54 protein-coding genes and 1 pseudogene (1 of these 55 cut by a window edge) are annotated in these 56,002 nt (G+C 64.4%); 30 read left to right on the top strand and 25 right to left on the bottom strand.

From position 1 onward, the window contains the following. A protein-coding gene (locus HMPREF0298_RS11110; protein ID WP_006841294.1) for a DUF3375 domain-containing protein crosses the window boundary here: on the bottom strand, positions 1-702 show its beginning. 771 nt of this gene lie to the left of the window's left edge; only the first 702 of its 1,473 coding nucleotides appear in the window; the start codon lies at positions 700-702; the stop codon falls past the left edge of the window. A 209-nt stretch (positions 703-911) separates the two neighbouring features. Here HMPREF0298_RS11110 and HMPREF0298_RS12505 point away from each other — a divergent pair, with 209 nt between their 5' ends. Both HMPREF0298_RS12505 and HMPREF0298_RS11100 read left to right on the top strand, forming a co-directional pair. Next, on the top strand, positions 912-1,229 hold the full coding sequence (locus HMPREF0298_RS12505; protein WP_006841293.1) for a DUF1963 domain-containing protein: 318 nt from the start codon (positions 912-914) through the stop codon (positions 1,227-1,229). Between the two features lie 52 nt (positions 1,230-1,281). Continuing rightward, a complete protein-coding gene (locus HMPREF0298_RS11100; protein ID WP_006841292.1) occupies positions 1,282-1,605 on the top strand; it encodes a hypothetical protein in 324 nt (107 codons plus the stop codon). Here HMPREF0298_RS11100 and HMPREF0298_RS11095 read toward each other — a convergent pair. Beyond that, complete coding sequence (locus HMPREF0298_RS11095) at positions 1,602-2,726, bottom strand: glycerol dehydrogenase (protein ID WP_006841291.1); 1,125 nt, start codon at positions 2,724-2,726, stop codon at positions 1,602-1,604. The two genes, HMPREF0298_RS11100 and HMPREF0298_RS11095, sit on opposite strands and share 4 nt — an antisense overlap. A 93-nt stretch (positions 2,727-2,819) precedes the next feature. Here HMPREF0298_RS11095 and HMPREF0298_RS11090 point away from each other — a divergent pair, with 93 nt between their 5' ends. The 3 genes from HMPREF0298_RS11090 (at position 2,820) to HMPREF0298_RS11080 (ending at position 8,632) form a co-directional block, all read left to right on the top strand. Continuing rightward, positions 2,820-4,517, top strand: coding sequence for a dihydroxyacetone kinase family protein (locus HMPREF0298_RS11090; protein ID WP_050758437.1), 1,698 nt, complete (start codon positions 2,820-2,822; stop codon positions 4,515-4,517). Positions 4,518-4,519: 2 nt separating this feature from the next. Further along, entirely contained in the window at positions 4,520-7,345 is a 2,826-nt protein-coding gene (leuS, locus tag HMPREF0298_RS11085) for a leucine--tRNA ligase (protein WP_006841289.1), read from the top strand. A gap of 204 nt (positions 7,346-7,549) precedes the next feature. Further along, positions 7,550-8,632, top strand: a complete 1,083-nt coding sequence (locus HMPREF0298_RS11080; RefSeq protein ID WP_006841288.1) for a DUF2189 domain-containing protein — start codon at positions 7,550-7,552, stop codon at positions 8,630-8,632. Between the two features lie 2 nt (positions 8,633-8,634). Here HMPREF0298_RS11080 and HMPREF0298_RS11075 read toward each other — a convergent pair whose 3' ends face one another. Then, positions 8,635-9,600: an acrylyl-CoA reductase family protein gene (locus HMPREF0298_RS11075; RefSeq protein ID WP_136653628.1), complete on the bottom strand. Its 966-nt coding sequence runs from the start codon at positions 9,598-9,600 to the stop codon at positions 8,635-8,637. Positions 9,601-9,655: 55 nt separating this feature from the next. Here HMPREF0298_RS11075 and HMPREF0298_RS11070 point away from each other — a divergent pair, with 55 nt between their 5' ends. Both HMPREF0298_RS11070 and HMPREF0298_RS11065 read left to right on the top strand, forming a co-directional pair. Next, the gene (locus HMPREF0298_RS11070) at positions 9,656-10,021 is read left to right on the top strand and encodes a YidH family protein (RefSeq protein WP_006841286.1); all 366 of its coding nucleotides are present in this window, start codon (positions 9,656-9,658) and stop codon (positions 10,019-10,021) included. Then, positions 10,018-10,341: a DUF202 domain-containing protein gene (locus tag HMPREF0298_RS11065; protein ID WP_006841285.1), complete on the top strand. Its 324-nt coding sequence runs from the start codon at positions 10,018-10,020 to the stop codon at positions 10,339-10,341. Before HMPREF0298_RS11070 ends, HMPREF0298_RS11065 begins: the two co-directional genes overlap by 4 nt. Here the strand turns inward: HMPREF0298_RS11065 and HMPREF0298_RS11060 are convergent. Beyond that, entirely contained in the window at positions 10,321-11,625 is a 1,305-nt protein-coding gene (locus HMPREF0298_RS11060; protein ID WP_006841284.1) for an IS1096 element passenger TnpR family protein, read from the bottom strand. The two genes, HMPREF0298_RS11065 and HMPREF0298_RS11060, sit on opposite strands and share 21 nt — an antisense overlap. 77 nt (positions 11,626-11,702) lie before the next feature. Beyond that, the gene (locus HMPREF0298_RS11055; RefSeq protein WP_006841283.1) at positions 11,703-12,764 is read right to left on the bottom strand and encodes a pirin family protein; all 1,062 of its coding nucleotides are present in this window, start codon (positions 12,762-12,764) and stop codon (positions 11,703-11,705) included. 52 nt (positions 12,765-12,816) lie between these two features. Between HMPREF0298_RS11055 and HMPREF0298_RS11050 the strand changes: the two genes are divergently transcribed. After that, positions 12,817-13,995 (top strand): multidrug effflux MFS transporter, encoded by a 1,179-nt coding sequence (locus HMPREF0298_RS11050; RefSeq protein ID WP_040423207.1) that lies wholly within the window; start codon positions 12,817-12,819, stop codon positions 13,993-13,995. Here HMPREF0298_RS11050 and HMPREF0298_RS11045 read toward each other — a convergent pair whose 3' ends face one another. Genes HMPREF0298_RS11045 through HMPREF0298_RS11035 form a run of 3 tightly spaced genes read right to left on the bottom strand, consistent with a single transcriptional unit; the run spans position 13,996 to position 16,632 of the window. Next, entirely contained in the window at positions 13,996-14,892 is an 897-nt protein-coding gene (locus tag HMPREF0298_RS11045; RefSeq protein WP_006841281.1) for a ribokinase, read from the bottom strand. Between the two features lie 10 nt (positions 14,893-14,902). Next, entirely contained in the window at positions 14,903-15,508 is a 606-nt protein-coding gene (locus tag HMPREF0298_RS11040) for a response regulator (protein WP_006841280.1), read from the bottom strand. Positions 15,509-15,510: 2 nt separating this feature from the next. Continuing rightward, positions 15,511-16,632 (bottom strand): sensor histidine kinase, encoded by a 1,122-nt coding sequence (locus HMPREF0298_RS11035; protein WP_040423226.1) that lies wholly within the window; start codon positions 16,630-16,632, stop codon positions 15,511-15,513. 456 nt (positions 16,633-17,088) lie between these two features. On the opposite strand from HMPREF0298_RS11035, the gene HMPREF0298_RS11030 reads away from it, so the two are divergent. Together HMPREF0298_RS11030 and HMPREF0298_RS11025 are read left to right on the top strand one after the other, a co-directional pair. Further along, positions 17,089-18,069: an ABC transporter permease gene (locus HMPREF0298_RS11030; RefSeq protein ID WP_006841278.1), complete on the top strand. Its 981-nt coding sequence runs from the start codon at positions 17,089-17,091 to the stop codon at positions 18,067-18,069. Further along, entirely contained in the window at positions 18,070-18,729 is a 660-nt protein-coding gene (locus HMPREF0298_RS11025; RefSeq protein ID WP_006841277.1) for an ABC transporter ATP-binding protein, read from the top strand. Positions 18,730-19,272: 543 nt separating this feature from the next. Here the strand turns inward: HMPREF0298_RS11025 and HMPREF0298_RS11015 are convergent. After that, positions 19,273-20,391: an MFS transporter gene (locus HMPREF0298_RS11015; protein WP_006841275.1), complete on the bottom strand. Its 1,119-nt coding sequence runs from the start codon at positions 20,389-20,391 to the stop codon at positions 19,273-19,275. Between the two features lie 284 nt (positions 20,392-20,675). Continuing rightward, positions 20,676-21,017, bottom strand: coding sequence for a hypothetical protein (locus tag HMPREF0298_RS11010; protein ID WP_006841274.1), 342 nt, complete (start codon positions 21,015-21,017; stop codon positions 20,676-20,678). Between the two features lie 356 nt (positions 21,018-21,373). On the opposite strand from HMPREF0298_RS11010, the gene HMPREF0298_RS11005 reads away from it, so the two are divergent. Both HMPREF0298_RS11005 and HMPREF0298_RS11000 read left to right on the top strand, forming a co-directional pair. Beyond that, entirely contained in the window at positions 21,374-23,101 is a 1,728-nt protein-coding gene (locus HMPREF0298_RS11005; protein WP_157464481.1) for an ATP-binding protein, read from the top strand. Positions 23,102-23,188: 87 nt separating this feature from the next. Further along, positions 23,189-24,127 carry an Ldh family oxidoreductase gene (locus HMPREF0298_RS11000; RefSeq protein ID WP_006841272.1) on the top strand — a complete coding sequence of 313 codons (939 nt, stop codon included), beginning with the start codon at positions 23,189-23,191 and terminating at the stop codon, positions 24,125-24,127. Here the strand turns inward: HMPREF0298_RS11000 and HMPREF0298_RS10995 are convergent. The 4 genes from HMPREF0298_RS10995 to aceA form a co-directional block, all read right to left on the bottom strand. Continuing rightward, the gene (locus tag HMPREF0298_RS10995; protein WP_006841271.1) at positions 24,119-25,564 is read right to left on the bottom strand and encodes a bifunctional ADP-dependent NAD(P)H-hydrate dehydratase/NAD(P)H-hydrate epimerase; all 1,446 of its coding nucleotides are present in this window, start codon (positions 25,562-25,564) and stop codon (positions 24,119-24,121) included. The two genes, HMPREF0298_RS11000 and HMPREF0298_RS10995, sit on opposite strands and share 9 nt — an antisense overlap. A 341-nt stretch (positions 25,565-25,905) precedes the next feature. Then, positions 25,906-26,700: an Fpg/Nei family DNA glycosylase gene (locus HMPREF0298_RS10990; protein ID WP_006841270.1), complete on the bottom strand. Its 795-nt coding sequence runs from the start codon at positions 26,698-26,700 to the stop codon at positions 25,906-25,908. Positions 26,701-26,710: 10 nt separating this feature from the next. Next, positions 26,711-27,193 (bottom strand): ribonuclease E activity regulator RraA, encoded by a 483-nt coding sequence (gene rraA, locus HMPREF0298_RS10985; RefSeq protein WP_006841269.1) that lies wholly within the window; start codon positions 27,191-27,193, stop codon positions 26,711-26,713. A gap of 106 nt (positions 27,194-27,299) precedes the next feature. After that, complete coding sequence (gene aceA, locus HMPREF0298_RS10980; RefSeq protein ID WP_006841268.1) at positions 27,300-28,595, bottom strand: isocitrate lyase; 1,296 nt, start codon at positions 28,593-28,595, stop codon at positions 27,300-27,302. 436 nt (positions 28,596-29,031) lie between these two features. On the opposite strand from aceA, the gene HMPREF0298_RS10975 reads away from it, so the two are divergent. From HMPREF0298_RS10975 to trhO, 5 genes are all read left to right on the top strand, one after another. After that, on the top strand, positions 29,032-31,239 hold the full coding sequence (locus HMPREF0298_RS10975) for a malate synthase G (protein ID WP_006841267.1): 2,208 nt from the start codon (positions 29,032-29,034) through the stop codon (positions 31,237-31,239). 128 nt (positions 31,240-31,367) lie between these two features. Beyond that, entirely contained in the window at positions 31,368-32,861 is a 1,494-nt protein-coding gene (locus HMPREF0298_RS10970; RefSeq protein WP_006841266.1) for a DUF1846 domain-containing protein, read from the top strand. A 26-nt stretch (positions 32,862-32,887) separates the two neighbouring features. Then, entirely contained in the window at positions 32,888-33,583 is a 696-nt protein-coding gene (locus HMPREF0298_RS10965; RefSeq protein WP_006841265.1) for a PIG-L deacetylase family protein, read from the top strand. Continuing rightward, the gene (locus HMPREF0298_RS10960; protein WP_006841264.1) at positions 33,584-34,471 is read left to right on the top strand and encodes a 3-hydroxyacyl-CoA dehydrogenase; all 888 of its coding nucleotides are present in this window, start codon (positions 33,584-33,586) and stop codon (positions 34,469-34,471) included. Positions 34,472-34,511: 40 nt separating this feature from the next. Then, positions 34,512-35,411, top strand: a complete 900-nt coding sequence (trhO, locus tag HMPREF0298_RS10955) for an oxygen-dependent tRNA uridine(34) hydroxylase TrhO (RefSeq protein ID WP_006841263.1) — start codon at positions 34,512-34,514, stop codon at positions 35,409-35,411. On the opposite strand, the gene HMPREF0298_RS10950 is transcribed toward trhO, so the two are convergent. From HMPREF0298_RS10950 to HMPREF0298_RS10940, 3 genes are read right to left on the bottom strand one after another with little or no spacing between them, the layout of a single operon-like run. After that, on the bottom strand, positions 35,408-35,893 hold the full coding sequence (locus HMPREF0298_RS10950; RefSeq protein WP_006841262.1) for a hypothetical protein: 486 nt from the start codon (positions 35,891-35,893) through the stop codon (positions 35,408-35,410). The genes trhO and HMPREF0298_RS10950 overlap by 4 nt on opposite strands. A 10-nt stretch (positions 35,894-35,903) precedes the next feature. Then, on the bottom strand, positions 35,904-36,872 hold the full coding sequence (locus HMPREF0298_RS10945) for a universal stress protein (RefSeq protein ID WP_157464480.1): 969 nt from the start codon (positions 36,870-36,872) through the stop codon (positions 35,904-35,906). A gap of 49 nt (positions 36,873-36,921) precedes the next feature. Continuing rightward, on the bottom strand, positions 36,922-37,413 hold the full coding sequence (locus tag HMPREF0298_RS10940; RefSeq protein ID WP_006841260.1) for a MarR family winged helix-turn-helix transcriptional regulator: 492 nt from the start codon (positions 37,411-37,413) through the stop codon (positions 36,922-36,924). A 67-nt stretch (positions 37,414-37,480) separates the two neighbouring features. Here HMPREF0298_RS10940 and HMPREF0298_RS12500 point away from each other — a divergent pair, with 67 nt between their 5' ends. From HMPREF0298_RS12500 to rplI, 8 genes are all read left to right on the top strand, one after another. After that, entirely contained in the window at positions 37,481-37,852 is a 372-nt protein-coding gene (locus tag HMPREF0298_RS12500) for a DUF5318 family protein (RefSeq protein WP_169304987.1), read from the top strand. 112 nt (positions 37,853-37,964) lie between these two features. Continuing rightward, complete coding sequence (locus HMPREF0298_RS10930; RefSeq protein ID WP_006841258.1) at positions 37,965-40,214, top strand: transglycosylase domain-containing protein; 2,250 nt, start codon at positions 37,965-37,967, stop codon at positions 40,212-40,214. A 9-nt stretch (positions 40,215-40,223) separates the two neighbouring features. Further along, on the top strand, positions 40,224-41,711 hold the full coding sequence (locus HMPREF0298_RS10925) for a glycosyltransferase family 87 protein (RefSeq protein WP_006841257.1): 1,488 nt from the start codon (positions 40,224-40,226) through the stop codon (positions 41,709-41,711). Beyond that, a complete protein-coding gene (locus HMPREF0298_RS10920; protein WP_006841256.1) occupies positions 41,708-41,905 on the top strand; it encodes a hypothetical protein in 198 nt (65 codons plus the stop codon). Before HMPREF0298_RS10925 ends, HMPREF0298_RS10920 begins: the two co-directional genes overlap by 4 nt. Before the next feature lie 55 nt (positions 41,906-41,960). After that, a complete protein-coding gene (locus HMPREF0298_RS11670; RefSeq protein ID WP_050758433.1) occupies positions 41,961-42,374 on the top strand; it encodes a hypothetical protein in 414 nt (137 codons plus the stop codon). A 134-nt stretch (positions 42,375-42,508) separates the two neighbouring features. Next, positions 42,509-42,796 carry a 30S ribosomal protein S6 gene (gene rpsF, locus HMPREF0298_RS10910; RefSeq protein WP_172808052.1) on the top strand — a complete coding sequence of 96 codons (288 nt, stop codon included), beginning with the start codon at positions 42,509-42,511 and terminating at the stop codon, positions 42,794-42,796. Positions 42,797-42,850: 54 nt separating this feature from the next. Next, positions 42,851-43,429 (top strand): single-stranded DNA-binding protein, encoded by a 579-nt coding sequence (locus HMPREF0298_RS10905; protein ID WP_006841253.1) that lies wholly within the window; start codon positions 42,851-42,853, stop codon positions 43,427-43,429. A gap of 56 nt (positions 43,430-43,485) precedes the next feature. After that, positions 43,486-43,938 carry a 50S ribosomal protein L9 gene (gene rplI / locus HMPREF0298_RS10900; protein ID WP_006841252.1) on the top strand — a complete coding sequence of 151 codons (453 nt, stop codon included), beginning with the start codon at positions 43,486-43,488 and terminating at the stop codon, positions 43,936-43,938. 101 nt (positions 43,939-44,039) lie between these two features. Here the strand turns inward: rplI and HMPREF0298_RS10895 are convergent, their stop codons facing one another. The 4 genes from HMPREF0298_RS10895 to HMPREF0298_RS12825 are packed head-to-tail and all read right to left on the bottom strand — an operon-like array spanning position 44,040 to position 46,526. Further along, complete coding sequence (locus HMPREF0298_RS10895; RefSeq protein WP_006841251.1) at positions 44,040-44,759, bottom strand: AAA family ATPase; 720 nt, start codon at positions 44,757-44,759, stop codon at positions 44,040-44,042. Continuing rightward, positions 44,756-45,454 (bottom strand): AAA family ATPase, encoded by a 699-nt coding sequence (locus HMPREF0298_RS10890; protein ID WP_040423213.1) that lies wholly within the window; start codon positions 45,452-45,454, stop codon positions 44,756-44,758. The genes HMPREF0298_RS10895 and HMPREF0298_RS10890 overlap by 4 nt, the downstream gene beginning before the upstream one ends. A 24-nt stretch (positions 45,455-45,478) precedes the next feature. Next, a complete protein-coding gene (locus tag HMPREF0298_RS12830) occupies positions 45,479-45,913 on the bottom strand; it encodes a zinc-binding dehydrogenase (protein ID WP_006841249.1) in 435 nt (144 codons plus the stop codon). Between the two features lie 52 nt (positions 45,914-45,965). Then, positions 45,966-46,526, bottom strand: a complete 561-nt coding sequence (locus HMPREF0298_RS12825; protein ID WP_006841248.1) for an alcohol dehydrogenase catalytic domain-containing protein — start codon at positions 46,524-46,526, stop codon at positions 45,966-45,968. Between the two features lie 456 nt (positions 46,527-46,982). On the opposite strand from HMPREF0298_RS12825, the gene dnaB reads away from it, so the two are divergent. Both dnaB and HMPREF0298_RS10875 read left to right on the top strand, forming a co-directional pair. Next, entirely contained in the window at positions 46,983-48,479 is a 1,497-nt protein-coding gene (gene dnaB / locus HMPREF0298_RS10880) for a replicative DNA helicase (protein WP_006841247.1), read from the top strand. Positions 48,480-48,563: 84 nt separating this feature from the next. After that, positions 48,564-48,755, top strand: a complete 192-nt coding sequence (locus tag HMPREF0298_RS10875; RefSeq protein ID WP_006841246.1) for a hypothetical protein — start codon at positions 48,564-48,566, stop codon at positions 48,753-48,755. Here HMPREF0298_RS10875 and HMPREF0298_RS10870 read toward each other — a convergent pair. The 3 genes and pseudogenes from HMPREF0298_RS10870 to HMPREF0298_RS10860 form a co-directional block, all read right to left on the bottom strand. Continuing rightward, positions 48,752-49,954, bottom strand: coding sequence for an MFS transporter (locus HMPREF0298_RS10870; RefSeq protein WP_006841245.1), 1,203 nt, complete (start codon positions 49,952-49,954; stop codon positions 48,752-48,754). The genes HMPREF0298_RS10875 and HMPREF0298_RS10870 overlap by 4 nt on opposite strands. 201 nt (positions 49,955-50,155) lie before the next feature. After that, positions 50,156-52,306 (bottom strand): annotated as a pseudogene (locus tag HMPREF0298_RS10865) (heavy metal translocating P-type ATPase). Positions 52,307-52,344: 38 nt separating this feature from the next. Further along, positions 52,345-52,545: a heavy-metal-associated domain-containing protein gene (locus tag HMPREF0298_RS10860; protein WP_006841241.1), complete on the bottom strand. Its 201-nt coding sequence runs from the start codon at positions 52,543-52,545 to the stop codon at positions 52,345-52,347. Positions 52,546-52,684: 139 nt separating this feature from the next. Between HMPREF0298_RS10860 and trxA the strand changes: the two genes are divergently transcribed. Next, complete coding sequence (gene trxA, locus HMPREF0298_RS10855) at positions 52,685-53,056, top strand: thioredoxin (RefSeq protein ID WP_006841240.1); 372 nt, start codon at positions 52,685-52,687, stop codon at positions 53,054-53,056. Between the two features lie 109 nt (positions 53,057-53,165). Further along, positions 53,166-53,960 carry a PspA/IM30 family protein gene (locus HMPREF0298_RS10850; protein WP_040423197.1) on the top strand — a complete coding sequence of 265 codons (795 nt, stop codon included), beginning with the start codon at positions 53,166-53,168 and terminating at the stop codon, positions 53,958-53,960. 62 nt (positions 53,961-54,022) lie between these two features. On the opposite strand, the gene HMPREF0298_RS10845 is transcribed toward HMPREF0298_RS10850, so the two are convergent. Beyond that, positions 54,023-55,237 (bottom strand): NYN domain-containing protein, encoded by a 1,215-nt coding sequence (locus HMPREF0298_RS10845; protein ID WP_006841238.1) that lies wholly within the window; start codon positions 55,235-55,237, stop codon positions 54,023-54,025. A 214-nt stretch (positions 55,238-55,451) separates the two neighbouring features. Here HMPREF0298_RS10845 and HMPREF0298_RS10840 point away from each other — a divergent pair, with 214 nt between their 5' ends. Next, complete coding sequence (locus HMPREF0298_RS10840) at positions 55,452-55,826, top strand: GntR family transcriptional regulator (RefSeq protein WP_040423196.1); 375 nt, start codon at positions 55,452-55,454, stop codon at positions 55,824-55,826. Positions 55,827-56,002: the final 176 nt, after the last annotated feature.

The following is a 56,002-nucleotide window of genomic DNA, read 5'->3' as shown; positions in this document are numbered from 1 at the left end:
AAACACGTTGTCCAACACCGCGCCGGCGTTGAGTTGCCCGTCGACTATGGACTCCCGCAGACCCCTGTCGACCTCCTCGATCTCCTCCCGTACGCGGGAAAAGTCTGTGGGCAAATCGCTCGCCAGGGCCAGGATCTCGCGCGCTTTCTCCACGGCCTCCGCATCAGATATGATGCCGACCCCGTTCATTCGGATCTGGTCGATGCGCGCCTGCAGCTGGTCGCGCTGTTGCTCGAGGCGCCGAATAGCGGTCGCCTCATCAGGGTCCGTCTCCGCAGCCAGACTATGTAAGCCCGTGAAGAGGGTGTCCAGGCGGGACTTGGTTACCGAGCGCTGCGGGTTGACCAGCTGTCGGACGTAGTCGATTGCCACGTGGGCGTCCGTAGTGAGCTCGTAGAACTCATCACGCGTTCCCTGCGGGCTGCGGCGGATCAGATAACCGGCCTTGACCCAATCGTTGATGTACGCCACGGCGGATTTGGGAAGCTCCATGTCGGTTTGCTCCCGAATATCAACAAGCAATGAGTCCACCGCTAGCGTCAGTTCGGTGCCCGCGACTTGTCGGTTATCGGACTGAAACACCGCGCTGAGCACTGACAGTACAGCCGGCGCGTTTTTGGCGCGCAACATCACCCACGCCGGGACCGAGTCCGCAAGGCGGATCATGGTGAGGGTGTCGGCAACCGCCGTTGTTCGGTTCATGAGCTCAACTTAGCAAGGTGCGCCGACACGGACCGGCCATCAATCGAACAGGTGGGCGCGAGTTTCCGGGGCTGCCAATTACGCAGATTCCGTGCCAACGCGCGGTGCTTATCGACGGCCCGCTCCTCACCCGGTCGATGATCCGCCACGGCGGCGGAGGGCAGGTCAGACTTCGAGTAGCGCCTGCTCATCCCCGTTACACTGGCCCTATGTTCAAGGACGCAGAGGAAGTCTCCACCGCGGCAGCCGCTTTCCTGTCGGCAGAGTTTGTCGGAAAGGCGCTGACTTATCTCATCGAGGAAATCGGGTTGGAACCTGGTGAGGTCGCCGAGGTGCCTTTGGGCTCCTCGCGAGTTGGCGGTCTCCCCGACCTGCCGAAGGGCGCTGAATGGCCCACAGGTCCGGGCGGTATGCCCTACGCATTCATCGCCCAGATCAATCTGGCGGAGCTCCGCGATGCCGTCGGAGACGCGTCGGGTCTTCCCGAAAGTGCGCACAACGCTACACGCTTGCAGCAAGTTAGGTAAGGCAAGCCTTTGCAAACATCCTCCAGCCAACGCGCCAGCTATCCTGGTGCGCATGAACGAGCGTTACGAGATCGACCACGACTGGCTGGCCCCCGACGACTCGCCCGCGACCGTGCGCCTCACGGTCACCGGGGCGCACGCGCGCCAGGCGGTCCTCGACTGGCTCGACGACCTGCCCGCCGACCCCCTCGGCACGCGCGGGCGCGGCGGCTGGATGGTCCAGGAGGTCACGTCCGCGCCGGAGGAGGTTGTCGTGGACATCACCTCCGGCGGCCAGGACGTCGCCGAGAGCCTCGAAGCCGGCACCGCCGAGGCGTTCGAGGTACTCGACGCGCTGGGCTGCGAGCTGCGCTGGGAGCAGCGCCCCCGCGGCTAGGCGCGCTCGCGTAGCGAGCGGGCGTAGCGGTCCGCCGCGCGGATCGCCTGCACGACGTCGGTTGGGGTGTGCTCGCCCGGCATCTGCTTCAGCGTCTCCTCGTCCGAGCAGGCGAGCTCGGCGATCTTGTACAGGTCGTCGTCGGTGGCGTCGGCGAGGTGGATCTCCTCCAGGGTGGTCGGCAGGCCGACGGACTGGAGGAAGCCGAAGTAGCGGTCGGCCTCCTCGCGGGTGGCGCCGGTGAGCATGAGCTGCACGCCGATACCGAAGGCCACCTTCTCGCCGTGCGACATGTGGTGGATGTCGCCGTCGAGGGCGGTGAAGCCGTTGTGGATCGCGTGGACGGCGGCCAGCCCCCCGTTTTCGAAGCCCAGGCCGGACAGCAGCGTGTTCGCCTCACAGATGGCCTCGAGTGCCGGGGAAACGATGTGCTCCTCCGCGTCCTTGAGCGCCTGGTGGGCGTAGGCAAAGAGCGTCTCCTCGCACTTTTCCGCCAGCGCCAGGCCGGCCAAGGTGGGGCGGGAGGAGTCGTCCATGCGGCGGCCGTTGGCGCGGTGCACGGCCCGGGCCTCGACCAGTGTTGCCAAAGCGTCGCCGAGGCCGGAGCGCAACGTGTTCACGGGCGCGTTGGCGATCACGCGGGTGTCCACCGCCACGAGGTCTGGGTTGCGGTCGTAGAAGAGGTAGGAGTCGAACACGCCCTCGTCGGTGTAGATCACGGAGACGCGGGCGGTCGGCGCGTCGGCGGACACGGCAGTGGGGAAAATTGCTACTGGCAGGGAAAGCTTGTCGGCCACGGCGCGGGCGGAGTCAATGGTCTTGCCGCCGCCGAGGCCGATGATCACGTCGGTTTCGCCCGCCTGTGCTTTCTCCACAATGCGGCCGATCTCGTTCAGAGAAGCCTCGCCACCGAAGACCTCGTGCGTGGCCTCCATCCCGTCGCCGCGAAGGCTGTCCTGAAGCTTCTGGCCCGCGATGTCCCAGACGACCTCGTCGGCGATGATGAGCGGGGCCGAACCGAGCGGCTTGAGGTAGTGTGCGGCGCGGTCAATAAGGTCGATGCCCTGCACGTAGCGGGAAGGCCCCGTGTACATCTTGTCCTGTGTATGGGAAACGGTCATCGTCTTTCCTTTCTGTCGGGAGATCCTCTGGCGCCCCACCCTAGGCGACCACGGCGTTATGTGCGAGTAGCGACTTTCATTATCCTTTTGTGCATGGCCGACAACGCACAGCCCTCACCGCCCCTGCGCTCCTTCCGCAACAACCCGCACGATTTCTCGGCGGAGGCGGTGGGAGGCACCGTCGCCGCCCACCCGGATGCGGAGTGGAACCCGGCGGGCTTCATCTACCAGGCCTCCCCCGTGGTCACCGACAGCGGGGAGCCGGCCGTCGCCGTGATCTCGGGCGGCGGCTCGGGCCACGAGCCCATGCACAGCGGCTTCATCGGCCGGGGCATGCTCGCCGCGGCGTGCCCCGGGCACCTGTTCACCTCCCCCAACGCCGTGCAGATCGCGGAGGCGACCGCGTGGGCGGACCAGGGCCGCGGGGTGCTGCACGTGGTGAAGAACTACACCGGCGACGTGATGAACTTCTCCGTCGCCTGCCGCATGACCCCGGAGGTGGAGACCGCCACCGTGGTGGTCAAGGAGGACATCGCCACCGAGCGGGGCGACGAGGAGGGGCCCGGCCGGCGCGGCACCGCAGCCACCATCCTCGTGGAAAAGGTTGCCGGCGCCGCCGCCCGCCGCGGAGACGACCTCGAGACGGTGCGGGAGAAGGCCCAGTGGGTCGCCGACAACTCCCGCAGCATGGCCGTCGCGCTCGCGCCGGGATACCTGCCCACCTCGGGCCGCGACACCTTCGACCTGGACAGCGGCGACATGGAGGTCGGCGTGGGTATTCACGGCGAGCGTGGCGTGGCCCGCGAGAAGATCAAGTCGGCGCGCGACATCGTCGAGGCGATCCTGCCCGGCATCGTCGAGGCGCTCGGGCTCGCAGACGGCGACGAGGTCGTCTGCTTGACCAACGGGCTCGGCGGCACCACCCTGCTCGAGATCCACCTCGTGTTCGGCGAGGTGCTCACCTGGCTCGCCGAGCGCGGCATCACCGTGCGCCGCAGCCTCAACGGCACCTTTGTCACCTCCGTCAACATGCACGGCGTGTCCGTCACGCTCACGCGCTGCAACGACGAGATCGCAGAGCTTCTCGACGCCCCCACGGCCGCCCCGGCCTGGCCCGCCGCAATCGGCACCGAGGCGACGTTTGCCCCGGCGGAGATGAGCTTCGCCGACAAGCTGCCGGAGACCGGCGAGGAGAACCTCTGGCTGACGGGCTTCATCAAGCGGGCCCAGGCGGGCGTGGACGACCTCACCGAGCTGGACCGCATCGCCGGCGACGGCGACTTCGGCGCCAACATCGACGCCGCCTTCGGCGACATCGAGCTGCCCCTGCGAGGCCGCGACGGCGACATCCTCGAGGGCCTCGCCCACCGCTGCCTCGTGCGCTCCGGGGGAACCTCGGGCGCCGTCTTCGGCACCCTGTTCACCGAGCTCTCCCACGCCGTGGAGGACCGCCTCACCACGGAGTCGCTCGCGGCGGGGCTGAACAGCGCGTACGAGGCCATCCACGAGCTCGGCGGGGCGGAGTACGGTGACAAGACGATGGTGGACGCCCTCTACCCCGCCGCTCGGGCGCTGGCGGGGATCGACCCCGGCACCCCGCTCGAGGAGGCCATGGCCGCCGCCCGCGAGGCGGCCGTCGAGGGCGTGGCGCACACCCGCGAGATCTCGGCGAAGAAGGGCCGCGCCTCCTACCTCGGCGAGTCCACGAAGGACGTGCCGGACCCCGGCGCGATTGTGGTGACCTGGCTGCTCGGGTCCGAGGACCCGGTGGCCACCCACTACACTGTCTAAGCATGACTAACGCGACCGAGGGGCCCGCCTTCCGCTACACGCCGGGGCTGGCGAATGAGATCGAGCAGAAGTGGCAGCGCTACTGGCGCGACAACGGCACATTCAACGCGCCCAACCCGGTGGGTGACCTCGCCACTGGTGAGCAGCTGCCCGCTGACAAGCTCAACGTCCAGGACATGTTTCCCTACCCCTCCGGCGCAGGCCTGCACGTGGGACACCCGCTGGGCTACATCGCCACGGATGTTTTCGCCCGTTACAACCGCATGCTGGGCAAGAACGTTTTGCACACCCTGGGCTACGACGCCTTTGGGTTGCCGGCGGAACAGTACGCGATCCAGACAGGTACGCACCCGCGCACGACCACCGAGGCGAACATCGCGAACATGACCCGCCAGCTCGACTCGCTGGGCCTGGGGCATGACCGCCGCCGCGCCGTCGCTACGACGGATCCGGAGTTTTACCGTTGGACGCAGTGGATCTTTCTGCAGATTTATAACGCCTGGTTCGACGAGGAGCAGCAGAAAGCCCGTCCGATCGAGGATCTCGTGCGCGATTTGATGACGGGCGCTCGCACCACAAAGGACGGCCGCAACTTCCGCGATCTCACCACCGCGGAAAAGCATGCCGCGATCGATGAGTTCCGCCTCGTCTACCTCTCCGACTCCATGGTCAACTGGTGCCCGGGCCTGGGCACGGTGCTAGCCAACGAGGAAGTCACCGCCGATGGGCGTTCGGAGCGCGGCAATTTCCCGGTCTTCCGCAAGCGCCTGCGCCAGTGGATAATGCGCATCACCGCCTACTCGGATCGCCTGCTCGACGACCTGGAGCTTCTGGATTGGCCGGAGAAGGTCAAGTCCATGCAGCGCAACTGGATCGGCCGCTCCCGCGGCGCGGAGGTGTCGTTTGCCTCCCCCGCCGGCCCTATCACTGTGTTCACCACCCGCCCGGATACCTTGTTCGGCGCCAGCTACGTCGTGCTCGCGCCCGAGCACGAGCTTGTCGTCGCCTTAACCGCCGACTCGTACCCCGACAACACCAACTCCGCCTGGACGTACGGGGCCTCCACCCCCGCCGAGGCCGTCGCCGCCTACAAGCGGGCGATCGCCGCGAAGAGCGATGTGGAGCGCCAGGAGAACAAGGAAAAGACGGGCGTGTTCCTCGGTTCCTACGCCACCAACCCGGTCAACGGCGAGAAGGTGCCGGTGTTCATCGCTGATTACGTGCTCACCGGCTACGGCACGGGCGCGATCATGGCGGTGCCTGCGCACGACGAGCGCGACTACGAGTTCGCGCAGGTCTTCGGCCTGCCAATTACCCCGGTGCTGGACTCGGACGTTTCCGACCAGGCCTTCACGGGTGACGCGCCGCACATCAACTCCGCGAACGAGGAGGGCCTGGACGTCAACGGGATGGGTAAGGACGCGGCGATTGAGGCGTCGATAAGCTGGCTCGTCGCCCACTGCCACGGCGAGGAGAAGATCCAGTACAAGCTGCGCGACTGGCTCTTCGCGCGCCAGCGTTACTGGGGCGAGCCTTTCCCCATCGTTTACGACGAGAACGGCCAGGCGCACTCCTTGCCGGAGGACATGCTGCCGGTGGAGCTGCCGCAGGTGGAAGACTATAACCCGGTTTCCTTCGACCCCAACGACGCTGATTCCGAACCCGCTCCCCCACTGGCGAAGGCGACTGACTGGGTGGAAGTCACCCTCGACCTCGGCGAGGGTGAGAAGACCTACTACCGCGACACCAACGTGATGCCGCAGTGGGCCGGCTCTTCCTGGTACCAGCTGCGCTACATCGACCCGACGAACGACGAGGAGTTCTGCGCGCTGGACAACGAGCGTTATTGGACGGGCCCGCGCGGTGAGAATGACCCGGGCGGCGTTGACCTCTACGTCGGCGGCGTGGAGCACGCGGTGCTGCACCTGCTCTACGCCCGCTTCTGGCACAAGGTGCTCTTTGACCTGGGCTTTGTCACCTCCCGCGAGCCGTACCGCCGCCTGTACAACCAGGGCTACATCCAGGCCTACGCCTACACGGATTCCCGTGGCGTCTACGTCCCGGCTGCCGAGGTCGTCGAGCGTGACGGGAAGTACTTCTACAAGGGCCAGGAGGTCACCCAGGAGTACGGCAAGATGGGCAAGTCGTTGAAGAATGCTGTCGCCCCGGATGAGATCGGCCGCGACTACGGCGCCGACACCCTCCGCGTCTACGAAATGTCCATGGGCCCGCTGGACACCTCGCGTCCCTGGGCTACAAAGGATGTCGTCGGCGCGCACCGCTTCCTGCAACGGCTGTGGCGCCTCGTGGTCAACGAGGAGACCGGCGAGCTGCGCGTCGAGGACGCTGAGCTGACGGACGAGGATGCCAAGGCCCTGCACCGCACCATCGCCGGCGTGCGCGAGGACTACGAGAATCTGCGCGACAACACCGTGGTGGCCAAGCTCATCGAGTACGTCAACTACCTGACCAAGACCTATTCCGGCCCGGTGCCGCGCGACGCCGTCGTGCCCCTGGTGCAAATGGTCTCCCCACTTGCTCCGCACGTCGCCGAGGAACTCTGGTCGCGCTTGGGCAACCCGGACACGCTGACCTTTGAGCCGTTCCCCGAGTTCGACGAGTCGCTGCTTGTCGACGACACCGTCGAGATCCCGGTCCAGATCAACGGCAAGGTCAAGGCGCGTGTCGATGTCCCCACCGATGCCGACAAGGACACCATCGAGGCCGCCGCGCTTGCCGACGCCCGCGTTAGCCAGCTGGTCGCCGGGAAGAACGTTGTCAAGACGATCGTGGTGCCGGGTCGGATGGTCAATCTCGTGGTGAAGTAGGTTGCGCTCGCGTCGCCCCGGTGGCGTGCTGCGCCGGCTGCTGGTCCCAACGGTCTAGTCACGGCGGGGAAAAACCACGCTGACCCCGTCAAAGTACGTGACGTGTACTAGACCTTCGGGCGGATTCTGCGGGTGCGGTTTCCGCGGACGCTGGTAAGGTCATAACAGTTCAATGACCCCTTGGTTCAACGAAAGGCTGGCGTAATGTCCACTCCTTACAACGGTGGTCCCTCCTCGCAGGATCCCTTCAACAACAATGAGTTCGGCACTGGCTCCTCCGCCAACAACTCCCCCGACAGCGCTGCGGGTGCGCAGGGCGGTTCCTCCGTTTACGGCACCCCGGATAACGTTGCCGGTTCCCACAACTACGGCTACAACGGATACGGCAGCGAACAGGCCGCCGGCTACGACCCGTACGACGTCAACGCCGCCTCCGTGAACCAGGGAGCGGCACAGCTTAACGGCACCACACTTGTCGACGGCACCTACGGCGACGGCACGCAACCCCACCCGATCAACAACCCGGCTGTCAACGGCTACACCCACATTAAGGGCACCGGCAAGATGAACGCGCTTGAGGCGTGGGGCTACGGTTTCCGCCAGACGTTTGCCAACTGGCAGACCTGGATTGTCATTGCCCTGCTCCTGATACTTCTTCCTACCTTGGCCAGCGCATTCATCCCGTTCGTCGGGTTCCTCTTCGGCCTGGCGATGCTCTTCCTCGCCCCGTTCCTGTACTCCTTCGCCTTGGCGCAGACCCTGTCGAAGCACTGGAAGTTTGACGGGATGAAGGCCCCCACCTACGGGTCGACGCTGGGCATGGCTTTGCTCGTCGGTTTGATCTCTACACTGATCTCACTGGTTTTCATCGTCATCTCCGCGATGATCTTCGGCGGTTCCATTATGGCAACCCTGTCCGCGGTTGATCCGGCTCAGCTTGAAGGCGATCCGATGGCGGCTCTGCCGCTCATTGGCGCGTTCTTTCGCATCGTTGCCCTGACGGCGTTCCTGATGCTCTTTGTCACCCCATTCCTGGTCTTCCAGGTCTGGTACGCTGCCGATAACGCCTGCAGCTTTGGTGACGCGTTCAAGGAGGGCTTCTCCGCCGGCGCGCGCAACTACCTCCAGCTGCTTCTGGCCACCATCATCTACATGCTGCTCATGATCCCGGTGGCGTTGACTTTGGGTCTCGGCGCCCTCATCGTCGTTCCGGCCTACTACCTGGCTTTGGCCTACGCCTACCGCCAGGTCTCCGGCGGCCCCGTTCCCACCGAGGCCCAGATCTAGCGTTAAAGGGTGACCACGGTTCGCCCCTGGTGCTCACCGGCTAGGAGCTTGTCCCCCACCTCAATCGCGCCGTGAAGGTCGACGGTTGAGGTGTACGAGAGCAATTGCTCCACATCGACGGCCTGCGCGAGAAGGTCCCACGCCTCATCGCGCAGGCCGTTTGGCGCGTCCACCGAGTTGATGCCGACCAGGTGCACGCCGCGCAGGATGAAAGGCAGCACCGAGGCGGGTAGGTCGTTGCCCGCGGCCATGCCGCAGGCGGTGGCCACCCCGCCCCAGGTGAGCTGAGACAACACGTTGGCTAGAACGGCGGATCCGACGGTGTCTATCGCACCGGCGTAGCGCGATTTCTGCAGTGGTTTGCCGGGCTCGTCGTACTCGCCGCGGTCGACGATTGCCTTCGCGCCGAGCGCGCTGAGGTAGTCTGCGTGCGTGTCGACGCGTCCCGTCATGGCGTGGACCTCGTACCCCCGCGCGGCGAGCAGCGACACGGCGACGGAGCCGACGCCACCGGTCGCCCCGGTGACCAGGACGGGGCCGTCGAGCTCGGTACCGTCGGTGGCGCGCTCGAAAGCGGCGACTGAGAGGGCTGCGGTGTAGCCGGCGGTACCGAGGGCGGCCGTAGTGTGGGCGTCGAAACGCTCTGGTACCCGGGTCACCTTGGAGGCGTCGATACGCAGTCGCGGGGTGTAGCCGCCGTGACGACGCTCGCCGATCCCCCAGCCGTTGACGGTAACTAACGTGCCCGGCGCGAGGGTCGGCGATTCGATGATGGTGCCTACCGCGTCGATGCCGGGCACCATGTTCGGTTCGCGCAGAATGCCCTTGATCCCGCCCAGGGCCATCGCGTCTTTGTAGTTGACCGACGAGTGCGTCACATCGATCAGAGTATCGCCCTCTCCTGCGTAGTCATCGCGTGTTTCCACGATCTCGGGCCCGGTTTCAGTAACAAGCAAAGTCTTATCCATGCACCCCACCATACCTTCGTGGCAGTAATGCGTAGCTGGGCTACAGTTAGGAGGCATGAGCGAGCAACGCGCCTGGTTTACACGCGCCGTCTTCCCCGACGGCGACGAGCCGGACCCGCGTTTCACTCTCGCCAACGAACGCACGTTCCTCGCGTGGACGCGAACCGCGCTGGCGTTTTTGGCCTCGGGCATCGCGCTCGAAGCGTTCGCCATTCCGGGTATCGCACCGTCGCTACGCACATTTGCCGCCGCGGTTGTAATCCTGCTCGGCATTGCGATTTCAGTCGGCGCGGCGCTGCGCTGGGTGCGCGTCGAGCGCGCGATGCGGCACGGCCGCCCGCTACCCGCGCCGGCGATCATCCCCGTACTCGGCATCGGTATCGCCATCGCCTCCGTCGTCGTTTTCCTGGGGCTTTTGTGAGCATCCCCGTAGCCGACGCCGGGCTGCAGCCCGAGCGCACCGCGATGAGCTGGACGCGCACGGCGCTCGCCATGATGGTGTGCTCCATGACGCTTCTGCGCTGGTCCGGCCCTTACCCCGATGTAGTGTTCACTGCGATAGTCCTGCTCGCCATTCTCGCCATCGTCCTCATCGTGGCCAACCGGCCGATGTACCGCGGCCAGGCGAAGGAGCTGTCACAGGAGCACGCCACCCCCAACGCTGTCGGGGTGGCGCTGATGACGCTCATGCTCACCGTGCTCGGCGGCATTGGTTTCGCGCTAGTGCTCACCCAGCTCTAGCATCCGTTGGATGAGCAGGTGTCCACCGTGGGTGAGGTAGTGCCCGGGCGGGTACACGGATTCCTCCACCACACCCAGTGCCCTGAGCAGATCGTACGTGCCGGCCAGGTCCGCCGGGACGCGCTGGGGGCCGGAGGCGATGATGCCGTTTTCGTTGGCGATCCACTTCACCACAGCCCTCCACTCGTGGGCGCCGAAGGTCTCCTCGAAGCCGTGGCTCATGGCAAGGTGAAGTTCGTCGAGGCTCGCGCCGCCGGAAAGCAGCCGCGCGCCGCTTTCCCCGAGCCGCACCCGACCCTGGGTGTTTTTCAAAAGCCCCGCCTCGGTGAGGATTTCACGGGTGGTGGCCAACAGGGGCAGCGAGGTCTCGCGCGGGCGCTGCGAGCGCGTGTCGTAGCCCAGCACCTGCCCGACCGCACGCACCACCCGCGATGGCAGAGCACCCGTCGCGGTGAGCTTGACCGGTTCCGCGAAGTAGCCGAGGATCGCCTCGACAGTTTCCCTGAACAGGTTCGGGTACTCCGGGACGAGTGGTTCCTCTCCGAGCCTGTCTTCGAAGAATCCCGCCATCGCGGCGATCAGTGCCGGATTGTGTTCCGGGCTGGGGTCGATCGACATGATTTCCATCAAGTCGGGGCGCGTTTCCAAAAAGTCCTCGAACTCGGTGGCGAGCTGCTGCGTGAGCGGATCCTGACCGATGGAGCTGGCGGAATCGATCATCAGATCTTCGGCGACGAAGCTGATGCGCTCTGAGACGGTCACCGGGTCAGCCTGGGTGAGGCGCTGCAGGAGCCGATCCGGTGTCATCACCGGCAAGAAGCTCAACAGCAGGGGCGCGACCTCCATGTCGGGGTCCAGGCCAGCGGCGATACGGCGCGCCTCGGCGTGGAACTTGCTCATCATGGTGGGGCCGTTGCAGGCTTCGACGACGTCGGGCCCGAGGGCGTCGATAAGCAACGGCGTGGGGCCGTCGAGCCGCGAGGTGCCGAGCACTTCGACGTGGATGTTCCAGTTCGCGGAGGGGTCGTAGACGTAGATCATGGGCTTCATCTCGGCGACCGTGATGTCGTTCTCGGCGCGCTCGCCCTCGCTCGGGTGGGTTGTGAACACCTCGCGCGCGCCGGGCCCGGTGGACATGTACATGTGGCTCTCGCCGCCGGAGAAGCCGAAGGCCGCGTCGATGACGTGCGAAAGTGCGCCGAGGTGCATGGAGTTCTCCACGTTGACCAGGCGGGAGACTTTCGGTTGCGAGCCCTCGATAGTCATCAGCAGCGAGACGATCATGGTTCCTAAGGATACTGCGCTCGGCGGATCTCGCTCGGCGGCAAAGGGCTCTTGCGCAATGAGGTGTACACGTGCAGCTAGTCTTCGTCCTCCCCGCGCGCGACGGGCGCGGGGTTGACCCGCGGCCTGATCTCGGCGTTGGGCAGCTCCGGCGCCGGCAGCCACGCCATCCCGTCGGCGTTGGCGTCGGGCCCGCCACGGCCAACGTAGCCCTCTACAACCCCGAAGCGCTCGGAGCGCTCCTGCCACTGGTTGCGTGCTTCGACGATTTCGGCGTGGTCGCGGCCGACGAAGTTCCACCACATGAGGATGTCCTCGGTAAATGGCTCGCCGCCGATCAGCACGGCCAGCGCCTCGGCGTCGGTGGTGTTGGTCAGGTTCAGCTCGGTGGCGCCGACTCCGGTGTAGCCGATCGCACCGCGCGGCAGGCTTACGCCCTCCAGAGCCAGGCCGTCAACGTCCGCCAGGACGCCGTGCTCGAAGGCGGGATCGACGGCGAAGGTCACGCTGTCGCCCGGCGCGAGGCGGAACTGCGCGCCGACGAGCGGGGTAAACGTCTCAATCGGGCTTCTCTGCCCGAGCAGGTTGCCGATGAATACGTGTGCTGTGGAGCTGGAGGCGTCGTCAAGCGAAAGTGCGTTGGGCGCGTAGTGCTCGAACTGGCGCGGCGCGGTGCTGCGCGCCGTTTCGGGCAGGGCGAGCCAAAGCTGCACGCCGTGAAGCGTGGTGGTTTCGGGCGTGGACGTCTCGGAGTGACAGATGCCGTAGCCGGAGGTCATGAGGTTGATCTCGGCGGGGTGGACGATCCCGCGGTTGCCGCCGGAGTCGATGTGCTGGATCTCACCGGAAAACAGCCAGGACACGGTCTGCAAACCGGTGTGCGGGTGCGGGGCGACGTCCATGCCGCCGGTGGTTGCAACGTCGGCGGGGCCGTAGTGGTCCACGAAGCACCACGCGCCGATCAGGGAGCGCTTGCGCTGCGGCAGCGTGCGGCGCACGGTCAGCGCGCGGGGTCCGCCGAGGGGCACCTCGCGGGCGGTGATGATTTCCACGTCCACACCAGGGCATTGCCCGTCCGGCACCGCTCCACCGCCGGTTGTCAGCTGGTACTCGGATGGCGATGTCTCGAGGTTGCTCATGGCCCAAGGCTACCTTTTGCCAGGGTGCTTTGATCCGGGTAGAGATGAATCAGTGAACTCCATTAGCCGTAGCCTTCTCGTCGCCCTCGCGTTGTTGTCCGCGGTCGGCCCCTTCGGCATCGACATGTACCTGCCGGGGTTGCCGACCCTACAGGAGGACCTGGGCACGACCCCGGCGATGGCGCAGTTGACCATCACCGGCTTCATGCTGGGTATGGCGGTGGGCAATTTGCTATTCGGAGCCTTATCCGACAGCACGGGCCGCAAACGCCCGATCATGATCGCCTCGGTGTGTTTCTTCGCGGCGTCGGTGCTGTGCGCTATCGCCCCGTCTATCGAGCTGCTCGTCGCCGCCCGCGTGATCCAGGGCCTCGCCGGCGGTTCGATGATGGTGGTCGCGCGCGCCGTGGTTCCCGATATCGCGCGCGGCCGCGAAGCTGCGCGGATGTTCTCCGCGCTCATGGCGATTACCGGTTTCGTGCCGGCGATCGCGCCAGTGATCGGTGGTGTGCTGCTGCCGGCCGTGGGGTGGCGCGGCATTTTCTGGGCCTTAGTGGTCCTCAACGCCGTGCAAACGCTCGTGGCCTTCCGCGTCGTGCCGGAAACCCTGCCGCCGCAGATGCGCTCGTCCAGGGCGTTGCGCGGGCTGTTTCCCCGCATCGCGCGCTGCCTGGCCCGCCCCGCGTTTGTCGGCTACATGCTGGCCTCGGGCCTGGGCTTCGGCGTGCTGTTTTCCTACATTTCGGGCTCGCCGCTGGTGATGCAGCGCCAGCTCGGCGTCTCCCCCACGGCCTTCGCGGTGATCTTCGGCTCCATGGCCATGCTGATCCCGCTGTCGAACGCGATGAACATGCGCGTGGTCACGCGCACCGACCCGCGCCGAGCTCTCATCGCCGCGTTGCTTATCGACGCCCTCGCCGGCGCCCTCCTCGTCCCCCAGGCGCTGTCCAACCCGACGCTGGTACTCGTCGTCCCCACGCTGGCGGTTCTGTCGCTCATGGCCGGGTTCATCGTGGCCAACGCCACGGCGCTGGGCGTGGACTCGGTGCGCGACATCGGCGCGGGCGCGGGGAGCGGCGCGATGGGGTTCTTCCAGTACGTGGTGGCCGGTGCGATCCCGCCGCTGGTCGCGCTGGGGACAAACCCCATGCTGGCGATGGGTATTTCCATCATCGCGTGCTCCGGCATCGCGCTGGTGGCGCTGGCGACCCTGACGCGCCGGACGGAGTAGTTAGGGTAGCTCGTCGGCCGCGGTGGGATAGGCGCTTTGCGTGCCGCGGCGGGTGGTAGACAGCGCTGCGACGCGGGATGCGTACGCGGAGGCGTCGACAAGCGAAGCTCCGTGGGCGAGGCGGGCGGCGAGCGCGCCGACGAAGGCGTCGCCCGCGCCGGTGGTATCGATGGCCTCGACCCGCGGGGCGGGGATCGGCGTGATCGTGTCGCCGTGGCCAACAACGGCACCTCCCGCGCCGCGGGTGATCACGACGGACGCAAAACCCTGCGCGAGTAGCACCGCCGCCATCTCCTCCTCCGTGGCGGGAGGCTGCAGCTCGCCGAGCTGGGTGAGAATCAGCCCCGCTTCGTGCTCGTTGGCCACCAAGGGATCGGCCCGCAGCAGGTCGGCGCGCTCGACGTCGATGACGGGCGCGAGGTTGACCACCACGCGGCCGGTGGCGAGTTGGACCGCGGCGGAAAACCCGCTCGCCGGGATCTCGCCCTGTACGACGACCACCTCGGCACCCTCGACTGCACCGCGCCGGGCGTCGACAAAGCCTCCGTCTACCTGCGCGTTTGCCCCGCTGACGACGACGATGGTGTTCTCGCCGCTGCTGTCGACGGTGATCACGGCCAGGCCCGTCGGCCCGTCGACCGCGGACACGTCGCTGAGCTCCACCCCCGACGTGCGCAGGTACTTGAGTGCTTCCTCGGCGTAGGCGTCGGTGCCGACCGCTCCAACCATGCACACCTGCGTGCCCAGTTTGGCGCAGGCCACGGCCTGGTTGGCCCCCTTGCCGCCCGCCGAGACCTCCCCACCGCTGCCCAGCAGAGTCTCACCGGGGCGCGGGTGGCGGTCGACCTCAACGACCAGATCGGCGTTGATCGATCCTACGACAGTGACAGTTGCCATGCCCGCCAACTTAGATAATTCGCCGCTCGCGAGCCTTATCGACGGCCGCAGTGCGGTTGTCCACCCCCAACTTGGAATAGATGTGGATCAGGTGCGTCTTCACCGTCGCCTCGGAAATAAACAGTGAGCTGGCGATTTCCCTGTTCGACGCGCCCGTTTGCAGCGCCTGCAAAATCTCGATCTCGCGGGTGGACAGTGCCTCGTCGGGGTGCATGACGCGCTCGGCGAGCACGCCGGCGATTTGCGGCGAGAGCACCCGTTTGCCGCCCGCGGCGGAGAGCACGGCGGCGTGCAGCTCGGGTTCCGGGGCGTCTTTGAGCATGTAGCCCAGCGCGCCCGCCTCCACCGCGGCCAGCACGTCAGCCTGGGTGTCGTAGGTGGTCAGGATGAGCACCGGGGGCCCGCCCGCGGCGACGAGGCGGCGGGTGACCTCGATGCCGTCGATTTCGGGCATCTGGATGTCGGTGACTACGAGGTCGACGCCCTCGGGCATTTCGTCGATCGCGGCACCGGACGCGCCCTCGGCTACGACGTGGACGTCGCCGAAGGAGTCGAGCACCGCGCGAAGGCCGGCGCGGACGATGGGGTGGTCGTCGATAAGCATGACCCTGATCATGGCTAGCGCTCCTTAACCGGCAGCGTGGCGGCAAGCACGTTGCCCTCGATGGTGAGCTTTCCCCCGGCTTCGCGCAGGCGTTCGCGCAGCCCACGCAGGCCGAAGCCCTCTTCGCCGGTGATGCCGCGGCCGTTGTCATAGACGTCGACGGTGGCCTGGTCGCCCAGCCTATCCACCGTGACCACGGCCTGGGTCGCGCCTGCGTGGCGCACGATGTTGCTCAAGCCCTCGCGGACAACGCGCTCGACGACGTTCGCGGCGGGTTCGGGCAGGTCAACCACGTTGACGCGCACCTCAATGTGCGATCCGAGCGCGCGCTGGCGTTGCTGCGCAGCATCAGCGAGCCGCTCGACGCGTACCGACAGCGGCTCGAGCGGGCCAGCGTCGCCCGCGACGATGCGTCGCGCCTCCGTCAGGCTGTCGGCGGCCGTGGAGCGGATGGTGTCGAGCGTTTCGCGCGCCGAGGCGGTATCCCCGAGCTGCTTGTCCAACGCCCTGCCGAGCAGGACGATGGAGCTCAGACCTTGGGCGATGGTGTCGTGGACCTCCCTCGACATCCGGGCGCGCTCGGCGGAGACACCCGCGGAGTGCTCCGCGGCGGCGAGCTCCATCTGCGCGGCCTGCAGGTCCACGACCAGCTGCTTGTAGTGGTCCGCCTCGCGACGCAGTGCGGAGTAGGAATGGTATATCAGCAGCGCCATGGCAGTGCCGATCGTCGGCCCGACGATGCCGCCGACGCCGCTTTCCGGGGCGGTGACAGTGAGCGTGTAGCCCAGGATCACCGCGGAGATGAGCAGCCCTGGAACGACGGGAAACAGGTAGCTCACCAGGATGACCAGCGGAAATTCCAGCCAGACGAAGGTGGGGGAGACCCACGTTAGAGCCACCCATAGGGCGGTAATCACGGCCAGCCATGCCCACGCAGCCGCCAGCGGGTAGGGCTTGCCCTCGTTGTGGTAGACGGTGCCCACAAGGTAGACCACGGCAAACAGCGCGCCCAAGCACAGCGCAGCGACGTTCATGCCCTCCTGCAGCGCACCGGCGAGCCCGACCGCCAGCAGCACCGCGACCAGCACGTGCAGGCTGACGCGCAAAAAGACGAGGATCCGGTTGGTGTTGCTCACGGTTTCCCACAGTAGCCTGCGCGGGTGCTGCGAAAACGGGGGGAGTAGGCCGCGGTCCGTGCTCGGCTGTTGCAAAGAATCCATGGTTGTTCGGATAGCGTCGAGTTTTCGGAAGTACCCGCCCGTTCACCATCGCCGCGGCGCCCTGCCAGGCCACCGCGCACTATGCACTGCGCAATTTACGCGCACAGGCTTTTCGCGACCAGGGGTTTTGCCGTCTCAACTCGCTAAATTGCGCAGTCCAAACTGCGCTGTTATGTCGCAGGACACGGGTAGGGCGAGGCCACGGATACACCGCCGTCACGTCGCGTACTAGGGCAGAGCCTGTAAGCCGTGTCCTCCACAACCCACCCACAAGTCACCAAGCTGCCTAACCGCAATCAACCGATCGGTTGATTCAAGGTTCAACCGCGCTGGCGATGTCCAAAGGTCCTGTTCACGGCCACACTTGAAGCCATGTTCGTTGGAATCAGAGAAATCAAGGCAGCGCTCGGCCGCTTCAGCCTCATCGTCGGCGTTGTCGGGCTGATCACGCTGCTCGTAGTCATGCTGACCGGTCTGACAGCCGGCCTGGGCAAGCAGAACACCTCAGCGCTCGAGGCGCTCAATCCCCAATCAGTCACCTTCAAAAACATGGATGAACCGTCGTATGCCACCTCGCGTATCGCGTCAGGCGACGTGTCAGCCGGGGCGACACCGCTGGGCACTGGGCAGACGATGCTCACCAGCGTAGACGGCACCGAAATCTCCGCCGCGGTGCTCGGCCTGCCCAGGGGCACGGTGCTGCCCACGGGCACGACCCTGGGCGACACCGCCGTCGCCTCAACCTCGCTCGGGCTGGCCGAAGGAGAGGAGATCGGCGTGGGAGGAGCGTCGATTAGCGTCGGCGAAACAGCCGGCGACCTCTACTACTCCCACTCCCCCGTCCTCTGGGTGCCCACCGAGACTTGGCAGGCGGCGATGCACACCGACGCCGTCGGCACCGTCGCGCTGAACAACGACGACAGCGGCATCGGCCTGCGCGAATCCTTCAACGCGCTGCCCGCCTACGGCTCCGAACAGGGCTCTTTGAAGCTCATCCAGGGCTTCCTCTACGCCATCGCCGCACTGGTCACGGTCGCCTTCCTCACCGTGTGGACGATTCAGCGCACCCGCGACCTGTCGATCCTGCGCGCACTCGGTGCATCGAGCTCCTACCTGCGTAAAGACGCCCTCGGCCAGGCGGCGCTCATCCTCGCGGTCGGCGTCATCGGCGGCGGGCTGATCGCACTCGGCCTCGGACTGGCCGCCGCGCAGGTCGCCCCGTTCAGCCTGAGCGTGCTCAGCATCGTCGGCCCGCCGCTGGCCCTGTGGCTACTCGGCATGGCCGGTGCCTGGCTGGCCACCCGTTCCATCACCAAGATTGACCCGCAGCAATCACTCGGAGGTATCGCCTAAATGCTCACCATGGAAAACGTCACTGTTACTTTCCCCGATGGTGAGCGCACCCTCACCGCGCTGGATAGAGTCTGCTTCAACGCCGACCCAGGCGAGCTGACCTTCATCGTCGGCGAGTCCGGCTCTGGAAAGTCAACCCTACTCTCCGTGGCCGCCGGCCTGCTCACGCCCGATTCGGGCACGGTGCTTGTGGGCGGCTGCCCGGTCTCCGACAATATCCGGCTGGAGAAAATCGGAATGATCTTCCAGCAGGCGAACCTGATCAAGGCGCTCAACGTGCGAGAGCAGCTACTGGTCACCGACCATATGCGCGGACGCAAACCGCGCACCGCGCGCGCCGACGACCTCCTCGCGGTCGTCGGCCTCGAGGGCCTGGGCGATCGGCGCATGGAGCAGCTCTCCGGCGGTCAACGCCAGCGCGTGGGCATCGCCCGCGCCCTGATGGGCGAGCCGGAACTCGTGCTTGCGGACGAACCCACCGCCGCGCTCGACTCCGAGCGCAGCCACGAGATTGTCACCCTTCTGCGCACCCTCGTGGAGCAAAACAACATCGCCTGCGCGTTTGTCACCCACGACCGCTCCCTCATCTCGGAGCGCGACCGCGTTGTTGAGGTCAAGGACGGGCGAATCGTGGACCTTGCGGGTGTGCCGGCGAATTAGTGGAGGATAACCTCAGCGTTGTTGCCGCCCGTGCAGGTGATGATGCCGGCGCCGTTATCCCGGCAGCTCATGGAATACGTTTGGCCGGTGGTGGGGCTGTGGGCCTCGACGGTCCGCGGAAGATAATCCCGAATGTTTTCGGTGCTGGGGACCCCCTCTGTCATGGCGTCGAGGACGCTAAAGCCGAATGGGCAGCTGGTATTGTCATTCACCGCCAATTCGGAGATTCCCCACCCATCACCCGAACTGCAGACGGTGACGGCTTGGCCGTTGAAATTCGCGGGGGTCCCGGGTTGCTCAGAGAACCCCCGGTCGGCGGAAGCTTCAGGGGAGGGCTCCGCGGGGACGGTGTGCACCGCTGTAGGGACTGATGCCGAGGTGACCAGGGTCGACGTCACAACCAAAGTCGAAGGTTGCGGATCAGCTGGAGTGGGTGAAGAGCATGCAGCCACGCCGAGGGCGACAAGGGCACTAAATGCTCCGGCAACGCAAGCGCGACGTGACATCTCAGGACCTTTCCGTGTGCTTCCTCGAGCGTGAATGCTACCGCAAGATCGGTCGGGACCACAGGGAGACGGTGAGGCCGGCCAAGCTTGCCAAGACTGCGGTGATGACGAGCGTTCCGGCGAGCACTCCGGCATCGACGGACGCGGCCCCCAGGGCGGACCCGGCGGCGATACCGACCTGGAAGGTGACCACGTAGACCGCCGAAGCCCGGTCCTGGTTTGGCCCGCCGGCTATGAGGAAGACGGTGGTAGCGACCGTCGGCAAGGCGCCCGCGGCAAGACCCAGAAAAGCGATCGAGCTAAATGCCGCAGTGACAGAGCCTGGCCCGGCAGTGGAAAGGGCGAAAAGGCCGAGTGCCGCGGCAAGGACCATGAGCACCGTCGGTACGACGTTGAGCCGAATCGGGCGCAAGTCAACGCGCCGGCCCGCCCACAGCACCCCCACGATGCCGATGAGCCCGTAGATTGCCAGCCCGACGGGCACCCACTGGCGTCCGGAGGTGGTCTCCACGAAGAGGCCGAGGTAGGTGTAGGTGGTAAACAGCGCGGTGACCGCGAGGCCCAAATACGCAATCAGCGAGGGGATCGCCGAGCGCTCGGGTTTCTCCGCCGTGGTATCCGGCTCAATCGCGGGCATGGGCGGCAGCGTGGCGACAAGCACCACAAAAGAGGCGATGACGAGCGATCCCAGCGACCAGGTCGCCCCGCGCCACCCGATGAGATCGCCGATGAACGCCACCGACGGTGAACCCGCAACCAGCGCCATCGTCGACCCCATCGACACTACGGCCACGGCTTGGCCGGTGTGGCCCTTGTCGCCGAGGCGCGCGGCCATCGGGTTGACCAGCGACCAGAACAACCCGTGGGTCAACGCCGCCGTGACACGCGCGATGACCAACACTGCGTAGTTCGGCGCGACCGCCTGCAGGATCACGCCGGTGAGCAAGAAAGCGAGGGTGGCGATGTAGAGCGGGCGGCGGTTGAAGCGGCGCGTGTAGTGCATCAGCGGAATGGTCACTACGGCCACGATGCCTGCGTAGACCGACATGAGCAGCCCGATCTGGCCTTCGGAGACGCGTAGGTCGGCGGCCATCGGGGTGATCAGGCCGACAGTGAAGGTTTCGAAGGTGACGTAGACGAACGCCGCAAAGCCCATTGCTGACAGGGGCACAATGTTTCTCACCCGCACACACTAACGCAGCGCGCTGTGGTGTGCCGGGGTGGAGGCACATTCAGGTTGCCGACCCGTGTGGGCGTTAGTGAGGTCAGGTGGCAGGGTGAAGATCCGGAATCTGTGTCGTGTGAGGCACTCATATTGCGCTGAGATCTTCAAGGTGCGCCGAGGTTATCGGCCTCCAGCTTCACTGGTAGCAGGCGCTTGTAAAATGCAGCTTCCCGACAAGCTAATCGGGCCGCGACATGAAGGCGAAGCTGACCTGGCTAATGAATGAGCGGGGGAATTCTTCCTCGTTCGCAAGTAGGAGGTTTTCCCACAGGCGCGAGATGGAGGTTCCGGGGGGCGATGGGTTCGTCGATGCTGCGTAGCGCGGTGGCGTAGCTGTAGAGGCCCCGCTTGTCTTCGACGAGCGAATCATCGCTCTGAGCACGCAAATCGGACAGGAGGTTTTCACGGGCGAGTTCGCTCGATTCTGGAACTTCTTCGTCGGCGATGAGGTAGACCTGCGTGAACTGTTTGACGCGTTCGATGCGCTCCAGGTAGCGCTCGTAACAGCGTTGCAGGTCTTCTTTCCGTGCGAGGAAGTAGGTGCGTGTTAGCGTCACTTCGCCAGCTGTCACTTTAGATTCCAATTCACGTCATAGGCCCCGGACGGGCGGTACTTTTTCTGGGGGTAGCGGTGCGGTTTGCGTCCGTCGTCGGTGCCAGCATATCCGAGCTGAAATTACCTATAGCTTACCTGAGTAGCGGGCCTGTTCTCTATGGGTGACATCGTAGGTTAGCATGACGAATTCGTTGTTGCTGTCAGGCAATGCGCTTGCCGGGTTTATGGGTTCTTCGGTGGAACTACCTGGCCGCGCACGGGGGAGGGCTTGTCAGCAGCGTAGGCATCCCCAAAGTTGATTACGAGAAGAATCAAAGTGCATTGCATTTTAATTGCATTGCATTACACTTCGTGAGCATGAATTCAATCGACATCCCCGGCCTAGTTGCGGCGCTCCTCGAGAGTGGAACGGATCGTTGGAATATTGAGGCCAAAAGCGCCCGAGGTGATCTACCAAACACATTGGATGAGACGCTGAGTGCCTTTGCCAACATGCCGGAAGGCGGCACTATTCTGCTTGGCGTATCCGAAACGCCCCAGGGTATCGAGGTAACGGGAGTGAATAACCCAGCCGCCTGCGCTCAAGGACTGGCAGGCAAGGCCCGTGAACGAGTTGTCCCGCCCGTCCAGCTCGGCGCCGTGGAATGGGAGTCCATCGACGGCGCAACCGTGGTTGCCTGCGTTGTTCCTCCGCAACCGTCTGACCGTAGGCCGTTCCGGGTCGGCAAACACGGCCCCGCGTTCATCCGCGTGGGAGAGGGTGATTACAGGCTCAGCGAACAGGAAGAGTTGTACCTTGTTAGTCAACGTGCGCAGCCCGTTTTTGATGGGCAGCCCATCGAAGGCGCGAGTGTAGAAAAGGATCTGGTCCCCGAGCTGCTGGAGCAATACCTGGAGTCCCAGCGTCGCGAAAGCCCGCGGCTGCGAAACATGGGGCGTGATGAGCTTCTCGTGCGCACCAGTGTCGTCGACCATGAGACCACATTGCCCACGCTTGCCGCAGTCTACGCAATGGGGGTACACCCTCAGCAATTCCTGCCACAAACAACCGTCAAGGCGCACGCGGAGCCAATGCCCAACTCCGACACCTCATTGCGGTTAGCGGACCGAGCGGAGTTTTCGGGTCCTGTGCCTGATCTCCTAGACGCAGCGCTGGACTGGGTGAACAAGCATCTCATGCACGGCGTGGCCTTCTCGGGTGGTCGGGGTTTTGACATGAGTGAAATCCCAGAAGTGGCTGTACGCGAGATCGTTGCAAACGCACTGGTCCACCGCGACCTCTCTCCAGCGAGCTTCGGAAGCTATCCGATGCTGGTTAAGCAGCCAACCAGACTCATAGTGAAGAACCCTGGCGGTCTATGGGGTCTCAGTGAACGGGAATTAGGGCGCACGAGCCCCCGTGCGCGCAACGCTGTGCTGTACAAGATGTGCTCATCTATTACGTCAGCCAGTGGTGCTCGCGTGATCGAGGGGCACGCAACCGGCATCCCTGAGGTGCGTCGCGCCTTGCGTGAGGCATTCCTTCCCGAGCCCTTCTTCAAGGACGAGGTGATTGAGTTCACGGCAATTGTCACGTCTTCGAGTGTGCTTCCTACCACCGACATTGAATGGTTGAACACGCTGCCCGCCGTAGAGTCCCTCTCAGTGGCGCAGAAACACGCTCTTGTGTCGATGCGAAACGGCGAGGATGTCTCAAACTCGGATTACCGGTCGCGCTTCCCGATGGATTCGGTCGAGGCACGCGATGAGCTGCAGGAGCTCGTGCGTTTCGGCTTGGCGCACGTGACCGGCTCTGGGCGAGGAACCAAGTACGTTCTTGGGAGACAGTTGAATGAGCAGCGAGGTATAGTCTCGAGGGCCGAAACGGCCGCGCACGCTCGGCCTAAGGATCGGGAGGCGGTGCGCGCGGCATTACAGGAGTTGCGTGAGCCGAGTCGTCGATCCGCGATCGCCCAAGCAGCCGGTCTTACGGAAAACCAAACGTACCGAGCATTGCAACAATTGATCCAGGAGGGTGAAGTAACGTCCGAGAAGGATCCCGCAGACAAGCGCGCTTTCCTTTATGCTCTGGTTGATTTCAAGTAGATTGCATTTGCATTGCATTTCACTCTGTAAGTCGCCGCAAATGCATCTCGCAATCTCCACCCACGCGAACCCACTACCTTGGAGGCTATGAAGCTCGGCATCGACACGGTCCGCACCACGTTCTTCGACGCCCTGCGCGCCCATGGCATGAGCGAGGAGCAGGCAGAGTCCTCGGCCGGCGTGTTTCTCGACGCCGAACTCGCTGGCAAGCCAAGTCACGGCGCGTTTCACCTGCTCACGTACCTCTCCGCGTTGGATAACAGGAGCATCAACGGCCAAGCTAACCCCACTGCGACGGCGCGCGGCAGCGTGCTAGCCATTGACGCCGACGACGGGCTGGCGCAGTTCGCGCTGGAAAAGCACCGCGACCAGCTCCTCGATATCGCGCGCACGAATGGTGTCGCCGTCGCCGCGGTTCGTAAGACCTTTACTACCGGGGAGCTCGGGTGGTATGCGCGCTTTTTTGCTCGCCACGGGCTGATCAGCTTGACCACGACGAACTCACCCGCCCTTGTCACGCTCAACGCCTCAGGCGAGCGCGTCGTCGGCACAAACCCTGTGACATTCGGTATCCCCGAGGCCATGGTGGTGGATCAGGCCGCGACGCCGGCGGCGTTTATGCGGGTGCGCCAGCACGCCGAGCGCGGGGAGCCGCTGCCGCAGGGGTGGGCCGTTGACGCCGCGGGCCGGCCGACGGACGATGCCAGTGTCGCTGTCGACGAGGGTGCGCTGCTGCCCAATGGGGGCCACCGCGGCGGGAACCTCGCGCTCGTGTTTGAAATGCTGGCGATGTTGGCGGGCAGGGAGTCGTCGAAAAGCGCTGCGAATAGGGGCGATGAGCCACCGCGCGTGGGGCTGTTCGCGCTGGTCATCGACCCGGACTTTTTCGGAGCGGGTACCCTCGGACGCCTGCAGGCACACCTCGCGACGCTCGCCGACGAGCACGAGGTCTACATCCCGGGCCGCACCCGTCCCGCTCCCGCCGAGCTTGACATCGACGATGCGACCTGGGAAAAGCTAGCTTAGCTTCGCCGTCGCCGCCCGAATGCGGCGAGCAATGTCGCTTGCCGACGTCTGCGCGACGCCAAACTCCGTCCGAGCAGCGAGCGCCGCAGCCTCCCCGTGCACGATCACGGACTCGTGCAGGCGCTCGGCCCCGTCGCGTGCAATCCGCGCGCCCATGACGCCGGCGAGCACATCGCCGGAGCCGGGGGTCGCGGCCCAGGACGAGCCGATATCAACGACCTCGGCTGGGCCGTCGGGGTTCGCAATGATGGTGGCGCGACCCTTGCGAACCACAGTGCAGCCCATCGCTTCGGCGAGCTCTCGAGTCCCGTGGAGGCGGTGTGCCCCGTGCAGTTCTAGTGCCTGCCGCAGTCGTGCGAACTCGCCATCGTGGGGGGTCACAACAGTAGGGTTCCCCCTTGAGAGTACCTGTTGGCGAAGGTGGGCGTGCTTTTCCAGCAGTGTCAGCCCGTCGGCGTCGATAAGCACTGGCAGCTGCATGCCGAGGATGCGCTCGAGGTCGCGTGCGGCGTCGGCGTCGGTGCCCGCGCCGGGGCCGAACACCCAGGCCTGGACGCGCCCGGCGCTGTCGATCGAGTCCGTGGCGACGACCTCGGGGTGCGCGCGCACGACTTCCAGCGCCTGCGGGCCCGCGTAGCGCACCATGCCCGGCGTGGCAGCGACAGCGCCGGCGGTGCACAGGATCGCCGCGCCGGGGTAGGTGCCGCTGCCCGCGCGGATGCCGACGACGCCGCCAGTGTACTTGTCGTCGTAAAAGCCGGGCTCGGAGGTTCCGAGAGTCGGGGTGCCGAGTTGGGTGATGCCGTCTGGCCAGGCAGTTTCGGGGCCGCTCGCCCGGTAGATCGGTGTGCCGGGGGAGGTCGCGAGCTGCGCGGCGAGACCGCCGATGTCGGCGAGGAGCTGGACGCCGCACTCTGGTGCCAGTGCGTGGGCGAGGCGCCACCCGCCGAAGGTGATTGTGTAATCGGCGGTGAGGTGATTGGCGCCGCGCTCACCGGTGTCGGCGCTGATCCCGCTGGGCACGTCGATGGAGAGGATCGGGGCATTGAAAGACAGCGTCCACGGCAGGTCGCCGGCGCCGCCGAGTCCGAGGATGCCGTCGATGACCAGGTTGTAGTCGCCTTCTGGACTGTCGACGAGGGCGCCGCCGGCGTTGCGGAATGCCTCCAGCGCGCGTGGCTGGGCGGTGTCGAAAGCTCGCCAGGCATCGACGTTGCACCCGGACATCGCGAGCTCGGCGCCGGCGTAGAGTGCGTCGCCGCCGTTGCCACCCTTGCCCACGAGCAGCAGAACCCTGCCCTTGGCAGCTAACTCCCGCGCGACCCTGAACACCTGGTGCGCGGCGGCTTGCATCAGCTGGTCGGGGTGCTCCTGCGCGTCGAGCAGGGGCGCTTCCGCGGCGCGGATCTGGTCAGCGGTGTAGGCGAGGTTGCTCATGAGGTCACTGTAGGTGGGGTAGTGACAAAAGTTGCAGGGATCGCACTCTGTTTCGGTGTTCCCCCAGGTCAGATTCGGGGGCGAGCAACATTTGTCACACTCGGAGGTGGCGTAGTGACAAAAGTTGCAAAGATGGCGCATCATTTGGAAGTTTCCCCAGGTCAGGAAACGTGGCATGCAACATTTGTCACACCCAAGGGGGGCGTACAGTCGAACCCATGGGTATTTCGGAAGTTCTCATCATCCTTCTCACCATCGCCGCCGTCATCACGATCTCTGCGCTGCTCATCGCCATCGCGGTGGTGCTCTACAAAATCTACAAGCAGGGACAATAGCGTCACCTACCCCTGGCATTTGGGGCACCAGAACAGGTTGCGCCCCTCCACTTTGCGCACCGCGATCGGCTCGCCGCACACAAAACAGGGCTCACCCGCGCGTCGGTAGACGTACACTTCCCCGCCGTGGTCGTCCTTGCGCGGGTCGCGCCCCATCGCTTCGGGGGTATGTTCGTCGCGTACGGTATCGATCCGCCCGTGCTCGACGCCGTAGCGCATCAGCGAAACCAGGTCCGCCCAGACCGCATCGAAAGCATCCCGCTCCAGCTGACATCCCGGCACAAAGGGGGAGATGCCCTGCCGGAAGAGGGCCTCGGCGCGGTAGATGTTGCCCACGCCGGCGAGGAGCTTTTGGTCCATCATGAGCGAGCCAATCGTGCGTTTCGACGCCCCCACGCGTGCGAATAGGGCGTCGGGTGAGGCGTCGTCACGCAGCGGGTCCTCTCCTGTGCGATCGAGGATTGCCTGCATTTCGGCGGGGGAGACGTAGCGGCAAAATTGTGGTCCGCGCAGGTTCGCGGCCACGTCGCCTGCGACGATGCGCAGGCGGATCTGGCCCCACACGTCACGCGCCGGCTCGAAGCGCAAGCTGCCGATCAGGCCCAGGTGAATGTAGACAATGTGCCCGGTCGAGAAGCAGATAAACAGGTGCTTGCCGTGGGCTTCGGCCAGGGTGAGCGAGGAGGCGTCGATAGGCGAGGCATCGAAGCGGCCCTGCGGGGAGGACACAGACAGCGGCCCGCCGCGGAACCCGGAGTTCAGGTGCGCGGCGAGCCGGTGTATGACGTGGCCTTCGGGCATCCTAGCCAGTTTAGTGGTCGATGGGCTCCGCCGTGACCACGACGCCGTCGGCGTCGGCGTAGAGGAAGTGCCCCGGGTGGAACACGACGCCGCCGAAGGTGACCTGGACGTTGACCTCGCCCGCGCCATCCTTGTTCGACTTGCGCGGGTTCGTGCCCAGCGCCTTGCAGCCGAACGGCATCTTCGCAACCTCAGCAGAGTCGCGGATTGCGCCGTTGATGACAACGCCCGCCCAGCCGTTGTCCACGCCAGCCTGGGCGATCATGTCGCCCATCAGCGCGGTGTGCAGCCCGCCGTGGCCGTCAACGACAAGGACGCGGCCGTTGCCGGGGGAGTTCAACGTCTTCTTGACCAGGCCGTTGTCCTGGAAGCATTTGATGGTGACGATCTCTCCGCAGAACTCGGTGTGGCCGCCGTAGTTGGTGAATTGGGTGTCGCAGCTTGCGAGCTGCTCCTGGTCGCCGTATAGATCGGCGATATCTGCTGTTGCCATGCATGAGGGCATTAGAAAACACTCCTTTCAATCGTTGCGGGAAGCAAAAGAGGGGAAGCCCTGGTCTAGGCTTCCCCTCTCTTACGCGCTCTTTCCTAGCGGATGACTAGAACTGAGACTCCTCGGTGGAGCCCTTCAGGGCTGCGGTGGAGGTGTTCGGGTCGACCGTGGTGGCGATGGAGTCGAAGTAGCCAGCGCCAACCTCGCGCTGGTGCTTGACGGCGGTGAAGCCGCGCTCCTCGGCAGCCTTGAACTCGCGGTTCTGCAGGTCCACGAAGGCGGTCATGCCCTCGCGAGCGTAGCCGTGAGCCAGGTCGAACATGCCGTAGTTGAGCGAGTGGAAGCCAGCCAGGGTGATGAACTGGAAGGCGAAGCCCATCGCGCCGAGCTCCTTCTGGAACTTCGCGATCTCCTCCGGGGAGAGGTGTGCGGACCAGTTGAAGGACGGGGAGCAGTTGTAAGCGAGCAGCTGATCCGGGAACTCGGCCTTGACAGCCTCGGAGAACTTCTTGGCCAGCTCGAGATCCGGGGTGCCGGTCTCCATCCAGATCAGGTCAGCGTACGGAGCGTAGCTCTTCGCACGGGCGATGCAGGGCTCGATGCCGTTCTTGACGTAGTAGTAGCCCTCAGCGGACTTCTCGCCGGTCAGGAACTGCTGGTCGCGCTCGTCAACGTCGGAGGTGATCAGGGTTGCGGCCTCAGCGTCGGTACGTGCGATGACAACCGTCGGGGTGTTGGCAACGTCGGCAGCCAGGCGAGCGGAGGTCAGGGTGCGGATGTGCTGCTGGGTTGGGATAAGAACCTTGCCACCGAGGTGGCCGCACTTCTTCTCGGAAGCGAGCTGGTCCTCCCAGTGGGTGCCAGCGGCACCAGCGGCGATCATGGCCTTCTGCAGCTCGTAAACGTTCAGAGCGCCACCGAAGCCAGCCTCGCCGTCGGCGACGACCGGGACAACCCAGTTGTCGACGGAGTCGTCGCCCTCGACGCGGGCGATCTCGTCAGCGCGCAGCATTGCGTTGTTAACGCGGCGAACGACGTTCGGAACGGAGTTGGCCGGGTACAGGGACTGGTCCGGGTAGGTGTGGCCGGAGAGGTTGGCGTCACCTGCGACCTGCCAGCCGGAAAGGTAGATGGCCTTGAGGCCACCGCGGACCTGCTGCACAGCCTGGTTACCGGTCAGAGCGCCGAGAGCGTGGATGTACTTGCCGTCGCCCTGGTTGACACCCTCCCAGAGGATCTCAGCGCCGCGCTTTGCCAGCGTGTGCTCCTCGACGACGGTGCCCTGCAGCTTCTCAACCTGCTCGGCGGTGTAGTCGCGCTGGACGCCTGCCCAACGGGGGTTCTCGTCCCAGTCCTTCTGGATCTCTGCTGCGGTACGTGCCTTGCCGGTGTTGGTGGTCATACTTGCCCCTTTCAATGGGAAAGATTGTGTTTCTGCGAGCCGATCCCGCCGTCTGTGAATTGAGACACTAAGCGGGTGACGTTGTAACCAGTATTGCTGTGGGGGTGATCTTCGTCAATATCTCTCCTGTGTTAGTTTTCGCACGGGGGGACGGGCCAGATCTGTTAAGTTTGCGAAGTTCCACCCCCGCATCTTCTGGCCTCCCAATGAGAGTTCTGCTGGTTGCGCGCTTTTTCAAACTGTTTGCAGCGCAAAGCCTCAGGGGGTGTAAATGGCCGTAGCGGTAACGGGCGCGGGGTAAACCAAAAACCGAACGGGGGTAGTAGAGGGTTGCGAAGCCAAGTATCTCGTTTACTTCCGTGACCCGCCTCACTAACCTCGGGTAGAAAGTCCTACGCAACACTGCAGCAACACTGCCGAAAGGAATGCGCATTTTATGACTACGCCTACGTTTAGCGCCCACGAAGACCGCACCGAACGTGTCGAGGTCGCCGGCCTCCAGGTGGCTAAGCCCCTGCACGATTTCGTCAACAACACTCTCCTGCCGGAGATCGGGATGGACGTCGACACTTTCTGGGCTGAGACCGCGCGTTACTTCGCGGACCTGACCCCGAAGAACAAGGCCCTCCTCGAGCGCCGCGATGACTTGCAGCGCCAGCTTGATGAATACTACCGCGCTAACCCGGGCCAGCCTGATCCGAAGCAGCACGAGCAGTTCCTGCGTGAGATCGGCTACCTCGTCGACCAGCCCCGCGAGACCCAGATCCGCACCGAAAACGTCGACCCTGAATTCGCCGAGGTCGCCGGCCCGCAGCTCGTTGTGCCGATCACCAACGCGCGTTTCGCCATCAACGCAGCCAATGCCCGCTTCGGCTCGCTGTACGACGCCCTCTACGGCACCGACGTCATTCCTGAGGATGGTGGCGCAGAGCCGGGCAAGGGCTACAACCCGGTGCGCGGCGACAAGGTGATCGCGTGGGCCCGCGACTTCCTAGACAAGGCCGTCCCGCTTGACGGTGCAAGCCACGCCGATGTGGAGAAGTACTCCGTCTCCGGCGGCAGCTTCTCCGCCACGGTCGACGGCCGCGAGGTTGCGCTGGCCAACCCCGAGGTCTACGTCGGCTATCAGGGTGATGTTGAGAACCCCGAGGCGATCGTGCTGCGCAACAACGGCCTGCACATCTTGATCCAGATCGATGCCGAGCACCCGGTGGGCAAGGGCGATAAGGCTCACGTCAAGGACGTCGTGCTTGAGGCGGCCGTGAGCTCGATCATGGACTTCGAGGACTCTTCCGCCGCGGTCGACGGCTCGGACAAGGCCGCGGCCTACGCCACCTGGTTCGGCCTGAACAAGGGCGACATTTCGGAGACCGTCGCTAAGGGCGACAAGTCCTTCGAGCGCACCCAGGAAGACGACCTCTTCTACACCTCCAAGGACGGTGAGGAGGTTCGCCTCCACGGCCGCGCGATGATGCTATGCCGCAACGTCGGCCACCTGATGACCACCCCGGCGATCCTTGTCGACGGCGAGGAGGTCCCGGAGGGCCTGCTCGACGGCATCATCACCGTCGCGTCCGCCATTCCTGGCCTGCGCGAGGATAACCCGCACCGCAACTCGCGCGCCGGTTCGATGTACATCGTCAAGCCGAAGCAGCACGGCCCGGAGGAAGTCGCCTTCACCAACGAGATCTTCGACCGCGTCGAGCAGATCCTCGGACTGCCGCGCTTTACGGTCAAGGTCGGCGTGATGGATGAGGAGCGCCGCACCTCCGTCAACCTGGATGCCTGCATCGACGCCGCGGCCGACCGCCTGGTGTTCATCAACACCGGCTTCCTGGACCGCACCGGCGATGAGATTCACACCTCCATGTACGCGGGCCCGTTCGTGCGCAAGGCCGGTTTGCAGACCGCCGCATGGAAGCAGGCCTACGAGAACAACAATGTCGATGCTGGCATCGAGCACGGCCTGCCGGGCCGCGCCCAGATTGGCAAGGGCATGTGGGCCGAGACCGAGCACATGGCCGCGATGGTGGAGAAGAAGATCGGCCAGCCCAAGGAGGGTGCGAACACCGCGTGGGTTCCGTCCCCGACGGGTGCGACCCTGCACGCCACCCACTACCACCAGGTTGATGTGTTTGCCGTGCAGGAGGAGCTGCGCGCCGCCGGCCGCCGCGACAGCCTGCACGACATTTTGACGGTGCCGGTCGCCGAGGGTGACAACTGGTCCGATGAAGAAAAGCGCGAGGAGCTGGACAACAACTGCCAGTCCATCCTCGGCTACGTGGTGCGCTGGGTTGAACAGGGCGTCGGCTGCTCGAAGGTGCCGGACATCCACAACGTCGACCTGATGGAGGACCGCGCCACGCTGCGCATTTCCTCGCAGATCCTGGCTAACTGGCTGGTCCACGGCGTGGTCACCGAGGACCAGGTCATTGAGTCTCTCGAGCGCATGGCGAAGGTCGTCGACGAGCAGAACGCTGGGGATGCAAACTACCTGCCAATGGCCGCTGACTTCGATCAGTCCGTGGGCTTCCAGGCCGCGAAGGACCTGATCCTAAAGGGCACGGAGTCGCCGTCGGGCTACACCGAGCCGATCCTGCACGCGAAGCGCCGCGAGTTCAAGGCCATTCACGGTATCGCTTAAGCACCCGCTTCTCGACGCCTAGAGCAACGCCCGCACCTGTAAGGCGACCAATATCCTGATCGCCGGGTGCGGGCGTTGTCACGCGTGCGCGCTAGACTTCTTAAGTTGCCACGCGAAAGGACTGCCTGATGCCGTACACCATTGGTTTTGACCGCGAGAAGTACATCGAGATGCAGTCGGAGCACATCAGTGCCCGGCGTGCGCAGATCGGTGGAAAGTTGTACCTGGAAATGGGTGGCAAACTTTTCGACGACAACCACGCCTGCCGTGTCCTGCCCGGATTTACCCCGGACAACAAGATCGCCATGCTCGAGCGCATCAAGGATGAGGTCGAGATCATGGTGTGCGTCAACGCCCAAGACATCCTGCGCCAGAAGATCCGCGCGGACCTCGGCATCACCTACGAAGACGACGTGCTGCGCCTTGTCGACGTCTTCCGCGGCCGGGGATTCCTGGTGGACAACGTCGTGGTCACGCAGCTTGAGCCGGGCAACGCCCCGGCCGAAGCTTTCGTGGAGCGTCTCGAGCGCCTCGGCCTGAAGGTATCGCGCCACCGCGTTATCCCGGGCTACCCCAACGACACCGCCCGCATCGTCTCCGACGAGGGCTTCGGGCTCAACGAGTACGCCGAAACTACCCGCGACCTCATCGTCATGACCGCGCCGGGCCCCGGCTCCGGCAAGCTCGCGACCTGCCTGTCGCAGATCTACCACGCGCACAAGCGCGGCATCCCCGCAGGCTACGCCAAGTTTGAGACCTTCCCCATTTGGAACCTGCCGCTGTCGCACCCGGTCAACCTCGCCTACGAAGCCGCTACCGCGGATCTGGATGACATCAACGTCATCGACCAGTACCACCTCGAGGCCTACGGGGAGAAGGTGTCCAGCTACAACCGCGACATCGAGGTCTTCCCGCTGCTCAAATCGCTGCTCAAGGAGGTGACCGGGGAGGAGCCGTACCAGTCGCCCACGGACATGGGTGTGAACATGGCGGGCTACTGCATTTCGGACGACGCGGCCTGCCGCCACGCGGCGGAGCAGGAAATTATCCGCCGCTACCTCAAAGAGCTTGTCGACGAGCGCCGTACCGACCGCGACTCGACCTTCTCCGACCGCATCTCCAACGTGATGCGCAAAGCGGAGTGCACGGTGTCCATGCGCACCGTGGTGGCGCCGGCGCTCGAGGTGGCGGAGGCGACGGGCAACCCCGGTGCCGCGCTGGAGCTACCCAGCGGGGAGATCGTCACGGGCAAGACGTCGGACCTGCTCGGCCCGTCCGCCGCGGTGCTGCTCAATGCACTCAAAAAGCTGGCCCACATCGACGACGACGTCCACCTGCTCTCGCCGGACTCGATCGAGCCGATCCAGTCGCTCAAGACCACCTATCTCGGTTCTGCCAACCCGCGCCTGCACACGGACGAAGTGCTGATCGCCCTGTCCGCCTCGGCCGCCCGCAACCCCGACGCCGCCCGCGCGCTGGAGCAGCTGCCGCAGCTTCGCGGCTGCGACGCGCACACCACCACCATCCTCGGGTCCGTGGACGAAGGCATCTTCCGCAACCTCGGTGTGCTGGTCACCTCCGAGCCGAAGTACTGGAAGAAGGCGCTCTACCACAAGAAATAGGCGCGGAAATGGGTAGGCGCGGGCCCATGAAACTAGAGCTCACCCCCGAAGACACCGTCCTTGCCGTCGTCGCCCACCCCGATGACATGGAGTACGGCGCGTCGGTGGCCGTCGCAAAGTGGGCGAGTGAGGGGATAGAGGTCAACTACCTTCTGCTCACCCACGGCGAGGCCGGCATCTCGGGGATGGAGCCCGCGCAGACCGCGCAGGTGCGGGCGAAGGAGCAGCGCGACGCCTGCGATCAGGTGGGGGTGCGGGAGCTCACTCTGCTGGACTTCCCCGACGGCCTGCTCGAGCACGGCCTCGAGCTGCGCAAGGCGATCGCCGGCTACAACCGCCGGCTGAAGCCGTCCATCATCGTGACCCAGAACTTCGACGTGATGGCGCCTTGGGGGCTCAACCAGGCGGATCACCGCGCGGCGGGGCTGGCCACTGTGGACGCAGCGCGCGATGCGGGCAACGAGTGGCTCTTCCCGGAGCTGGGGGAGAAGCACCAGGCGAAAGCACTGCTCATTGCCAACCACCCCGAGCCGACCTGCGGCGTGGAGGTCAGCGAGCGCGACATCGCCCGCGGTATCGCCAGTCTGCGGTCGCACCGGCAGTACCTCGAGGTTCTGCCGGACCACGCGAGCCCCGAGGAAATCGTCCGCGGGGCCGCTGAGCAGGGCGGAGAGGTGGCGGGTACGCGGTACGCGATCACGTTTGCGTCCCGTCAGCTATAAATGAAAAAGAGGAGTACCATTTCAGGCATGGACATCAAAAACGTTACAGTACTCGGCGCCGGCGTTCTCGGCGCACAGATCGCACTCGTTACAGCTTTCCGCGGATTCAACGTCGTCTCCTGGGACATCAACGATGATGCCCTCGCGGCGGCGGCGAAGCGCTTCGACGCCTTCGGCGCCCGGATTGTGGCCGACCTCGACGACGCCACTGAGGAGTCGATGACCGAGGGTCGCGCACGCCTGACCCAGACCACCGACCTCGAGGAGGCCGTGCGCGAGGCAGACCTCATCATCGAGGCTGTGCCCGAAAACATCGACATCAAGCGAGACGTGCTCGGGCGCGCCAGCGCGGCGGCGTCGGATGCGACCATCTTCGCCACCAACACCTCGACACTTCTCCCGAGCGAGTTCGCGGACGCCGTTTCCTCTCCGGAGCGGTTCCTGGCGCTTCACTTCGCCAACAACATCTGGATCCAGAACACGGCCGAGATCATGCCTCACGCCGGCACGGACCTGAAGTACGTGGACGTCCTCGTCGACTTCGCTGAGCGGATCGGCATGGTGCCCGTGAAGCTGAAGAAGGAGCAGCCCGGTTACATCCTCAACACCCTTTTTGTGCCGTGGCTGAAGGCTGGCCAGTACCTGCTGGCCAACGAGATCGCCGAGCCTGCCGACATCGACCGGACCTGGCGCAACTCCACGGGATCGCCCAGGGGCCCGTTCGAGATCATGGACATCGTCGGCCTGCGCACGGTTCTCGCCGTGGGCCGGGCACAGGGGAACAAGGAGGAGTGGCAGGACAAGTTCTCCTCCATCCTCGAGGAAATGATCGCCGCGGGCCACATCGGCGTCGAGTCCGGGCAGGGCTTCTACACCTACGACAAGTAGGGCTGAAGGACTAGCTCGCACCATGCCCTAGGATCAGGGTATGACGAGCAAGATCCTCCTGTACTACAAGTTCCAGCCCATCGCGGATCCGGACGCTGTCCGGCTCTGGCAGCGGGACCTGTGCGAGGGGCTGGGCCTTCACGGCCGCATCGTCGTGTCCAAGGACGGAATCAATGGCACGGTGGGCGGCCCTATTGGCGCGTGTAAAACCTACGCCAGGAAGACCAAGGAGTACTTCCGCGGCATTGAGTTCAAGTGGTCGGAGGGCGGCAAGGACGACTTCCCCAAGCTCAGCGTCAAGGCGCGCGAGGAGATCGTCTCCTTCGGTGTCCCCGGGGAGTTGAAAGTGGACGAGCACGGGGTCGTCGGCGGAGGCACCCACCTCTCGCCTGAGCAGGTCAACGAGCTCGTGGCCAACAGGGGCGACGAGGTTGTCTTCTTCGACGGGCGTAACGCGCGCGAGGCGGAGATCGGCAGGTTTAAAAACGCGGTCGTGCCGGATGTCGAGACAACCCACGACTTCATCAGCGAGCTGGAATCCGGGAAGTACGACTGGATGAAGGACAAACCGGTCGTGTCGTACTGCACCGGCGGGATCCGTTGCGAGATCCTGTCGAGTCTCATGGTCAACAGGGGGTTCAAAGAGGTCTACCAGATCGACGGCGGCATCGTGCGCTACGGCGAGAAGTACGGCAACTCCGGCCTGTGGGAAGGTTCCCTCTACGTCTTTGACAAGCGCATGCACACCGAGTTCGGCGCCCCAGGCGACCCGGCCTACGTGCAGCTGGGTCACTGCGTGCATTGCGCGGCTGCGACAAACCAGTTCTACAACTGTGCCGCTGAGCCGGACTGCCGCAGCCAGTACTTAAGCTGCGAGAACTGCCGCGCCGAGAATCCCTACTGCGCGGACTGCGCCGCGGCGCGAAGCGGTGACGCCTAGACGGAATCGAGCGCGATGATGCCGACGGTCACCGTCAGCCACCACATGGTGAAGGGAACAATCGGCAGCCAAAACACGCCCATCCACGGCACCCAGCGCTCGTAGCGGTTGAGCTTGCGCACCATGATCACCGCGCACCCGAGCAGCCCCACGATGGGGACAATGGAGGAGCCCAGCGCCCACCACGTGCGCCAACTTTGTGTGCACAGCCACGTCGCCTGTCCGGCGTCGCACAGCGGGCCGCCCTGAGCTCGCGAGATCAGCGCTAGGACGAAGGCGACGGCGAAGGTGGCGAGCACGACACCGGCGGCGTAGTAAATCGCCTGGCGAGTCGATGCCCTGTTGCGTTGCTGCACCTCTACCGGATCGGGCACGGAGGCGAGCGCGTCGAACGAGCGCGGCTCGGGCCGCACGCGGTTGTAGCGATCACTGGGGGAAGTGGGAAAATTCTCCGGGTGCTCCACGTACTCCTCGTCCTTCATGGGTACGACCTTACGCAGTCGATGGCGGAAAGATAAGGGAGGGGGCAGGGCAGTGCCGCAAGAACTCCGACGTGGGGCCGGAAAAGAAGACTCGCTTGAACTGGCTCTGGCGTCGAAACGAGAAGCAGGCGAGGTCGCCCTTTTTCCACTTCACGGAATGCATCGCGCGCTTCCAGCCGTGATCGACAGCGACGTCCACCTCGATCACGGTGCTGCCGGGCGCCTGAGACGCAGCCTCGAAGACGGAGTCACGGGCTAAATCGAGGTGTCCGAGGGCGGCTTCGTACCACTGGGCCGAGTCGCTCGGGGTGTCGATGCTGGTGTCAAAGTCCGCGCCCGAAAGATTGTCGGGCGACATGGCGAGAAGCCGGATGGGGACCTCGAGACGCGCCGCGATGCGGGCAGCTTGGTGCAGGCCGGAGGGGTAGTCGAAACCGTCGTAACCGAGGTAGACGTAGGTGATGCGGGTAATTCCCTTCTTCGACAGCTTCGGGTGCCGCGGGGCTACGACCAGGGGCACCGAGTTGGCGTCGAGAAGCGAATCGGCGACGGTTGAGACGAGGAAGGTTCCTTTCGGCCGGGTCGAGCGCGAACCGAGGACCACGACATCCGCGCCGAAGTCACGCGCCACCTCGATCAGAGAGGAGCTATCGCTTGCCGACGTCGCCATGCGCACCGGTTCGTCCGCCCACTGTTGCCTGTCGACTGTCGATTCAAGGGCCGAGTGGGCCCGGTCGGAAAACTTATCTGACTCGCGTTGCAACCACTTGCGAAATTTCTTACCGTTGGGCGCTCCGGGAGCCTTCCACGTAGCCGGCGAAGGTGCAACAACCTGAACGGTAATGGGAACGGAGTGGCCTATCCAACTGGCGAGCTGCAGTGCCTCCGTGTCCTTGTCGCTCCACCCGGCGATGACTCGTAGTGGACTGTCGGAGTCAACAGTCCACGAACTTTGCGGTGGATTGGGCCGGAGTGACATTGAGGTGACCTTGAGTTGAAGTAAAGGCGACCTTCATCATAGGTGGGGGTTAATCTGAACCCGAATTTGACCCGTTAACGTAGTTCTCGGCCAGAATGTTGATAATGTCTGCGAGCTCGTCGAGCTTGCGCAGGTGCTCTTCCGGAAGGGAGCTCAGCATCTCACTGAGGTACTTGGTGCGCTCATCACCCACGCGGACCAACTCCGCCTCCCCCTCGGCGGTGAGCTCGACGCTGACGCCACGGCGGTCTGCTTCGTCGCGGTTGCGCCGGACGAGCCCGCGCTTCTCCAGCTGGTTCACGGTGTTCGAGGCGGTGGGCATGCGCACGCCCTCGGACTCGGCGAGACGGTTGATGCGGCTCGGCCCGTCTTCTTTGAGCCTGGTCATAATGGACAGCTGGGGCCCAGTGAGGTCGGACTGCTGTGAGTTGCGGAAGTAAATGACGTACAAGCTCGTCATAGCGGGGCGGACCCGCTCGGCAATGTCGTACGCGTCCAGTGAGTTTTGGTCGTCGTTCTCAGCAGAGTCGTTTTGTGCCATGCGTTCCTCAGCTTATGTAGGGGAAACCAATTATGTGGAGATCGTAACACTTCTCCCGCCGAGTACGATGAAAAGCGTGTTCGTCTATAGCCGAGAAGTATCTCACGAGTGGCGCCGGCGCACAATACTCAAAGACTTTGTGGCGGGGCGTCTGACGGCCGAGGAAGTCTGTGACGCCGATTTTTTGCTGCGCGCTGCGGCCGAGCATCACGGCATTGACGCCGCGCGACCCTGCCCCATCTGCGCCCAAACTATGCGCGAAGTGAAATGGATACACGGCGAAAACTTGGGCCGCCGCTCCGGAACTGCGCGCAGCGCGGAGGAGATCGACACAATTGTCGGCGAAGTCGGTCCTGTAACCGTCCACGTCGTTGAGGTGTGTCCACACTGCCGGTGGAACCACCTGCTGAGGGAAGTCACAGCTGTACCAGTAGTGTGATTTCGCGATGGAGGCAGTAATCTGTCCCCTAAACAATTAAACGAGTCAAGGTACGTTCCCCCATGTGTCTGCAGCACGGGCGCATGAGGGAGGAAACGCGCAGGGAAATCACGTGTCAAAATTCGAAGATGGTGTGACCGGGGGAACTGGCAACGAGGGCAACGTCAAGGGCGGACCGAGCCGTCGAGTATCGCTGGCCAGCATCAAGGGCTCCCGCACCCAGCAGTGGCTCCTCGCCGCCCTTCTCTTCGTGCTGCTTCTCGCGGCGATCCCGCTCACCTGGTTCACGTGGCAGTACGCCAGGGTTAACATTCCTCAGCCAGGTGAGATCGAAACCGCCCAGATCTCCAAGATCTACTTCTCCGACGCCACCACCGAGCTCGCGCGCACGGTTCCGGCGGAGGGCAACCGCGTTCAGATCCCGTTGGAGGACGTTCCCGAGCACGTGCAGAACGCGGTACTGGCGGCCGAGGACCGCGACTTCTGGACCAACTCGGGCTTTTCCTTCACCGGATTCGCCCGCGCCGCCATCGGCCAGCTCACCGGCAACTCCTCTGCCGGCGGCGGTTCGACCGTTACCCAGCAGTACGTGAAGAACGCCCTGGTGGGCAACGAGCATTCCTACGAGCGTAAGGCCAAGGAGCTTGTGTACTCCATTAAGATGACCAACCAGTGGGAGAAAGAGGACATCCTCGCCGCTTACTTGAATACGGTCTATTTCGGCCGCAACGCCTACGGCATCGAGGCGGCGGCACACGCGTTCTTTGACAAGCCGGCCAGCGAGCTCACTGTCGAGGAGGCGGGTGTCCTCGCGGCGTCCATCCAGCTGCCCAGCCAGCTTGATCCGTGGAACAACCCCGAGGGCGCCAACGCCCGCTGGAACTATGTCATGGACGGCATGGTTGAGATGGGGGAGATGACGCCCCAGGAACGCGCCGGCCTGCAGTACCCCGAGACCCGTGACCCGGCCACCTACTCCGCCTACACTGAGGCCACCGGCGCGAACGGTTTGATCAAGAATCAGGTGATGGAGGAGCTGAAGGAGATCGGCATCACCGAGGACGATGTGACCAACCGCGGCCTGCAGATCACCACCACGATTGATCCCGCGATCCAGGCCCAAGCGGAACAGGTTTCCCGCAACAGGCTCGCCAACCTGCAGGACGACGCCCGTGCGGCCGTGGTGTCCATCGAGCCAAGCACAGGCGCGGTGCGCGCCTACTACGGCGGCGACGACCCGAGCGGCTGGGACTACGCCAACGCTGGCCTGCAGACTGGCTCCACATTCAAGATCTTCGCTCTCGCCGCCGCGTTGCAGCAGGGCATTCCGCTCACGGCGACCTTCGATTCCTCGCCGGTGACCCTTCCGGGCAACAACGTTGTCACTAACTGGGACGGCGGCGGCGGGGGAATCATCTCCATGCTGGAGGCGACGAAAACCTCTTCCAACACCGCCTACCTGAGGATCCAGGACGAGTTGGACAACACCACCCAGGACACCGCCGACATGGCTCATGCGCTCGGCGTGGCGCGCACCATCCCGGGGATCCCGGTGACACTGCGCGAGAACGGCGGCCAGCCGTACGAGGGCATCGTACTGGGCCAGTACCAGTCGCGTGTGCTTGACATGGCCACGGCCATGGCGACGTTGGCGAACCGCGGCTCCCACCACCCGACGTACTTCGTCGAGCGTGTCGTCGACGCGAAGGGTGATGTCCTGTTCGAGATGGACAACACTTACTCCGAGCGTGGCGTGGCGCAGCAAGTCGCGGACAACGTCATCACGGCGATGCAGTCCGTCGTGGGTTACTCCAACGCCACCCTGGCGGGTGGCCGCCCTGCCGCGGCGAAAACCGGTACCGCTCAGCTGGGTGACACCGGCAACAACAAGGACGCGTGGATGGTGGGTGCGACCCCGCAGCTTGCCACCGCGGTCTGGGTTGGTACCGCCGATAACACCTCGGCGATCTTCAACGAGTGGGGCGGAAACATGTATGGTTCCAATACTCCGGCGAGGATCTGGAAGGACGTGATGGATTCCGCGCTGGAGAACCGTGAGGTGGTCGACTTCCCCGAAGCCACACCCGTGTTCTGGGGCATAAACCCGTACAGCGGTGGCGTGGGCCTGGGAGGCTCCCGATGGTCGGGCAGCACCTCCAGCGGCTACGGCTATGGATACGGCACCGGCACCGGTACCGGCACCGGTGGAGGAGCGGTTCAGCAGGCGCCTGCACCGGCGCCTGCACCGGCCCCGGCCCCGGCACCGGCGCCCGAACCTGAACCGGCACCGGCGCCTGTACCCGCGCCGCCACCCGCCGTACCGGAGCCGGTCCAGGACTTCCTCAACGACGTCCTGGGATAACGGCACACTGTGGGACAGCAGACGCAGACCAAGAACCGCAAGCGTTCACAGGGCCGCTGGCCGCTGCCCGATGACCGGGTTCAACCCGGCCGCAGTGAACCCTTGGCCCGGGGCTGGGTGACGTTTCTCGGCGGACCGATGGGTGCTCATGCGCCGCTGGGCCGCGCCCGGTTCTGGTCGCCACTGCGCGCGATTGTGGCGGTCGCCTGGGTCTTCCTCGGCTTCGCGGCGCTCGCGAAAGCGAACTGCGCGTGGGGGCGACCGGACGATTCCGGAGTGCTCCAGCTCAACTGGGGCGGCAACCGCCAGTACACCTCATTCTGCTACAACGACATCGTCCCCCTGTACGGTGGGCGCGGCCTCGATCGGCCAGGGTTCGTCTACGATTTTTCCTGGACCGAGGGAGATCTGACCCGATACATGGAGTACCCCGTCCTGGCCGGCATTTTTCAGAACATCATGGGGTTTGTCGCCAGGAACACTTATTTCCTCGCGGATCGGGTGCTTCCCGAGGCGGGCTGGTACTTCTACCTCACGGCACTGGTGATGGCGGTGATATGGGTTGCCACCGCCCGCATGGTTGCGGAGTTGGCCGGCAACCGGGTGTGGGACACCCTCCTGGTCGTCGCTTCCCCGCTGGTGATTATGCACGCGTTTACCAACTGGGACATTCCCTCGATCTTTTTCCTCGTTGCGGCGCTGCTCGCCGCCCGCAACGAGAAGTTCTGGCTGGCGGGAGCCTTGATCGGGCTCGGCACGGCGTTCAAACTATGGCCGCTCTTCGTGCTCGGGGCTTACCTTGTGCTCGCGATACGCAAGCGGCAATGGGTGCCGCTGGCCAAGATGATCGCCGCGGCTGTTGTTAGCTGGGTCGCGGTGAACCTGCCCGTGTACCTGCGCAACCCCGATGCCTGGAGCGAGTTCCAGCGTCTCAATACCGAGCGCTCCTGGGAGTGGACCACCATCTACGCCGTCGCCTCACGGGCGTTCGGCTGGTCCGGGTTTGATTCGGGAGACGGTGCCCCGGTGATTCTCAACACCGTGACCCTGGTGCTTTTCATCGCCGGCTGTCTCGCCACTGCATTGCTGGGGTTACTGGCGCCACGCGATCCCCGCGTGGCGCAGATCCTGTTTCTCACCGTGGCGTTCTTCCTACTATTCAACAAGGTGTGGAGCCCGCAATACTCGCTGTGGCTGGTCGTGCCCGCAGTGCTCGCTTTGCCGCACTGGCGGTTACTGGCAACGTGGATGACGGTGGACATGCTGGTCTGGCCAATCCTCATGTGGCATATGCTCGGCACCGACAACAAGGGCCTGCCGGGGGAGTTCGTCAACATCATCGTCATCGCCCGCGATGGGCTCATTATCGCGATGATGGTGTTGGTCGTCATGCAGATGCTGGGGCGGCGCGGAGACAAGGTCCTTGAGGCGCACCACGGCCATGACCCGTTGTTGACTACCCCGGAGCAGTGGGACCGTGAGAAGGTGGCATCGTGACTACGCCAACTCTTCTGGGTATCGCCTCCATCGTTATCGGCTTCGCGCTGATAGCGGCGGCGTTTCTAGTTGTGGTCAAGGGCCGCCGCACCCCGCTCGCGGTGGGCCTCGGCATTGCCGCGTTTGTGTTCGTCACCGTCATTCCGGTGATCCTCGCGGTGTTCGTCGCCGCGCCGAATCCTGGTATTTCTTAGAGTTTATACATAAAGTGGGTGGATGAACGTGCCCCCGACTGAGATGAGGATACCGATGAAACGCACTTTCACGGCAACACTTGCCACCTTCGCTTCCGCAGCACTCGTTGCGTGCGGCACGCCCGCTGAGAACTCAACGGTCACCGTGACCGCGACACCGGAGCAGACCACCGAGGTCGTTTCCTCGCCGGCGTCCGCCACCCAGGCCGAGGTTGGCGGTAACCAAGCCGCCGAGCAGCAGGCCGCGCAGCTCCCAGCGTCTGTGTCCGGATACACGGACGAGGCGCGCCAAGAACTTGCCGACGAGGGCGTGACTGAAGCCGAGGTCGAGCGTGTTCTGCAGGCTGCGAACAATAACGAAGCAGGCGTTGAGGTCGACTACGACGACGATGGTTACTACGAGATCAAGTTCCAGGGCATCGAGATCGACATCCTCCCCGATGGAACGGTGACCGACGTCGAGCGTTAGGGTTGCCCCTACGCATTTTGCCCCTCCATCTGCATGTTGTAGGCTGGGGGGGTTGCTTGACGCAACGACCCTCCTGCCATCGCCAATCGGCGGTGGCCGAAACCATAAACAGACCATAGGAGGTGATGAGGTCCGTGCGTCACTACGAAGTAATGATTATCCTCGATCCGCAGCAGGATGAACGCACCGTTGCCCCGTCCCTGGATAAGTTCCTGGAGACCGTCCGCAAGGACAACGGCACGGTAGAGAAGGTTGATGTGTGGGGTAAGCGCCGTCTTGCCTACCCGATCAACAAGAAGGAAGAGGGCATCTACGCGGTGATCAACCTTGATTGCGCCGCAGAGACCGTCGCTGAGCTTGACCGCGTCCTGAACCTGAACGAAGGCGTTCTCCGCACCAAGGTTCTCCGCACCGACAAGTAAGAGCGGATAGGCTCGTTACCACAACGGACCACTTCTTCGAAAGGCTCAACGAACATGGCACAGGGAGACACCCCCATCACCGTTGTCGGCAACCTTGTCGCCGACCCGGAACTGCGTTTCACCCCCAGCGGTGCCGCAGTGGCAAATTTCCGCATCGCCTCCACCCCGCGCACGTTTAACCGTGACACCAACCAGTGGGAGGACGGCGAAGCCCTGTTCTTGACCTGCAACGTCTGGCGCCAAGCCGCCGAGAACGTCGCGGAATCCCTGAGCAAGGGGATGCGCGTGATTGTCAACGGCCGCCTGAAGCAACGCTCCTACCAAACCCGCGAAGGTGAGAACCGCACGGTGTTCGAAGTCGAAGTCGACGAGGTCGGCCCCTCCCTGAAGTACGCGACAGCTAGCGTCAACCGGACACCGCGTGAGGGCGGCTCCGGAAGCTACGGCGGCAACCAGGGCGGAGGCAACCAGGGCGGCTACGGCGGCGGGAACCAGGGTGGGTACTCCGGTGGGAACCCCGGCCAGCAGGCTCCGGCCAACCGGGGCGGCAACCAGCAGCCGCAGAATGATCCGTGGAACTCCGCGCCGCCGGCCGGCGGCTTCGGCGGGATGGATGACGAGCCCCCGTTCTAAACGCTTGAACCCCGTTTACACATCACCATTTTTCAACTCTAGGAAGGTTAGGATTCATGAAACTGATCCTCACCGCTGCCGTTGACAAGCTTGGCGAGCCCGGCGATATCGTCGAGGTCAAGGGCGGCTACGGACGCAACTTCCTGCTTCCGCGCGGATTGGCGATCCCCGCCACCCGCGGTGCAGAGAAGCAGATTGAAGACATCAAGCGCGCGCAGGCTGCCCGCCAGGTGCGCGACCTGGACCACGCGAAGGAGCTGCGCGACACCCTCGACCAGCTCACCGGTGTGCAGGTCAAGGTTCGCACCTCCGAAGCCGGCAAACTGTTCGGCTCCGTGCAGCCCGCTGACATCGCCGATGCAGTCAAGGCTGCCGGCGGACCGGACCTGGACAAGCGCCGCATCGATGTGCCGAAGGGTCTTGTTACCAAGACCGGTGGCTACCAGGTCAAGGTCAAACTCCACGATGACGTGGAGGGCAAGGTGAACTTCGAGGTCGTCAGCGCCTAGCACGCAGCTTGACGGCGACCGCACAGCTTTCGCGGTCCAGCGACAACAGCATTTTAAGCGCGGGCCCCACTTGTGAGGAGTGGGGCCCGCGCTTTCTTGCTTTACGACGCCGCCGTGACGTCAATCATGAACTGGGCCACACCGACCGGGTCCGCTAGCCAATCGCGCATGGCGCGCAGCGCGTCGGTGCGTTCGAGCTCGGCGCCGTCGACAAGTTCGTCGTGCTTGATCTCGATCAGGTGCGCGCCCGGGATTGCCAGCAGGATGGGTGAGTGGGTGACCACGACTATCTGCGCGCCCTGTTCCGCGAGCGAGTGAAGGTGGGACAAAAGCGCGAGCTGGCGCACGGCGGACAAGCCAGCCTCGGGCTCGTCAAGCAGGTACACGCCGTCCGGGATGAAGGCTTCGACCATTTCAAGGATTGATTCTCCGTGTGACATGTGGTGCAGGTTCTTCAACCCTGGCCCGTCGTTGCCCAGTCTGGTCGCTTGCCCGAAGTGCGTATCCCCGCGCAGAAAGTATCCCTGTTTGGGCCGCACCGAGCACTCGAGGCGCACGGCGCGGTAGAGCGGATCTCGCGGACCGGGTGCGCCGTTGCCGTACGTGCCACCGATGACAGAATAGCCGTACCCGCGCGCAATCGCGTTGAGCAGCGTCGATTTGCCCACGCCGTTGTCGCCGGTGATCACCGTGACGGGCTGGGCGAGCTCGAGTCGCCCGAGCTCGCGCAGGTGTTTGACCGCGGGAACGTCGAATAGCCACGGCTGCGCCACCGGTTCCGCGCGCATGCACAGGGCCTGGATAAAGGGGCCGGCGGTCATGGCTGCACCATAAACTGCGCCGTGCCCACGGGGTCGGTGATGAATTCCTCCCACGCGCGCACGGACTCGGTCTCATCGAATACGACTGAGGTGATACCCTCGGGGCCGACTTCACGCAGGTTCGCGCCCGGAATCCCGAGCAGCACGGGCGAGTGGGTGGACATGATGATCTGCGCGCCCGTGGCGGCGAGGTGGTACATGATGCCGAGCAGCTCGAGTTGGGCGAACATGGAAAGCCCGTCCTCCGGCTCGTCGAGGATCAGCAGCGAATCCGGGCCGCAGCGCTCGCGAAAGATGTGCATCAACCCTTGCCCGTGGCTCAGCCGCGTGATGTGCGCGAGCGGGTCGAGGGCTAGCGATGCATGATAGTCGGCGAGCTGCGCGTAGGTCTCCCCGCGCAAGAAGTAGACGTCTTTCGGGTTGAGCGACCGGGTGATCACCAGGTGCCGCCAGAGGGAAGAGACGGAGGTTGCCACCGTGGAAAACCGCGCGTTGCGTGACCCGCCCTCCGGGTTGGCGCCAACCGCTACCGCGATCGCCTCGATGAGGGTGGATTTCCCGGCACCGTTGTCACCGGTAAAGATGGTAATTGGGGAGGTGAGCTGCACGGGGGCGTCGATTAGCGAGCGAACGACCGCGAGGGTGGACAGGTAGCCGCCAGGATTGCTGGCGACACGCACCTTGTCCACGAACATGGCGCCCATTGTAGAGCGTGTGCTCTACGCGGGGTGCGGGACGACTACCGCGCGTCCGGAGATCTCGCCGTCCACCAGCGCCTGGTAGGCCTCGAGCGCCCGGTCCAGCGGGTAGGTGGTTACCTGCGGCACAATCTGGCCCGCTTTGTACATGTCGACGACCTCGTGGAGTTCCTCGACGGTTCCCCAGTAGGTGTTGACCAGCTCCGCTTCGTAGGGCGTGCTCAAAAACGCCCACTCATAGGGCGACAAATTGCCGATGCCGACGATGGTGACGCGACCCTGGCGGGCCACGGAGCGCATCGCTGTGGTCACGGTTGCACCGACGCCGACGAAGTCGAACGCCGCATTGACACCTTTACCGCCCGTAATCTCGCGGATCCGCTCGACCTGGCCTTCACCGCCGGGCACGGTGATCGCGCCGAGCTCCTCGGCCTGCGCCATCGCGTCTTCCTTCATGTCGGTGGCGATGATGGTGGCGCGGTCAGTGCTTTCAGGATTTGCACACCGATCAGGCCCAGCCCGCCGAGCCCGATGACGAGCGCGTACTTGCCACCGCGTTGAGCTTGGGAAGAGCAAGTTTGATGGCGTGGTAGGGCGTCAGCGCGGCGTCGGCAAGCGGGGCGGCGTTGATGGGGTCGGCATCGCCGAGTGGCACGAGGTTGCGCGCCGGGACGACGACGTACTCGGCCATGCCTCCATCGCGCCCAAGGCCGATTCCGGCATAGTCCATTTCGGTGGCATTCTCGCAGTAGGTATCCTGGCCGCGGGTGCAGGCGCGGCAGATACCACAACCGACGGGGCCGTAAACGAGGTATGCGGCACCGGGCTCGATGCCGGAAACTCCCTCACCGAGATCCTCAGCCCAGCCCGTATTTTCGTGCCCGAGGGTGAACTCGGGATCCATTTGCGGATTCAGGCCCTCGTCGAACTCGTGGAAGATGGCGACGTCCGAGTGGCACGCACCCGCGCCGGCTACTTTCAAGAGGACCTCTCCGGGACCCGGGGTGGGTTTGTCCACGTCTTTGATTTCGGGGAACGTGTGGTATCCGATGTGGCGGACGGCTTTCATGTCTAACTCCCATCTTTGTTTGTGTACAAAATGATTTGCACACTCCCAACCGTATTGAAAAAACCCAGGTGAAAGCGGCTTTCATTAACGCCCGCTTCAACCTGCAGGCCTGTGGATAAGGGGCGGGTCCGCAGTAGTCTCGGCGGAATTAGCTGCTTGTCGACGCCCTGTCAAACCAGCAGGTGGGCGGGTTATCCACTATTGGCACGCTCCCGCACGATCGTGCATATATATCAGGTGACCTAGTGTTTTGAGATAAACCTGCAGGAGGGGGAGGTGGCTATCCACACGTTGTCCACAAGCATTTGTCCTGCGTGTGGATCCCGACCTGAACGACGCCGACGTTGTGCACAGCCCCTGTGGATAATTAAACGTCTGGCCCGCGCCCGGTCGGGGCTGTCGTCAACGGGCTGTAAGATCAGGGCCGGTTCAACCAAACGTTAGGGAAGGTGCGCGATGGCAGCAGGTGACGGGGCCGCGAGCTTCGATGATGTCGATGATTTCGTGATCCCCCCAGAGCCCGAGGATGAGCCCGCTGGCTCTCCCCGCGGCGGGTCGAGCCGTTACCGCGGCGGGTCGAACTTCAACCGCTCGCGAGACGACCTGCGAGAGTACCGCCAGCCGCCGCACGACGAGCGCGCCGAACGCGGCGTTATCGGTGCGATGCTGCTGAGCCCCGACACCATCATCGAGGTCTCCAACGAGTTGCGGGCCGAGGATTTCTACTTTCCTGCCCACCAGCTGATCTTCACCGCGATTCTGCAGCTCTTTTCGGGCGGCGCCAACATCGACGTCCTCATTGTCGCGGGTCAGCTCGACAGGCTCAACCAGCTGGAGAGGGTCGGCGGCGCGCCGTACCTGCACACCCTCATCTCCGAGGTTCCCACGGCGGCGAACGCTCGCTACTACGCCGAGATCGTGGCGGAGAAGTCCCTGCTGCGCCAGCTGGTCAACGCCGGTACGAACGTCGTCCAGCTAGGCTACGAGGGCGAGGAGGGCATGGAGGTCGAGGCCCTCGTCGATCGCGCTCAGCAGGAGATCTTCAATGTGTCGCGGAAGGAAGCCTCCGAGGATTACAAGGTGCTTTCGCAGCTGCTGAAGCCGACCATCGACGAGCTGACCTCGATAGCCAGCGGTGGCGGTCTTGAACTGGGCGTGCCCACCGGCTTCATCGACCTCGATAATTTGACCAACGGCCTGCACGCGGGGCAGATGATCATCATTGCCGCCCGACCCGGTGTGGGTAAATCGACTCTCGCCTTGGACTTCATGCGTTCCTGCTCGATCAGCCAGGGCAAGACATCCGTTATCTTCTCGCTGGAAATGAGCGCCTCCGAGATCATCATGCGCATGCTGTCGGCGGAGACCGAAATCCCCCTTGCGTCCATGCGCTCAGGGCGGATGGAGGAGCATCACTGGGAGAAGCTGACCACCCGGCTTTCCGAGATCCAGGACGCGCCGCTATTTATCGATGACTCCCCGAACCTGACGATGATGGAGATCCGCACCAAGGCCCGCAAGTTGAAACAGCAGCATGGGCTCGACCTCATCGTGCTCGACTACCTGCAGCTGATGAGCTCCGGGCGCAAGGTGGAATCGCGCCAGCAGGAGGTCTCGGAGTTCTCCCGCCAGCTCAAACTCCTAGCTAAGGAGCTTGAGGTCCCCGTGATCGCTATTTCGCAGCTCAACCGCGGCCCCGAGGCGCGCACGGACAAGCGCCCCCAGCTCGCTGACCTACGTGAATCCGGCTCGCTGGAGCAGGACGCCGACATGGTCTTTTTGCTCTACCGGCCGGACTCGCAGTCGCCTGACGACGAGCGCGTCGGCGAAGCGGACATCATTGTGGCCAAGCACCGCGGCGGGCCGATTGCGACGATCGCGGTGGCGCACCAGCTGCACTACTCCAGGTTTGTCAATATGGCCACGGAGGCGATGGGGTCATCCGCTTACTAAGCAAAGGCTAACCTGCGGTGACAGGGGCGGAGAACTGTTTTATTCTGGGTGCTCGTAGAAGGCTCTCACGCGAAGGAGAAAGCAATGACTGTGCGGCGCATCAACGCCTCCGAACCGTGCGCACGCACGGTCGCCAGCCTCGACGACACCATCACCGTCGCCGACACCGGCAACTCCACGGTGTTGTTCAACCTGCCCCGTGACATCGATGCGCTTGATGAGGCCGTGCCAAGCCGTCGAGGTTTGGGCCAGCGCATCAAGGGCCTGTTTAGCTAGCTCAACGCGCGGCCGCGCTGCTCCGGCAGCGTAAACGCCGCGATACACGCGATGGCAAACGCCGCCGCGAACACGCTGAACACCGCGATCGGCCCGCTCAAATCTAAAAGCAGCGGAACGATCAGGGGGGCAATGATCGAACCGATGCGCCCGAAGGCGGCTCCTGCGCCGGTGCCCGTGGCGCGTACCGCCGTGGGGTAGAGCTCCGGGCCGATGGCGTAGAGCGCGCCCCAAGCGCCGAGGTTGAAGTACGATAGCATGCAGCCGGCGGCGATGATCTGCCACTCGGCTGATGCGAGCCCGTAGAGCACCGCCGAGACCGCCGAGCCTGCAAGGAACCCTGCCAGCGTTTTGCGTCGTCCCCACACTTCGATCAGCCAGGCAGCGGCAGCGTAGCCGGGTAGCTGGGCGATGGTGATGATCAGCGTGAAGGTGAAGGATTTCACTAGGGTGAAGCCCTGCGCTACCAGGAGCGAGGGGATCCAGATGAACGCGCCGTAGTAGGCGAGCGAGACGCAGAACCAGACGATCCAGAACGACAGGGTGCGCCCGCGCAGCGTTGGGCCCCAGATCCCACCGTGCACCGTCTCCGGAGCGGTGGTGGGCGCGGAGTCATAGTGTTCAGGCGAAGTCTGCGCTTCAAACGACTGCACGATCGCCTCTGCCTCGTCGTGGCGGCCCTGTGACTCGAGGAAACGCACGGATTCCGGCAACCCGAGGCGGACGACGATGGCGTAGATGGCCGGAACCGCACCAAGGGCAAGGCCCCAGCGCCAGCCGTCTTCCCCGCGGGCGACGACGAAGGTGCCGATGATCGCTGCGGCGATCCAGCCCACGGCCCAGAAGGCCTCGAGCAACACCACCATGCGTCCGCGCACGCGCCGCGGTGAGAACTCGCTGACCAGCGTCGAGGCCACGGGCAGTTCCCCGCCGAGGCCCAGCCCGACAACGAAGCGCAACACCATAAGCACGCCCACCGATGTGGCGAGGGCGGACGCACCCGTAGCGATGCCGTAGATGAGCAGGGTTGCGGCGAAAACTTGGCGACGCCCAAACTTGTCAGCGAGCAGGCCCCCGAGGGTGGCACCGATGGCCATCCCGATGAAGCCGATGGACGCGATCCACGACGTCGTGGTCCTGTCTAGGCCCCAGTGCACGGCAAGTGCTGCGATGATGAAGGAAACTAACCCGATGTCCATCGCATCGAGCGCCCAACCGATGCCGGATCCGACGAGCAGGCGTCGGTGCTTCGGCGTGACGGGCAGGCGGTCGAGCCGTTCGGCGCGGCTGACGTCGCCTGGGGTGGTGTGGTCTGGTGTTACAGAAGTCACGGACGGTCATGCTACACGCGCATGCGAGGGTCTCTGCGCTTGTGACCGACGCATCGACGAGGCGGCGCGTTACGTGACCGATACAGAACGAAAGCGGCGCAGGCGCAGCGAGTTGGCCACGACAAACACGGACGAAAACGCCATGGCGATTCCCGCGAGCATGGGGTTAAGGAACCCGGCAGCAGCGATCGGGATGAGCACCACGTTGTAGGCGAACGCCCAGAAGAGGTTTCCCTTGATCGTGCCCAAAGTGCGGCGCGAGAGCCTGATCGCGTCAACGATAGCGACGAGGGAGTCGTGCATGACGGTGATGTCGGAGGCTTCGATGGCCACGTCGGCCCCGGCCCCATGGAAAGTCCGAGGTCCGCCTGCGCGAGGGCCGCTGCGTCGTTGACACCGTCGCCGACCATGGCGACGCGCCGGCCGGCGGCCTGGAGCTCCTTGACGGCGGTGACCTTGCCCTCTGGCATCACTCCGGCGGTCACGGAGGCGGGGGCGATCCCGACCTCTGCTGCCACGGCGCGGGTAGCACCGGCGTTGTCACCGGTGAGCATGTGCGGCTCTAAGCCGAGCTCGCGCAACTGCGCGATCGCGGCGGCGGAACTTGGCTTGGAGGCGACGCGCACCGAGATGATCCCGGCGACCTCACCGTCGACTTCGACCACGACGGCGGTTGCCCCCGCATCCTGCGCGGCGCGAAACGCCGGCTCCAGGGCGCCTAGCGTGGCGGCGCCGTGTGCAGGGCGCCCGACGCGCACGGTGCGGGCGTCGACACGCGCGCTCACCCCGTACCCCGCCTCGTTGCTAAACGACGTCGCCGTGGCGACCGGGCCGGCGGCGTCGACAATCGCGCGCGCAATGGGGTGCTCGGAACCCGCCTCCACCGCCGCGGCGAGAGAGAGCACGTCGGCTTCCTCCCACCCGGGTGCGGCGGTGACGCGGTCGAGCCCCATGTCGCCGGTGGTGATCGTTCCGGTTTTGTCCAGCACGATGGTGTCTACCCGGCGGGTCGATTCCAACACCTCGGGGCCTTTGATCAGCAATCCAAGCTGGGCGCCGCGGCCGGTGCCCACCAGGATTGCCGTCGGGGTGGCCAGTCCGAGCGCGCAGGGGCAGGCGATGATGAGCACGGCCACCGCGGCGGTGAAGGCCTCCACCGTGTCGCGGCCGGCAACGAGGTGGGCGATCAGCGAGATCGCGGCGATGGCGATGACTGTGGGTACGAAGACGCGCGAGATGCGATCAACGAGCCGCTCGACCGGTGACGTCGTCGCCCTCGGCGACTTCAACGGGGACGGATTCGCCGGTGAGCATGGATTCGTCCACGGCCGAGCACCCGGAAATGACCCGGCCGTCCGTGGGAATCTTCTCGCCGGGCCGGACCACGAAGCGGTCGCCGACGGCGAGCTGGTCGGCGGGAATACGCACCTCAGCGCCGTCTTTGAGCACGGCCGCATCCTTTGCGCCCATGCTCAGAAGGTCGCGCAGCGCCTGCGAGGACCGCCCCTTCGCCCTGACCTCGAACCACCGCCCGAGCAGGAGGAACGTGATGACAACGCAGACGGTCTCCAGGTAGATCTGATCCATCGCCGAGTGCGCCCCGCCCGGGAGCAGGCTCATCTCCATCCTCATCCCGGGTTCGCCGGCGTTGCCGAAGAATAGAGCCCACACCGACCACAGGTAGGCCGCGGACGTGCCGAGCGTGATCAGTGTGTCCATCGTGGTCGTGCCGTGGCGCAGGTTTATCAGGGTGTTGCGGTGGAAGACCGCGCCACCTGCGAAAAACACCAAAGTCGTTGCGGCTAACGCCGCCCACTGCCAGTTGAGAAACTGCCAGGCCGGGATCATGGAGACGAGCATCACCGCCAGCGAGATGATCGCGCACCAAATCACGGTAAACCGCAGCTGGGCCGCCGAGCGCTCGCGCGCGTCATCGCGGGCATCGCTTGACGACGCCCCCTCGACCTCATCGGGCCTCGCCTCGGCGCTCATCGCGAACGCGTCGTAGCCTGCGCCGCGGATGGTGCTGATCAGCGTCTCCGTATCCGCCTTGGAGGGGTCGAAGTCGACCGTGGCGATTTCGGTGGATTAGTTGACTGTCGCCTCGACGCCGTCGAGCTTGTTCAGCTTGCGCTGCACGCGCGAGGAGCACGACGTGCAGGTCATGCCTGTTACGCCGAGCTGGAGGTGCTCGAGGGCTGGGAGATTCGGGGCGGTCATACCACTTACCCTATACCCCTGGGGGTATGGCTCAAGGACTAGGCCAGCGAATACCCGGCCTCGTGCACGGCCTTGGAGATCTCCTCCGCAGAAAAACCCTCGCCCGTCACCTCGAGCACCCCGGTGGAGTGATCCACCGTGGCGCCGGTGACGCCGGCGACCTCAAGCACTTCTTCCTTAACGCTGGCCTCGCAGTGGCCACAGGTCATTCCCTCTACGTTGAACTGGCGAACTGCCATTGCTCTTAAACCCTTTCGCTGATCCTGTATCGGTGTTACGTGACTGCCATGGTAACCGGGAATACCGACGTGGTTGTTAGGGTTGGAACCAAGTGAACTGACACGTTCAGACAAACCAACCTTTTAAGGAGACACTTTCATGGCAACCATCGACGTCACCGAGGACACTTTCGAGCAGACCGTTTCCGCTGAGGGAACCGTTATCGTCGACGCGTGGGCGGAATGGTGCGGGCCCTGCAAGGCGTTCGCCCCGACCTTCGAGAAGGTCTCCGAGGCGCACCCGGACGCCACCTTTGCCAAGCTGGACACTGAGGCAAACCCGCAGATCGCGGCAGCGCTGGAGATCCAGGCGATCCCCACCCTGATGGCGTTTCGTGACGGCATCATGGTCTTCCGCCAGTCCGGTGCTCTGCCCCCGGCAGCGTTCGAGGACCTTGTCAGCCAGGTGCAGGCTCTTGATATGGACGAGGTCCGCCGCCAGATCGCCGAGCAGAACAACAATCAGGCGTAACTGCCAAGCGGCCACTTGCAAGCCCGAGCGCACCCACCGACAACGTGGTGGGTGCGCTTTTTTGCGTAGACTAGGACCCTGTTAGCTACCGATGAAAGGATTGATAGCCATGGCAAACCCGTTCAGCAAGGGCTGGAAGTACTTGATGCAGTCCTTCGACACCAAGATTGATGAGAACGCGGATCCGAAGGTCCAGATCCAGCAGGCCGTCGAGGGTGCGAAGAAGCAGCACGCGGAGCTTAGCCAGCACGCGGCGAGCATTATCGGCAACCGTAACCAGCTGCAGATGAAGCTTGAACGCCTGCTCAAATCTCAGGAGGACCTGCAGCAGAAGGCGCGCACCGCGCTCCAGGCTGCGGACAAGGCATCCGCCGAGGGTGACGCCGAGAAGGCCCAGCAGTACAACGACACCGCGGAGGTCATCGCCTCCCAGCTGGTTTCCGTCGAGCAGGATCTGGAGCAGACGAAGCAGGCCCACGCCGCCGCCGAGCAGGCCGCGTCCGAGGCGCAGCAGAAGCAGAAGGAATCGGAGGCGCGGCTCCAGGAGCAGCTAGGACAGGTTTCGCAGCTTGAGTCGCAGCTGAACCAGGCGAAGATGCAGGAGCAGACCGTTTCTGCCATGGATTCGGTGAACCAGTTCGGCGGCAACGACAACGTGCCGACGCTCGATGGAGTGCGCGACAAGATCGAGCGTCGTTACGCGGATGCGCTCGGCGCTCAGGAGCTGGCGAAGGGCTCCATGACGGATCGCGTCGCGGAAATCGAATCCGCCGGCAGCGACATCGCCGCCTCCAGCCGTCTCGCAGAAATCCGCGCCTCTATGGGCACGCCGCAGATCGAGGCGCCAGCGGCCGAAGTTGATGCCGAAAAGGGCGACGTCGAAAAGGGCGACGAGCCGAAATAGAGCGAAAAGCGGGTCTGGCGGTGATTTCTTCCGTCAGACCCGCTTTTTCGTGCCCTAGTGCCCTAGCGGCGGTGAATGCTCAGCAGCACTCCGCGTATTCCGGAGTGAAAACCATCGCGCAGGTTGACGCGCTGGTGTTCGCTGAGCGTGTATTCGTGCAGGGTTTCGCACGCGAACTGCAGAAGTGGCCGGTCGATCTCGGGGGGCAACCCGCCGCCGGATAGGACGTGGGCTTTGTCGCGCTGCTCGGCGGAGGCGGCGTTGTCGTACCACCACGTCGCGTACTGTTGGCCCACCTCAAACGGCGTTTGGAACCCGGCGGACGTCCACACCTCCTCAGGGAGCGGGACGTAGCGCGACCGCAGCTTGCGACGTGGCGCCATCATCGACGGCTTCGGGGTGGGTTTCGTCGAGCTGCTCGCGACGTCGAGCGGCGACGGGCCGTCCGGCTGCCTGCGGCCACCGGGCTTGTTGGACTCGTTGGTTGCCTCGACCTCGGCCTCGGAGGGCTCGTCGCAAGGGTCCGGTGCGGAGCGGTCGGTCGGCTCCTCGACTTCAGTGGCCGGCGTCTCCACCGGCTGTTCGACGGGTTTGGCCTGCTCTTCGGGCATCTCCTCGTCGTGTTGCAAGGGGTCTGGCGCGAATCCGGGGACGACCGTGGGGCCGAGGTCGCCGTCGATCGGCTCGGCGTCGTTAAGCGGGCGCTCGCGGATGATGGGCGGCAACGGGCCCTCGAGGACCTGAAGCTGCATGGCGTCCGCGAAATCTTCGCGGGGATCGAGGATGGTTGTCGAGTCGCAGGAATGGCGCAGCGCGGTTGACATCGAATCCCAGCCGAACCCGTAGAGGTGCACGCGGACACCGAAGCCCGTCGCTTCCTCTACCCCCGGGATCATGTCCGCGTCGCCCGAAAGCAGGACGAAGTCCGTGAACTGCTGGCGAGAAGCGTTGACGACGAGGTCTGCGACGAGGCGCGTATCGACGCCCTTTTGCGTACGTCGCTCACCCCACTCGATGAGCTGCCCGGTCCGCAGTTGCACGCCATCGCATGTGCGCAGAGCGCGCTGGTAGCGGTGCGGGCCCGAGTCGGGGATCCCGTCGTACCAGTACTGCCGGTGGATTGGTTGATGGAGTTGGTGGGTGATCATCGCACCAAGGGTGGAGACCACCTCCGGTAGGTCGATTTCTAACTGTGCGCGAGCGCCGATTTCCCACGAGTTGTAAAAACTTGCGAGTAGATAAGAAGTGTCGACGAACACCAGTGTGCGTTCAAGCATGGCTCCTAAATTCCGAATCTTTGGTTCTAAATCTGTATTTGTCCACTCCCAGTGTGCCTTATCCATGTCCCACTAGTCACGGCGCATGCCGTGAACTGGGCGGATGTGGAATTTGCAGCTGGTTGTACCTTCTCAACGAATAACCGAACGGATTCGTTCCAACGCGGTATGGTTAGTTAGTCAACTAACTAACCTTGGGCGAAGCGAGGTGCTTGTGAACCTGGATATCGAGCCGCTTTACGCGCAGGTGGCCACCTTCATTCAAGACCTCATCATGGAGGGCTCTGTAAAGCCCGGACAGCGAGCGCCCTCTATCAACGAGCTCGCAACGTTTCACGAAATCAATCCCGCCACCGCGCGAAAAGGCTTGAGCTTGCTTGTCGACGACGGCGTGTTGGAGAAGCGACGGGGCGTGGGAATGTTCGTCACTCCGCAGGCTCGGGAGGTGATCCTTGCGCAGCGTCGCGAGGGATTCGCCGGCGATTTCATCGCGCCCATGATTGATGAAGCGCTGCGCCTGGGGTACTCCGCCGACGACTTGAGAGACCTCGTTGGCCGCGTTGCGGCAAGCCGTGGCATGTATCGTTAAAACCCTGTTTTGCCTGGGGGTTTGTGCTTGGTTGTGGGGGTGTGTAACTTTGTGTGGGTCAGCGAGACCGACAACGCCCCGCCGAGATGGTTTCTTGGTGAGATGGCGGACAGGAAAACTACCGCTGGTGCCTCCTTTGATTGGTTGCGATTTGTGTCGCGGCTGGTTGGGTGTGC

Source organism: Corynebacterium lipophiloflavum DSM 44291, assembly GCF_000159635.1.
GTDB lineage: Bacteria > Actinomycetota > Actinomycetes > Mycobacteriales > Mycobacteriaceae > Corynebacterium > Corynebacterium lipophiloflavum.
This window is presented reverse-complemented; position numbering and strand designations above follow the sequence as displayed.

Coding starts and splice junctions, on each gene's coding strand:
- HMPREF0298_RS12505 (WP_006841293.1), top strand. CDS start 912: ATGTTCAAGGACGCAGAGGAAGTCTCCACCGCGGCAGCCGCTTTCCTG.
- HMPREF0298_RS11100 (WP_006841292.1), top strand. CDS start 1,282: ATGAACGAGCGTTACGAGATCGACCACGACTGGCTGGCCCCCGACGAC.
- HMPREF0298_RS11095 (WP_006841291.1), bottom strand. CDS start 2,726: ATGACCGTTTCCCATACACAGGACAAGATGTACACGGGGCCTTCCCGC.
- HMPREF0298_RS11090 (WP_050758437.1), top strand. CDS start 2,820: ATGGCCGACAACGCACAGCCCTCACCGCCCCTGCGCTCCTTCCGCAAC.
- leuS (WP_006841289.1), top strand. CDS start 4,520: ATGACTAACGCGACCGAGGGGCCCGCCTTCCGCTACACGCCGGGGCTG.
- HMPREF0298_RS11080 (WP_006841288.1), top strand. CDS start 7,550: ATGTCCACTCCTTACAACGGTGGTCCCTCCTCGCAGGATCCCTTCAAC.
- HMPREF0298_RS11075 (WP_136653628.1), bottom strand. CDS start 9,600: ATGGATAAGACTTTGCTTGTTACTGAAACCGGGCCCGAGATCGTGGAA.
- HMPREF0298_RS11070 (WP_006841286.1), top strand. CDS start 9,656: ATGAGCGAGCAACGCGCCTGGTTTACACGCGCCGTCTTCCCCGACGGC.
- HMPREF0298_RS11060 (WP_006841284.1), bottom strand. CDS start 11,625: ATGATCGTCTCGCTGCTGATGACTATCGAGGGCTCGCAACCGAAAGTC.
- HMPREF0298_RS11055 (WP_006841283.1), bottom strand. CDS start 12,764: ATGAGCAACCTCGAGACATCGCCATCCGAGTACCAGCTGACAACCGGC.
- HMPREF0298_RS11045 (WP_006841281.1), bottom strand. CDS start 14,892: ATGGCAACTGTCACTGTCGTAGGATCGATCAACGCCGATCTGGTCGTT.
- HMPREF0298_RS11040 (WP_006841280.1), bottom strand. CDS start 15,508: ATGATCAGGGTCATGCTTATCGACGACCACCCCATCGTCCGCGCCGGC.
- HMPREF0298_RS11030 (WP_006841278.1), top strand. CDS start 17,089: ATGTTCGTTGGAATCAGAGAAATCAAGGCAGCGCTCGGCCGCTTCAGC.
- HMPREF0298_RS11025 (WP_006841277.1), top strand. CDS start 18,070: ATGCTCACCATGGAAAACGTCACTGTTACTTTCCCCGATGGTGAGCGC.
- HMPREF0298_RS11015 (WP_006841275.1), bottom strand. CDS start 20,391: ATGGGCTTTGCGGCGTTCGTCTACGTCACCTTCGAAACCTTCACTGTC.
- HMPREF0298_RS11005 (WP_157464481.1), top strand. CDS start 21,374: ATGAATTCAATCGACATCCCCGGCCTAGTTGCGGCGCTCCTCGAGAGT.
- HMPREF0298_RS11000 (WP_006841272.1), top strand. CDS start 23,189: ATGAAGCTCGGCATCGACACGGTCCGCACCACGTTCTTCGACGCCCTG.
- HMPREF0298_RS10995 (WP_006841271.1), bottom strand. CDS start 25,564: ATGAGCAACCTCGCCTACACCGCTGACCAGATCCGCGCCGCGGAAGCG.
- HMPREF0298_RS10990 (WP_006841270.1), bottom strand. CDS start 26,700: ATGCCCGAAGGCCACGTCATACACCGGCTCGCCGCGCACCTGAACTCC.
- rraA (WP_006841269.1), bottom strand. CDS start 27,193: ATGGCAACAGCAGATATCGCCGATCTATACGGCGACCAGGAGCAGCTC.
- aceA (WP_006841268.1), bottom strand. CDS start 28,595: ATGACCACCAACACCGGCAAGGCACGTACCGCAGCAGAGATCCAGAAG.
- HMPREF0298_RS10975 (WP_006841267.1), top strand. CDS start 29,032: ATGACTACGCCTACGTTTAGCGCCCACGAAGACCGCACCGAACGTGTC.
- HMPREF0298_RS10970 (WP_006841266.1), top strand. CDS start 31,368: ATGCCGTACACCATTGGTTTTGACCGCGAGAAGTACATCGAGATGCAG.
- HMPREF0298_RS10965 (WP_006841265.1), top strand. CDS start 32,888: ATGAAACTAGAGCTCACCCCCGAAGACACCGTCCTTGCCGTCGTCGCC.
- HMPREF0298_RS10960 (WP_006841264.1), top strand. CDS start 33,584: ATGAAAAAGAGGAGTACCATTTCAGGCATGGACATCAAAAACGTTACA.
- trhO (WP_006841263.1), top strand. CDS start 34,512: ATGACGAGCAAGATCCTCCTGTACTACAAGTTCCAGCCCATCGCGGAT.
- HMPREF0298_RS10950 (WP_006841262.1), bottom strand. CDS start 35,893: ATGAAGGACGAGGAGTACGTGGAGCACCCGGAGAATTTTCCCACTTCC.
- HMPREF0298_RS10945 (WP_157464480.1), bottom strand. CDS start 36,872: ATGTCACTCCGGCCCAATCCACCGCAAAGTTCGTGGACTGTTGACTCC.
- HMPREF0298_RS10940 (WP_006841260.1), bottom strand. CDS start 37,413: ATGGCACAAAACGACTCTGCTGAGAACGACGACCAAAACTCACTGGAC.
- HMPREF0298_RS12500 (WP_169304987.1), top strand. CDS start 37,481: ATGAAAAGCGTGTTCGTCTATAGCCGAGAAGTATCTCACGAGTGGCGC.
- HMPREF0298_RS11670 (WP_050758433.1), top strand. CDS start 41,961: ATGAAACGCACTTTCACGGCAACACTTGCCACCTTCGCTTCCGCAGCA.
- HMPREF0298_RS10905 (WP_006841253.1), top strand. CDS start 42,851: ATGGCACAGGGAGACACCCCCATCACCGTTGTCGGCAACCTTGTCGCC.
- rplI (WP_006841252.1), top strand. CDS start 43,486: ATGAAACTGATCCTCACCGCTGCCGTTGACAAGCTTGGCGAGCCCGGC.
- HMPREF0298_RS10895 (WP_006841251.1), bottom strand. CDS start 44,759: ATGACCGCCGGCCCCTTTATCCAGGCCCTGTGCATGCGCGCGGAACCG.
- HMPREF0298_RS10890 (WP_040423213.1), bottom strand. CDS start 45,454: ATGTTCGTGGACAAGGTGCGTGTCGCCAGCAATCCTGGCGGCTACCTG.
- HMPREF0298_RS12830 (WP_006841249.1), bottom strand. CDS start 45,913: ATGAAGGAAGACGCGATGGCGCAGGCCGAGGAGCTCGGCGCGATCACC.
- HMPREF0298_RS12825 (WP_006841248.1), bottom strand. CDS start 46,526: ATGAAAGCCGTCCGCCACATCGGATACCACACGTTCCCCGAAATCAAA.
- dnaB (WP_006841247.1), top strand. CDS start 46,983: ATGGCAGCAGGTGACGGGGCCGCGAGCTTCGATGATGTCGATGATTTC.
- HMPREF0298_RS10875 (WP_006841246.1), top strand. CDS start 48,564: ATGACTGTGCGGCGCATCAACGCCTCCGAACCGTGCGCACGCACGGTC.
- HMPREF0298_RS10870 (WP_006841245.1), bottom strand. CDS start 49,954: ATGGACATCGGGTTAGTTTCCTTCATCATCGCAGCACTTGCCGTGCAC.
- HMPREF0298_RS10860 (WP_006841241.1), bottom strand. CDS start 52,545: ATGGCAGTTCGCCAGTTCAACGTAGAGGGAATGACCTGTGGCCACTGC.
- trxA (WP_006841240.1), top strand. CDS start 52,685: ATGGCAACCATCGACGTCACCGAGGACACTTTCGAGCAGACCGTTTCC.
- HMPREF0298_RS10850 (WP_040423197.1), top strand. CDS start 53,166: ATGGCAAACCCGTTCAGCAAGGGCTGGAAGTACTTGATGCAGTCCTTC.
- HMPREF0298_RS10845 (WP_006841238.1), bottom strand. CDS start 55,237: ATGCTTGAACGCACACTGGTGTTCGTCGACACTTCTTATCTACTCGCA.